We start from the raw sequence: 57,671 nt of genomic DNA, 5'->3' as shown, positions 1-57,671 counted from the left end.
GTTCTACCAGCAAACTGTTATCTTCCAAGGCTGTCGAAAAATAAACAAGGCTTTTCTGTATGGCAAGTACAGATAACAATTCGTTGTTTTTCAATGATTTCCGCATGGATATTTCGAGATTTTCCCTATGCTTATTAATTCTTTTCAAGCCCTGCAAGAAATAATTTGAAGTACGAAACAAAATTTGGAGAACAAAACGTGTTGTCATATGGGTATAAAAGTTTTTTACATTTCCTTGGACAAAATCTTTCATGACGTCTGTTTCTTTCAGACATACGGTCAGGAAATAGTCCTCTGTGACCATAATCCCCAACGGAACCGTCGTATATATTTCTTTGTCTCCTTCTTTTTGGGAAATCGGAACTTCAACGAACAGTATGACCTGACCGTTCTCCTTATCGATACGCGCAGTTTCTTCCTCATCAAGCGCATCATTTAGAAAATCTAGATCAATGTTTAACTCGGAAATCAGTCGTTGTTTTTCTTCGTCAGAAGGATGGGTAAGATGAATCCAGCATCCTTTTTTAAACTGATTTACTTCTTGTAAAGCTCCTTGGGTGTCGGATTGATAAATCGTTAACATCATGCTCACCTCTTTTTCTTAGATCCCATAGAAGGTAGGAAACATACTACCTGTAGGGTCACCACAATTTGAATATTAAACCTTATCGGTAACGGGTCATCGGTAGACATGTTCCTCACCTCCTTTCATGGAGCAAAGAAATTGGTAAACAATCTTAGTACACAAGCTAAAAAGCCCTCACTTCTCAACAAGAAGAAGTGAGGGCTTGAATTTGCACAACACATAAAAAGTCTCAGAGTCTGTTCAAAAAGAAACAGTCAACGTGACCTTTGGTTCCTCTCGTTGAGTTTTAGCACTGTATAGCATAGGCATTTTGCCAGCTACATTAGAAAAGACCTTAAGCCGATCTTCCCTGTTGACCCATTGGCGTCTCTCGACATTTTTGGGCAGCAGCATATCTCTATACAGGAGCCTCACCTAACAGATACGTATTTAATTACCATTCAAATACGACATGATAAATACCATTTGAATATACAATGATATTCTACGGATGTCAATGTAAAGTCAACTTCACGACTTCCCCCATATATGACAGGGTAGCTATCATAGACCGAGTAGTCCAGATCGTCATGAGTCTTGCCAGTAACGCTTATTCCGGTTTTGAACCATTACTCCTCTAAGCCTAGGAAACTGGTCCCTTGCATCCTCATCAAGAAACAATATAATAAAAACAGTGATAGAACGATACAAACTAATTAAAAGGAAGAATTATGATGTCCCAACCAATCAACACAGTAGAGGAATACATGGCTCAACTACCAGGTGATCGTAAAGAAGATCTGGCTAGACTTAGAGAGCTCATCCATCAGGTCGCACCAAATGCTAAAGAAATTATTAAATATAAGATGCCCTATTATGAACAGAATGGACCACTGTGTGCTTTTGCTTCACAAAAAAACTATATAAGTTTATATATACTAAATACACCGGTCTTGCAAAAGAATGCAGACTTATTAGGAAAGCTAAACATCGGAAAAGGGTGTATTCGATTTAAGTCTATAGATCGATTACCCTTAGATGCAATAAAGAAAATATTAAAAGAATCTGTAGATGCGAATCTAGCCCATTATAATGATCATTGCTAATAGAAGGTACTCATTTCTACACCCTGCCTCTCAATAACTAGAGGTTGGTTTAGGAAGGAGTACTAGGGATTACAACGAGCACTAGATTAGGAGGTTATCATGATATATGTAAACGTTTAGAACCATTTGAATCACTACTACAAGCATTACATCGCGAAGTTAGAGAAGAGACGGGCTTGCAAGTGCAATTAGTTCATGGGAAGGAGACCTACCTAACTACAAATTTACCCGATTCCAATGTTGAATGTATTGAGCCATTCGCTGTATATCAAACAATACGAGGTAATATAGATTCAATGGGGGTCTATTTCCGTTGCACAGCAAAAGGAGAACTATTAAAGCGAGGAGATGGTTCCTTAGATGCTCAGTGGGTAGATGTTTGGGAACTTAATAATCAGATCATAGAATCTCCTGAATCATTCTCTTGGGTTGATTTGGCAGGTCTAAAAAGATATTTATCATCTTGGAAAAATGAATACTAGTAAGGAGAGAGGCAAAATTAGTATTATCTATATTATCCGTCATTGTAAAGCAGAAGGGCAGGAATTTAGCGCTTCATTAACCAATATTGGTGAAGTGCAGTCGAAAATGTTAACGGAGTTTTTGCTTCCATTATCTATTGATAGAGTCATATCCAGTCCAATGGTCCGAGCATGTGAATCTATTGAGCTATTTACACAGAGAAGTGGTGTTACATTAGAGATGGATCAAAGACTCTCTGAATGGGTACTTTGTGAATCGCATCGTGATGATTGGAGGGACTGTCTAAAGGATAGCTTTGCAAATGTAGATAAGTCATTAGATGGCGGAGAATCCCTGAATGAAGCAATGAATCGCGGGATATCAGTGATAGAAGATTTAAAGGATAGTGGTTTTAATAAAACAGCGTTAGTAACTCATGGCGGAATGTTGACTGTAATGCTTAAATATTATAACAGTTGGATTGGTTTTGATAACTGGGAGAGATTAACTAATCCAGACGTATTCGAGATAAATACACGTAATAGTATTATAAATAGAATATGGAAATAGTGCTTTATGGCGGAGATTTCAACCCCTTCACATTTGGAATCTTCACTAGTCTATGTTTCCGATTCGCTTATGGAGGTTACAGATACCAGAAGAATTAGAACCCTATCCTAACAAAGCAATATGACTGGCTGTCCAAAAGAAGTCCGATGAAACAGAATTCAGAATATCATATAATGAAAAAATGACTTGAGAATCCGATATGGACTCAAGTCATTTTTTCGTTTATTAGACAAACGGCGGCATAATTTTCCTTATTTTTCCCCATTGCAATGTTTTGTACCTCGTGTTACCTTCAAGTCAGTATACAGTACCTGTTAATGTTTAATACCTTATAGAAAGGAGTGCCTGATTTGAGTTTGTGACATAAAGTGCAACTAGTTAAGTGAGTGTCATAAAAGAAAGGAGATTAAGGCTATGAGTTCTAAAATAAAGATCGTTATTACAGCACTGTCTATCATTTTCATCATGGGTTCTATTTTAATGGTAGGTAATCAACAGTCAGAAGCCAAATCCCCCACCCAAGAAAAAGAAGTGGGATATAAAGAAAGAGAAGTGAAATATAAAAATAAAGCTGCTGGTGTCACCTTGGCAGGAACATTAACCTTGCCGCAAAAATCATCAGGTCCAGTCCCGGCCGTTCTCCTTATTGCAGGGTCCGGACCCATGGATCGTGACGAAACATTAGGTCCTCACAAGCCATTTAAAGTGTTAGCAAAACATTTGGCGCAAAAAGGTATTGCGGTGTTGCGTGTAGATAAGCGTGGTGTCGGTGAATCGACGGGGAGGGGAAAGTTTGATACAGCGACAACGAACGATTTTGCCAGTGATGCTCAAGCAGGTGTAAACTATTTAAAAACGTTGAAAGATATCAATTCAAACCAAATCGGACTAATTGGTCATAGTGAAGGGGCAATGATTGCTCCTATCGTAGCAAAAAATACAGATGATGTCGCCTTTATTGCATCAATGGCCGGACCAGCTGCACCTGTTAAAGAAGTTATACTTGAACAAGTAGAGTTGACAACGCGCGCTCAGGGAGCGCCTGAAGAACTCATCAAAAAAAACCTAAAAACCTTTAAATTAATGTCCAAAATATTAAAAAAGGAAGAGAGTGAAGAAAAAGCACGCACAAAATTAAAAAAAATGCTCACTAAAAACCTGGGTGAATTATCAGAAGCTCAAAAAAGGAAATATAAAGCCTATGGAGTAGTAACTTCCTATGAAGAAGTTAAGGACTTTAACTCAGCTTGGGGTCGCAATTTTCTTCCCTATGACCCCGAAGCTACATTAAAGCAAGTTAAAGTTCCCGTTTTAGCAATTAATGGTGGGCTTGATTTACAAGTCTCATCCAAACAAAATCTGCCGGCTATGGCCGAAGCTTTAGAAGATGCAGGTAATAAAGATTACACGATCGTTAAATTTCCTAGGCTCAATCATCTATTCCAAACTGCTAAGACCGGGTCGCCAGCGGAATATGAAACCATTAAGGAAACGATTTCACCATCCGTCTTAAATACGATATCAAGTTGGATTTTGGAGAGAACTATCAATAAAAAGTAGATCCTATCTTCACTCCACGCAAAATGTTTTACCTCAGGTTAGTACCTGTTAATATCTAATACCTTCTGCAGGAAGGGGTCATCCTGTGAATGTGCAATTTAAAAAAGGCGTTCTCACATTGTGTGTGTTGGTTCTGACGCTGAAAAAGGATCGGTATGGGTATGAGTTAGTCGATCAGATCTCGCAAAAATTCCTGATTGCTGAGGGAACGATCTATCCCATATTGCGACGCTTGACCAAAGATGGATATTTCACCACTTACCTATCTGAATCCAAGGAAGGGCCGCCGCGAAAGTATTATCAGCTGACAGAAGAAGGGAAGCGGTATGCCAAGGAATTGATCGGGGAGTGGGAGACATTCAACAAAGGAGTCGATCAATTGATCAAGGAGGGGCTGGGTCATGATGAAGGATGAGTTTCTGAAGATACTTCGCTCACACTTGCGAAAGCTTCCTGAAAAAGACAGACAAGAAATCCTGTCCGACTATGAAGAGCACTTCCAACACGGGTTTCATAACGAAAGAACGGAGGGGGAGATTGCCCGGTCACTGGGAAACCCCAAGAAACTTGCCAGAGAACTGATGGCGGACTACCATCTGGAACGGGCGCAGGAAAATCAGTCTATTGTCAGTCTGTTCCGTGCGGCATTCATCTTCCTGGGGCTTGGATTTTTTAATCTAGTAGTTATCGGCCCAATGATTGCTGTTATCGCCCTGATTTTTTCTCTGTATGTATCCTCTTTTGTTCTGTCGCTCACCCCCTTGTTTGTCGTCGGATCCCTGCTGACAGTGAACAGTTTAATGGAGTTTTTATTTAACCTATTCACTGGTTTGATTGCTACCGGTCTAGGCATATTGCTGGGATTGGGGACTATTCGATTTTCTCGTGCGTATGTTAAATGGTTCGTCCGATATCTAAAGTCCAATCTGAACATCATCAAAGGGGGGGATAAACATGAGTAAACTTGTGAAACTTGCCCTATCATTAATAGTAGTTGGATTGGTCGGGGTGGTGGTCTTAATAATGACGGGGAACGGACGTCAAGATGTGAATATCAAAAAATCCGTGAATGCTCAAAACGTAGATCAACTGGCTGTAGAAGGGGATTTGGTCGATGTGAACATCCATCCGAGCACCAAGGATCAAGTTCAGATGAAACTGTCGGGGAAAAGATATATTGGAAGTAATGTAGACCTTCAAACGTCAAAAACGAACGGATTAGTCAGAGTCGATGTAAGACAAAAGGAGATGATCCCCTTTGTTCAATTCGGTTTTATTTATAACGGGATGAAACCTCTGCAACTCGATATGTACCTTCCAGAAAAACAATATCAATCCCTGACCTTTAAAACGGATTCTAGTATTGATGTCGATCAAAAACTGTCGGCGAAAGAGTTGACGGTGGAAGCGAACAATGGAGACATTAATCTGAATGGATATAAGGGCAACCAGCTGAACGCGAAGTCAGATTTCGGCGACATCTCCCTTCAGAGAATCGATGCTCCGTTGGATGTAATAACGAACAATGGTGATGTTAAGCTGACGTCCACTAACGGTTTCAAGGGGAATAACCGAATTAAATCGGATTTCGGCGATGTTAGTATCCGTACACCAAGGAAGCCAACTTCTTTAAAGGTGGATTTTCAGACCGATTTTGGAGACATTCAGACCGATTACCCCATAACTGGCGGAAAGAATCTGAAGGATGATTTCGCGGAGAGTCAAGTGAAGGGAATCATCGGAAAAGAAAAATCGGATGGACAGGGTTCTACTTTGACGATTCAAACCGACAACGGCGACATCTCACTGAAAAAATGAGAATACAGACTAATACCCCGTTACTTACATTAAAAATAGTTAAATAAAAGAGAGTGTGGAGATAATATGCTTGGTTTCCACACTCTCTTTTGAAAATCAAATCAATACAAGCAGTTACTTCCCAAGCTGCGACTTAACCAGAACCTCATCGTAGTTATCCTCGTCTTTGGATTTCGATAAAATAGTTCCCAAATATGCCGCCAAGAAACCAAGTGGTATAGAAATGATGCCAGGATTCGTTAAGCTGATCAGTGGATTACCCACTAAAATCGCTTTGCCTGCTTCTGGACTCCATACATTAGGGCTGATTGCCACTAGAATCAAAGAACTAAAAAGCCCCACCAACATACTTGCGATTGCACCAGTTGTATTAAAACGTCGCCACAATACCGTAAACAAAATGACTGGCAAGTTAGCGCTAGCTGCTACCGCGAATGCCAAACCAACCAGAAAAGCAACATTTAGCTCTTGTGCAAACAATGCCAATATAATTGAAATAATCGACACGCCGACGGATGCCCATTTTGCAGCATTCATTTGTTCCCTTTCGGATGCTTCCCCTTTTCGGATGATATGACTATAAAAATCATGAGCAAACGCGGAAGCAGCAGATAAGACCAATCCAGCCACAACGGCCAAAATCGTTGCAAAAGCTACTGCGGAAATAAAGGCAAATAAGAAATCTCCACCTAATGCTTTTGCTAGCAAAGGCGCGGCCATGTTCCCTGCATTGTTTGCTTCTTCAATCACATCCGTTCCTACAAAAGCAGCTGCACCAAAACCCAAAAAGATCGTCATAATATAGAAAATACCAATAATCCAGGTAGCATTGACTACTGATTTGCGAGCAGTTCGTGCATCTTTCACTGTGAAAAAGCGGATCAAGATATGAGGCAGACCAGCCGTTCCCAAAACAAGACCCAAATTAAGCGAAAGATTATCCAATCCATCTTTAAATTTATTACCTGGATTTAAGAAAGCTTCGCCAAGTGGAGTTGCTTCTTTCATATGCTGGAACATATTTGTAATGCTAAAATCAAACTTGGCAAATACCATAATGGAGATTAAAAAGGTACCAGCAAGTAGCAAAACTGCTTTAATAATTTGAACCCAGCTCGTCGCCATCATTCCACCAAACACCACATAGATGGTCATCAAGACGCCAACAATGAGAACAGAGGTAGTATAGTCTAGACCCAATAGCAATTTAATTAACGCACCAGCTCCTACTAACTGTGCAATCATATAAAAAATAGAAATAGTTATAGAATTCAAAGCAACAACACTACGAATATTTTTATTTTTAAACCGGGAAGTAATCACATCAGCCATCGTATATTTACCAAGATTACGCAATGGTTCAGCAACCAAATACAAAACCACCAAATATGCAACCAAGAAACCTATACTATAAAAAAAGCCATCAAATCCTGTTAGTGCAATCATCCCTGCAATTCCTAAAAACGATGCGGCCGACATATAATCCCCAGCAATTGCTAATCCGTTTTGCCAACCTGTTAGACCACCTCCTGCGGTATAAAACTCATTCGTCGTATTGGTTTTTTTAGCTGCGATAAAAGTGATAACAAGGGTTGCTGCTACAATCACTAAAAATAGCCAAAAAGCTGTATAGTTCACTTATCTTCACCTCCAACTTTTTTAATTTGTTCCACAATCGTATCAAACGTCTTTGCTTTGCTTGAATATAGGAGACACAGTCCCCATGTCATTGCAAATTGGGCAAATGCAAACACCCAGGCCCATGAAATAGGACCTATAGCAGATTTATTTAACACAGTAGTATAAGAAGTTAGGACAGGAAGCGAAAAATAAAATACAAAAAAGAAAATAGTAGTCGGAATGATAAATTTCCTCTTTTTTTGCAACAATTCTTGAAAAAGGGGAGATCGTACAATCTTTTTGTAATCGCTTTCATTTTGATTTATCAAAACTTTCATCCTCCTTTTATGATTACCCCATTTTTTTCAATCTCTTTATACGAATAATGTATACAATTTTATTTTTTTAATCAACAATAAATTATTGGTAGTATTTAAAATTATTTATCTTTACTGGAAAATTGAAACACTCATATGAGTAGAAGAAGAAGGGTAGAACCAGCAACGCTAGGATCCAAACCTGATTCGAGCGCAATTCTTTGTTAATAGTCTATTCAGTGGTACCCCGAGATAACTGTCGAATCACTTGCGAAAGACGAACAATGATCCATTCATCGGTTTTCTATTCCACTCCATTTTACATCATTGGTTGGTTCGAAATCCATCCAATGATGTGGAAAGGAGGGACTCGAATGGTATCAGCATTAAGTCACGGATTCATAGTAAACAATTAGATATCATTGCCAAAAACGAAAAAAGAAATGAATAATATATTAATAAATAAAGGAAAAATCGATTTTTTAATCCCCATACACTTGAAGGAATAGATTTAAATATAAATAAAATGAATCACATTCGTGAGTCTAGTTCAAAAAAATCTCCATTTTAAATGCGATATAAAGGCCCATTAAAATGAACCGAAGCCTAATTCACGTACTCGCATGTTTCATTTCTCATTTATCTCAAAAGTTAAGTTAACTTTTTTCAATGAGAAATAAAGGTTATGAAATCCATTATTTCATCCCCCTTGAAATATAACGTTACAAAAGAATGATTTTGTAACGTTATATGCTAATTTTAAGGTCGATTTTTACTGCCTGGCACTTCTGCTAGAAGAATCGATGTTTTGCAGTCTGCCGGGCCTTCTGAATCTGTCGTTTTCCGATATAGCGAGCGATCAAGGCGGTACTTCCGACCCCGCAGTGGCCAAGACCGCGGAAACTAAGAATGAAAGTCTTTGTCCTTTAAATGCCTATAGATAATAACCAGCCCAATCATCAAATGATTGGGCTGGTTATTATCTATAGGCAGGATTTTCTATAACATTATGACTTACCTTCGGTGTATATTTGGAAGCAGACTCCGAATTTATCGACTACAATCCCATACGCGGGGCTGAAATGTGTTTCTTGTAGTTCCATATTTACCGTGCCATCTTGTTGTAAAGCTTCGAAAATTTCTCTAGACCTCGTCGGATCATCAGAGGAAATACAGATTGTTACTTGATTTCCCGTTTTGTGCGGCTGACCTGGGAAGGTATCCGAAAACATCAAATCTGTTTCGCCGACTTTTAACATCGCATGAGCTACTCGTTCTTTAGCTGCCTCGGGTAAAGGAGGAAAATCTGGATTCTCTGGCATTTCTCCAAAGGTTTGTTGATACAAGAGGTTAGCACCAAAAGCTTTTTCATAGAAAAGAATAGCCTCCTTCGCATTACCATCCATCACCAAATAAGGAACCAATTTTAATGCCATCATCAATCATCTCCTTCTATATTATATCTTCATACCCTTTACTTCCGCGCTACCCAACTTAATTCCTACTAGCTAGGAAGATCAAAATTTTCCTATTCCTGAGGTGATCTTCCTTGAGATTCAAATGAATCGGATTCTACCCTCTTTCACTCATCCATTTTCTTTACTTACATACCTATTCGATTACTCGTATCCTACTTTAATTCTCCACAAAAACCAATAAATACCAATTTAACACACAATAAGAGGATCTATGCCCTTATATAGGACACAAATCCTCCTTCATTCCAGTATTTAAATCAATGTCAGCCTCTTGGGTCACCTCTTGTATGCTTTAGAGCCTATCTACGGCCGGGTTTGATCACCCTGATATCCTTGTTGTTGCCCAGGAATACCCCCTCCCTGGGGTTGGGAATCTCCACCAAAGGATCTACCAGGGGGATGCGTATCGTCGTCTTGATCTCCTCTCGGGGATTGTTCATTATCTTTCCACGGCTCAAATGGAGGTAACGGCTCCTTAACACCTGGTGGTCGTTTGAAATCAGTAATCGGTTTTCCTTCCTCTGCAACGGTCATTACATCTTTCCAAATCGAAGTTGCAAAATCACCAACACGAAGATCCGTAGGTGTATCACCATCCTTAAAGACGTTTACCGCAGCTACGTAATCGGTGCTATAGCCAACAAACCATGATGCATTCGGTATCGTCGTAGCTGTCTTCCCTGCAACAGGTCGCTCATCATCCAGCCATACATATGGCTGTACAGCTTTTTTCAGCATTCGTGTCATATAATACGCTGTCTTCGGATCATAGACTTGTTTACTCTTGGCGATTGGCTTATCAGGTTTGACAACTTTCCCATCTCGGTTGATGATCTTAACGACAGCATGCGCTTCCGTGTTGTTCCCATTGTTAGCCAAAGCCGAGTATGCTTGCGCCATCTCCAGTGTACTCGTCCCCGGGATGAAATCACCCAGGCCAAGGGCTGTATAACTTCTTTTATCTTTCTTATCAAGCTTAATCCCAGCTTTTTCTGCATAGTTAGCAGCAGCACTTACTGTTACATAATAATTTAATAACCTAACGGTTGGCGTATTGAGGGACTTGGAGACCAGCTCTTGCATCGGAACCTTACCAAAACTAGTCGTATATTCATTGAAATTATAATCTTTCACTGCTGGAGCATAGACCGTAATCGGTTTGATTACGGACCCCGGTGGGACCTTCAGAGTAGCACGAGACAAGTTTCCAGTAACATAGTTACGTCCTCCACCAACCGCCACTACTTCTCCATTTCGCCAATTCATCAGGGTGAGACCCGAGTCTAACTTTTTATCTACCTGACCCTTTTTATTCTTAAAGTAACTATCCTTTTTTAGAGCTCTCTCGGCGGCCAATTGAGCTTTGGGATTAAATGATGTTTTAATCTTGTATCCACCATTAACAAAATCTTTCAGTTTCACAGGATCACCTGCGATACTGCTATAACGTTCTTTGATTTCGCTCAACACATAATCACGATAGGCTGCATATTGCCCGCGTTTGAGATATTTTTTATTAACGCCTAGGCTTGTCTTCTTCGCTTTTTCCGCTTCGGCTTTAGTAATGATTTGTCCGCCTGGCGTATGTTCAGCCATCTTATTTAAGACGGTGTTACGCCGATTCAAGGCTTCCTCTTTATTAACATAAGGATTATAGCCGTAAGGCGCTTTTGGTAGCCCTGCTAACAACGCAATTTCCTGGGGCTTCAGCTTCTGTTCCGTGATATCCTTACCAAAATAAATCTTAGCAGCCATCTTGACCCCACGGACATCATTGCCTAATTCGATATAGTTGAGGTATTTTTCTAGGATTGTATCCTTAGAGTCTTCGCGTTCCAACGACATGGCAACAGCCATCTCACTGAGTTTACGAGAATAGGTTTTCTCTGAATCTTTAAGTACGATATTACGCGATACCTGCATGGTAATCGTACTCGCCCCTTCTCCTTTACCGAAGGATATGATATTTCGTACCACCGCACGCCCTAAGCCGCGAAAATCCACACCATTATGCTCTCTAAACCGCTCATCTTCCACAGCAACAAAGGCTTTTGCCAATTCGGGTGACTTAATATCCTTCAGTTTCACATATTCCCGATTCGCACCACCCAATTGGACAACCGGTTTATTATTTTCGTCATAGATGGATGACGAAACTGCCATTGCATCTACCGCTTGTCTGATTGAATAGGTCTTACCAGCAAAAAATATCGCATAAAATCCACCAATTGCGAGTAGGACGCTGGTTAACAATACTAGTAAAATCCATTTTTTATTGAAAAAGCGGAACCACTTCTGATTACCGCCGTTTCCGCCGCCAGATGTTGAACGTCTTGATCTTCCCCTGCCAAATTTTCCTCGGCGATCGCTACGTGATCCGAAAGAGCGAGCGGTAGAACGGTTTTTCCCTCGAGAACGAGAAGGAAGCGATCCTCGTTCCATCCGGTTACTCTCCACATATAAAACCCCCTGGGATTCCTGATTCGTCTGAGATTAGAGCTCTCTTGTCTAATTTTCCAATCCTTGCTATATCATGAAACTAAAGGAAATACATATCTCGCATAACTCTACCAATATAACATAACTAAATACTCTTCGACGCAATATAACATAATTCAATCATTCTCTCTATACCAAAAGTAGGAAATTATAGTTAATGCCCTTTGTAGTGATTCAGCAGGGTTGTTGATTAGCCCGAGACTAGGAGAAAAAAACGCCCTTTGTGTGGTTGTTTGAGTTGGCTCTTCAAAACAATTGTACACAAAGGAGCGTTTTTAATTTTTTAATTGGCTAATTTCCCCTTAGTTTATACCTGGACAACTTCACCTTCTTTCTACACTGTTTCTCGACTATTCACTCCCCTATACTAGACGCACACCACCAATTAAGAGTGAATGTTTATGTGGAATGATATGCCACATTCTTAATCACAATGACTTTAAGGAGGAAATGCGGCTATGAAAAAACTATTTATGGGTTTACTCGTTGCTATTTTAGCTTTAACTGTTGTAGCTTGTGGAGGGAAACAAAACGGAGACGCTTATGGGGGAAAGGAAGATACGAATAAAACATCGAGCAATCTCTATTATGGGGATTCCCTTTTCAAAGGATTACCTGAGGTTGCAGGTAAAGAAAATGTGATAACTAGTGATGGTGGCACCCCGATGTTTGCATTAAAAGATGTTGATAAAATTGTCAGTAAGAAGCCTAAAGATCTATATTTTCTACTTGGCTTGAACAGCTTGTATTTTCCAGTAAAGGACCCAGTAAATAAAACCCTGACCGACTATGAAAAATTGATCAAGACACTAAAAGAAAAATCACCGGAAATGAAAATTCATGTTTTATCCGTCCCACCTGTAACCGCAAAAGCACTGCAAAAAGAACCTAAATTCAAAAATATTCCTCGATTGAATAAAGGCTTAAAAGCATTATCCAAAAAGGAAAACGTAGATTATATCGATTTGTCTGGTTTACTGAAAGATCAATCCGATCTACGTGGTAAAGATGGCGTGCATTTTACAAAAGAATTTTATCAAAAGCTCCTTGATGACCTCGAAAATAACAAGAAAAGCCAGTGATCGCCATGGATAATACAAAGACAGTCAATGAGCAGCATTCTCAGATAAAAGGTCGGATATCTGGATTGGATGGATTGAGGGCAATCGCAGTGTTAGCTGTGATTGCCTATCATCTCGAATTGGATTGGATGCCTGGTGGACTACTAGGTGTAGGGATATTTTTTGTCCTATCTGGATATCTGATTACCGATATACTTGTTATGCAGCGGGAAAAACTCGGGAGAATTGACTTGCGTGATTTTTGGCTCCGGCGTGCCAGACGGCTACTGCCAGGACTATTTTTCTTTTTGATCATTGTCGTGATCTGGATGGCTATATCAGATCCTTCTCGGTTAACTAATCTATGGAAAGATTTGCTTGCATCCCTGATATATCTAAATAATTGGTGGTTCATTATCAGTGATGCATCCTATTTTTCTAATTTTGGTGAACCTTCTCCTCTATTACACCTCTGGTCCTTAGCCGTAGAAGAACAATTCTATCTATTTTGGCCCTTTCTGCTGTGGTTAGGACTTTTCTTCATTAGAAAGCGGAAACGGAAATGGCTAATCGGATTGATTCTCCTGGGAGCATTGGTTTCTGCTCTTGCCATGGCATATCTATATGAACCTGGATTGATGGACCAAAGCAGGATCTACTACGGGACAGATACTCGTGCATTTGCTCTTTTGATTGGTGCAGCGCTTGCCCTATACTTGCCAAGCCAAAAGGTTATGGAAAGAAGTGCTGACAACAAACGCACACGTGTAATACTAAGTATATTGGGAGTAGGCGGCCTTGCCACTTTACTTTGGATGGTTTTGTATACTAATGAGGTTGAGCCTTTTCTGTACCAAGGAGGGATGGTGCTTCAATGTGTAGCCACTGTGGCTGTAATTGTCGCTATTGTTCACCCTTCGCTTCATTGGTTTAATCGCATGTTAGGATGGGGTCCGTTAAAGTGGTTAGGTGTTCGCTCCTATGGGATTTATTTATGGCATTACCCTATACTGACGCTATCACTTCCTGAAGCGATTTCAGGGGATGAATATACTATCATCCGTATAGTCGCTCAGTTAGCTTTAATCATTACAATAGCGGGGCTTTCTTGGAAATTTATCGAAAGCCCCATTCGTTATAAAAACAGAAATAAGCAAAAGAGTACTGCTTTGGTAATAGAACAATAAAAAATACAAGAAGGTTTGGTTATTATAACCAAACCTTCTTGTATTTTACTCGAAAACCGTATAAAAGCGGATATCTATCCTTATGTAACCCTCTCCTCCTCTTCTACTCTATCTTATATGACTCCACGTTCAAGTGTTGGCCACATTGAGGGGTTTCAATGGCGTTTTTTGGCATAGAGTTAATCATCTTTTTCACTGTATCTGCATCTCATCATTATCAAAAAAAACGGGCTATATGTTTGCCTGTTAACTAAGCATACACACAATCTTCTTCTCTTATTGAGCATAGAATACCATCATTAAAATCTATATTTACTATGAAAAATGGGAAGGAAGATTGTATGACTAAGGTAAGCCGCCAATTTAAAAGGCTTTGCACCCAATTTACAAGGATTTTAGGTGGAGAAGAAGGAGAAATTAAACCTGGTCCAGTTTGTTTTGTAAGTCGTCCTCGGGAATTTGATGAAAAAATCTTAAGAAGACGCACGAATTCCCCTTTGGTTAACTATCAACTCTTTTCATTTGAAGCTCTTGATCAGCAAGGACGCGCGCTCTGCTTAGGTGAGACTGCAGTTTTCCAAAATCAAGCGAACCGATTAATTAGAAATCTCCAAAACAATGGGATTAAAGCAACAGCGCTTCATAATCACTGGCTAGGTGAAAATCCCCGTTTAATGTACATTCACTGGGAGTCTATAGATAGCCCCATCTCCTTTGCGAGGAAAACCAAACGGTCAATTGCTTTCTTAGATTAACGCCACTGGAGTGAACCGTCACCTCGACCATTTTCGGCCACACAAAACGGGTTTCTTAGCGTACAGGAAACCCGTTTTGTGTGGCCGAAATATTCCTTTTACTAAGGTAAGCCCTTCAAGTGTTCTGGATAGCTCGAAATTGGTGTAGTACCATTTTTCCCAGCATTCTCACCAATAATAAACGTGCGATTACCAGGTAGTCCATAGCCCATATAGGCATCGATATCAGTGGTTGCATTTCCATAGGCATAGTCAATGGACATCCCTTTGGATCCGATTTCCTGCAGGTACTCCTTTTTGTAAACCGCCGTCTTATCTCCAAACAAAAGATCTCTCCCATCATAGGTATGGATAATTCCCCTTGGGAATCCTAGTTCTTTTAGCCAGGCTTGACTTTTTTCAGTTAGCCAATAGGGACGGGCGGTCAAATAGACGATAGTATAGCCCCGATCTGCATAATATCGGACTGCTCTGTTAGCATCCTCATACATCTTCGCTTTGTATTCTCCATTCCAAAATTCATTGAGGTACTCTTTTATATTTTCAAAATCATCTGTCGTTAATGTCCCATCGATATCGAATACGACTGTCTTTGTCTTCTCAGCAAGGTTATGGACATACATATAAGCACTCGTCCCATCCCCTTCAACCAACAACTTGACTAGGTGCACTCCGCTAGAGAGCTTACTTTCTTTAGGAATCTCAAAGTTAATCCGACCATCCAAATCGGTTTTAGCTCTCCCTATTTTAAGCCAGCTAGAATCCTTTCCTGATAGGGAGTAGGTGTAGATCGACACCCATTCGTCCTCCAGGTCCTTACGAAAGTCCCCGTATTGAAACTTCCCCTTGATTACTTGGACATCATCCTTATTTACGACGAGATCATATCCGTTATGATGGGGTGTATGAGTACTTAACAATTGATTATATCCATGGATAAAACCAGTCTTTGGGGGTGCTTCAAATTCGGATTCTTTAAAATCAAATTCTGGAGCTGAGGATGAGCTGGTGGATGGTGCCGCATAAGTTACATGAGCAGCTCCCAACCCCCATAAAAACGAAGTTACGACCAATAGCATAACTGACTGAAACCATTTTCTCTGCAAACCTACCCCTCCCCTTAATTTTTGAAACATCTCAATATTAAGTATATTACTGCTCTTTTAAATTATCTTTAAATCAATGTAAGGAGTCGATTGAAATTTCATGAATTCTCACCAAATCCATAAGCTTACTGTGTTATGGATAGAGACCAAAAATGATGCAATGTAACCATACTTCCTTAGCCTATTGAAATCGTTGAGTTATGAGCAGCGATGTGACAAAGACTGCTCTCCCCTATCCCGATAATCACTGACAATAACCGTATTGCGAACACTTGTTTCGGTAGTGGATATATGGTACGTTGACAATAAACAACTAATGATTCATTCATTTCATGGATAGGTGGTGCTCATGACTCAACTCTCTCCCTTTTCTGTAAGTCGTGCTACCCTACGTCGATTTCTATTGGACTTTCAACAGCTACCCACCATTCAGAGCTCTGAAAAACGAGGTCCAGATGATGTCCTCGCTATGATTAACAAACTGGAATGTGTGCAAGTAGATGCTGTTTCGGTTGTTGAAAAGAATCAGCACTTAGTTATGGCAGCTCGCCTTCCCGGATATCGACCCCTCCTTTTAAATGATTTACTCGCAAATGGCCAGGTATTTGAATACTGGGCAAATGCAGCCTGTGTGATCCCGATGGAAGATTACCCACTCCTTGAGCCAATTCGCAAACGTAGGAAAGAGCATCTGCAACCTCATCTGGACTCCTATGCTTCAGTAGCACAAGAAGTCCTGGCCCTGGTTGAAAAAGAAGGGCCTCTTCCCTCCCGAGCCTTTCAATCAACGGTTCGGGTTCATGGATATTGGGACAACAAAGATGCAAAAACCAAGGCCACTTCCCATGTATTAAATCTCCTTACAGATTCGGGAATTCTCCGGGTTGTGCGACGAGAAGGGAATGAACGCTTTTTCGATCTTTCCGAACGGACAATCCCTCCAAATCTCCTGAGAAAATCAGTGGAAATGGAGGTGGGTGATGCAGAACAAGGGTTGATCGATAAATATCTTCGTGCCTATCGTATTTTTGACCCTACCGATGCACGCTTTGGCTGGCTGAAAATGAGTGCATTGAAGAGAAAAGAGGCCATCCAGAAAAAGGTGAAAGAAGGGTCGGTCATTCCCTTGGCAGTGGAAGAAGTTCGACGCCCCTACTTTATCCTTGCAGAAGACCTAGATCAGCTAGAAAACTATGAGAAAATGAGAGAAGACCAGTCAGAAGAAGAGTCGATCCGATTTCTTCCTCCATTGGATAATGTACTCTGGCGACGGGAACGGATCGCAGATTTATTTGACTTCCACTATCGTTGGGAAATCTATACCCCTCGTGTAAAAAGAAAGTATGGTTCCTTTGCTATGCCCATTCTAGAAGGCACTCGCTTTATCGGTCGTATGGACCCCAGTTTGGACCGATTAGGGAAACAGCTTAACGTACGCCTATTACAACTGGAACCCACAGTTACCATGACTCCATCCTTAAAAAAACGTCTAGGGCAAGCTCTAGACGTTTTTGCTCAATTCCATGAGGTATCCAAAGTACTCATCGAAAAGACAGAAGGATGTTCCTCCCCCATATGAAACTAGATATCGTGATATCACTTGCCTTTCTTTAGACACCCTTTAGCTTGGTACTTGCAACCACTTTTGAATCCGTGTTTTTAACGTAGCTTCATGATGACGAATCCTTTTTTTGAATTTTTCTTTCAACCCTCTAACTATGCGACGGAATCTTTCTATGGAGAGGATCACATTTCCCTGTCTATCACAACGAATCAATATGCGTGATCCCTGAGCGAGAAAAAACCGCTTATACTGAATGGAATTGCTTTTGGCTCGAAGTGGTGTGTAGACAGGGAAATCATTATCAGAAAAACGAAGGAAGAAAATCCATGAATCTTGACCTGTCTTCTGTCCATTTAATAGATCGGAGAGCTGTACCTCAGTCGTAAAACGTTCTTTTCCTTCTTCATTCCATGTCATTTGTATGGGGACTTGTTGAGTCAGCTGCTGACTCGGATGGTGCAGATAAAGTGATACGGACAGATCTTCATTTATCCTCCCTTTATCCCCCAGGTAAATCTCACCCGATACTTGAAGCGTTTTTTTATTGGTCAACTTTACTCCAGTAAGGGAACAATCCTTTGGACCCACCTTTATTTGATGTTTTTTCTTATTCTTGATGTGATCATACAACTGTAACCAACGTGTTACATAGGTTCTTTCACTCATTGTATCTACTATTTTGCGAGCTTCTTTCCCAAAACGTTCCCGTTTTTCTTGATGGGAAAAAAGATCGATCATCGCAGCCGCCAATTTATCAATTTTACCCAATGGAATAAGTAGACCGTTTTCTTCATGGGAAATCATCTCCCTGGGTCCATAATTGATATCATAGCTGATAACTGGTGTACCAACCGACATACTCTCTGCAATGACGAGGCCAAACCCTTCTCTATTTGAACAAACTACCGAGAAAGCAGCCCCTCGAAATACATCTAGCGCTGCATGGGTAAAACCCTTGATAAAAACATGCTCTTCTAGCCTTAATCTTTTAATGATTTTCCGTAAGTTTTCTTCCTCAGGACCAAACCCCCACAACTCCAACCGAGCTTGAGGAAACTTAGTTACTACTTTACGAAAAGCTTTTATTGCATGATCTAATTTTTTTGAACGGGAAAATCGAGCAATACAAACGACCCTCCAAGGATCCCTTTTTATTGTGCTACTATTACTTGGTATAGGAGCACTATGTGGAATTGCATGATAGTACGTGCGTGGGCCAAAACGCTTCCTGACATCTTCCTTTTGTTTCTGAGTGATAAATACCATCGCATCAAAAGAAGAAGCATTATTTATTGCATTTTCATGGGCTTCTAATAATGGTCCTTGAACATCAGAAGGATTCTTTAGGTGATTGCTATGAACCACTTTCACCTTGGCAACTTGATTATTTTTCATCCCAAGGATCAGCTCATCTGTTTTATCCAATCGTGTATTCTCAGTTTGAAAAATAGCATCTGGGAAGGCATCTGCCAGACGATCTAACCAGCTAATCTTGAGATCACGCTCATCTTTAAAAGTATCGATCCTATTATCATCGTAAAAAAAATTAACCCGTGTACATTGGCCATTTTCAGGATTAAACCATTTCGTTAAATAACAACACCCTCCCTCGTCAAAATATCGAATTTGTTTTGGTTTATTTTTATGATAATCCATATAAGTGGTTCGGCGTAATCGACCATCATAATCATAAGTCTCACGTTTGGTACGGTAACGATTTTCATTAAAATAATCGATCCAAAGTAAACGATTCTTTTCATCGTAATTTTTATATTTAATATAGAGACCATTACGATAAAGTCGATAAGCGTTTTTTTGCATAACTGGATCGACCTGCAACCCTTCCTCTTCAATCGGGGGCTCTTGAAAAGGGAGCAAAGGTTGGGAAAATCCACTTTGGATTGCTAAATGTTCATATAAATTATGAATATAAACACATTCATTAATTAAAGATTTTTCTTCCAAACATGCGCGAATTTGCTTGTAATTTGGGTTGAAATCAAAGGTTAAGATGTGAATGTCATGCTGGGAACTTTCAGATAGAAGTTTTGCACGACGCAATAAATTCCGTGTTAGACCTCCTCGCTTAGGGTTCACCGTGTCTAATAATAGATAAATACTATCAGTTCTACCTTTCTTCTCTCTTACTAACAAAGTGGAAACCTCCCATCTTAGTTATAACAAACTTAATTTAGGTTCGATATATTGATGATGGATGCGGAAATATCGATTTTGACTTCGGCGCTTCAGTTTTGTGTGGTACGTTACATCACTCACCTTCTATATAATTACCTCCACTGGTTGTATGAAGATCTTCATTGGTTCCTATTCATCTTCTAAGACCCTTTAATAAACACGCCTGTTGGTTTATTCGCTAGATATCCATGACCACTTTCGTGCTATTTTATATGTTTTTAAGCAATTTATGGTACTTCTACTCTATTATTCACAGCGTCCGATACGTTTATGTCCAAAATACCGAAGGGAATTAATTGAAAATTATCTGATTTTATCAGTACTGTCGATTAGGGCCAAAACCATTCTCAAATCGTCCGGATTATAATATGTTAAATAGCTTTAATGCGCTTTTAATGAATAATATATACAATGAAATACCACCATTCAATGAAGAATAGTTGGTACAGATGGAATAATTTATACGAATTTAACTGAATGATAATAGAGCGTCTTAACCCGTTATATGATTGCTCATCGAGTCTTCATAGTTCAAGGAATTAATAGATGAACATTATCTAATAGACAATCTCATAATTACACTATTTATCGTATAATTAATCATGTGGAAGTGTGATTTTCCCTGAGCAATTTTTTGTGAATAATACTTGAGCCATTCGTTCAAAAAAAGCAAGGTAGGGTATATGATAGAAAAGAGAGTAATTATACCTTTCATTTAAGGAGATATCCCATGGCCGACACCCCTTTTTCCCGGCGTCTGCCCGAAAATATTAATCGAATCATCATCCGCTTCCCCGAAGATGTACGTGAATTCTTCCTGGAGATGATCAGCGCCGACCGCTCCAAACAAACAATAGCCAACTACGCCTATGACTTCGCCCTCTTCTTCGATTGGCTGGAGACCTCAGGGGGGGTATTAGCAACCGTAGATGCTCACATGCTGAAACGGTTTTTTCGTCATATCGAAAATGGTTATGAACGAACCACACGTGTGAAGTTAGTTAAAAAGAACCCTATCTCGGGTATTATGGAAGAAAAATGGGTCGAACGAACCCATTTTCGTGAAAATTCTCGTGCTGGTAAACAGCGAAAACGTGCCTCTTTACGCTCCCTCTTTCGTTATCTTGTCAAAACCCGCGTATTAGAAAGAGACCCGATGGAGGAATATGAAGATGCGGGTCTAAAGTCACGTAACCAAAAGAAAGTGCCTGTATTTCTCACACGGGATGAGGCTCTTCGCCTTATTCAAGCCGTTAGTCAGTATCATGAGAAGCAAAAACGGCGACAACAACACTGGTATGAGTACCGAGACCGCGCCTTAATTCTCCTATTGCTCAATACAGGCATGCGAGTCTCGGAACTAGTAAGTCTAAATTTAAACAGTCTACAACGTGATGGGGATACACTTCGTGTCGTTATTTTTGGGAAGGGCGGCAAAGAGCGGATGTTAAAACTTAATCGCCCTGCCGCTGAAGGTTTACATCAATATTTAAGTCATCGCCCCCGGCAAGAGGTCCTTCCTGGACACCAAGATGCACTTCTACTCAATAAAAATCGCTCCCGTATCAGTCGCAAAGCAATCGGTGAAGTCATCCATAAATATGTAAAGGAAGCAAACCTTCCGCCCAAGGCAGCCAATATCTCCCCCCATAAGTTGCGCCATACACTGGCTACCCTTCTTTTATCGAACGGAGAGAATCTTCGGGTAGTGCAGGAGATATTGGGTCATTCAAGTATTCAAACTACGCAAATCTATACCCATGTAATTAATGCAGAAAAGGACAGCGCTTTGGATCGTTTAGGTGATGGAACGTAAAGGAGGCCCTATCATGCAAAGAAGACATCTCATTGTCCATGGCCATGTGCAAGGAGTTGGGTTCCGCTGGTTTACTCAACGAACAGCACTTCGTTTAAAAATCTACGGTTGGGTCAGGAATCGTGCCGATGGCACCGTAGAAATCGACGCCCAAGGGGAGACCCAAGCGATGAAACGATTTGTGAAAAAGATCCACCAGGGAAATATTCGCTCAAAAGTGGTTCAACTGGATGAGCAGATCAAATCAATAACGGATGAGTTTTATACTTTTGAAGTTCGCTAACAGGGATTTACTACACAGTAGTGAAGCCCTAGTTTGGCACTGGTTTGTATAACTGCCGTATCCCATGAAAAGGATTATTGAATTGACTTTTTCATGGGTTAAGGATCTTCGATAGTTTTTCTAAATTAAGTAAACCCCCCTTTCAATGGATATTGAAAGGGGGGTTTACGACAAAATAATATTACTTTACCTGCTTTTTATTAAGCACCTTACCTTTTTCATCCATGGTTTTCTTTTCAATACTTTTTACTTTATCTGTTTTACCATCGATGATTGTAGTTTTCGATTCTAATCCTGTTCCTCCCACGCCATCAAATCCTGCTTGTGCTGCTACAGTTGATACGGTTTTAGCTTCATCGTCGATAAAGAAGTAGTTAGATAATTGTCCTTTTGGTATAACCTTCCATCTCTTACTATCCTTTTTATTTGCTGTTGCGACCGGATTTTCTTTGTTCATTTCTTCCATTTTTTTAAAGGCATTATATACATCTTCACCGGTTCTTTTACCTGGATGATATTCCTCTTTGATATAGCCGGGGCCACCGCCACTGTCATCAGGGTTACTATAGTAAGACCGGATTAAAAGATTATCACCAGTTTCAGTGATTCTAGTGCCCGTATTCATGATACCATTAGTTTTGAGTTCTTTTAGATAGTAATCGACACGAACTTTTTCATAGGGGCCGGCTACTACCTCATCGCCACCATAAGCTAGTTGTCTTGATTCAGATTTGGTATCAGATATCCCTGCGGTTACTTTAAAGTTTGTTGTGAATTTTTCTGTGACATTTGCAATTCCTGGCAATTCAGCAGATGCAGAAGTTTCTGTTCCTACACTAAATTCTGTGCTTGCATTTAGTGTCATGGTATCCGTTTGAGTATACATTTTACCTTGCGATTTTCTTGTTGATCCTTGTGGGCTTTCACTATTGTTATTTATAAAATAATCAATCGATTTTAATTTTTCATCTTGTGAAGCAATTTTATATCCGGTTGTGCTGGTTGATGCAAATTTTAACATGTCATTCGATGTATAAAGATCTTTGTTATTTTCAACAACTGGATCATACGTGGGGGCATCTGCTGCATAGGCCTTGGAGTATCCAGTGAGTCCACCACCCGTAATTAGAGCAAAAGCAAACACGAAAACAGCCAACCTTGTCCATGCATTTTTCATGAATTTCTTCCTCCTTTTGAATGGTTCTCTCCCAATCTCTCTTTGAGATTACGAATACTATATACAATAAATTAATTTCGAGCAACAAAAAATAAATAGTATATTAGTTAAAATATACTATTTTAACTGTACGGTATCAGATTTTATATAATCATTCTGTATGATAACAGAGCATCAAAACCCGCCGTGTATTTGCTTTTTTCTAAGCGAGTCTATACTGTTCATTCGATAAATGGACGATGTTTCCGATAGAATAATTTCATAATAATACTATTTATTTAATAAATAAATATCTGTGTGTCCTTTCATGGAACCTTAATGGCCGTAGTGACAGGGCTGCTGTCATAGACCGCGAAGTAAAATACATAATGTATTTTTGCTAAAAAAGACTGATAAGTAAGGCTTTTTTGTTTCGTGTCGAAAATCAATGTTTTATGATGAAAATAGGAAAGTCATTATAAGACAGGGGTGCCCAATGAAACTAAATTGGAATCAAGACGAGCTAATAGAGCACTTTACAATGGGGGTTTCTGAAAGACAATTGATTGCGAATAAATCGGGGTCTAGCCGATTCTGAAATATTCCAATACACGGCTCGTTTTCCCTCTAGTAAACAGGATGCACCTAAAAAGGTGCTAGATTTTATTGCGCAACAGATGGATTTATCAGCTAATTTATTTGACCATTACCGTTAGGGTGCTTTAGTATCATGAGGGAGCGAATGGGCGAGAAGAAAAAGGCCTATATGTAGCAATGGAACAGAAAAACCCTGTAAGCCTTAGCGGACATTACTCGTTCCCTTGATATCACTGGTTTTTTCACCGATATCCGCCCCAATATGTCCGAGTGAACAAGTGAAAGAAATCTTGGCCTCAAGAAGCATAGCTAAATAAAGGTGTGGATGGCAAACAGTCTATATCTAACATGCCTCACTAATAATTCTTTTCTTCCGTCAAGTCAAATTGCTGAATAAGAAATGGTGAAAAACTAATATATAATGAAATGATTATAATAGAATATATTAATGTAAATAGTGCTGTATTTAAGTTTAAACTATTTATTAATTTGTCGAACAAATACACTGGGTTTGTAACAACCTCCCAACTGTTTAATCGGAGAAATCTACCTAGATAGATCGCATATGAACACAATATAATTATGAACGTAATAATTATCCTTCCCACTAAAACTCCTTTGAAGTTTGTAAGTAACTTTTGGGCAATCCCCAAGGAGAAAATACCCAAAAGAATAGATGTCCATATACTAATTATATAAGAAGAAAGTATTAACCATGGCTCTAAGGAATATATTCTATTATAAACAAAAACATCCCTATCAAGGTTAATCCAATCAGTTAACATATAAAATGTATTTGGGAGGAAAATAATCCAACTGATAATCAATATTGCAAGTAGAATTTTTGAATAATTTCTAAACCACTCTCTACTGATTATGATAGTAAAAATAAATGGGATCCACGATAACATCAAATTTTTCACTAAAAAAACATTTTTATTTGAATTATAGACAAAACTATGAATGAATGTCAAAGAAACTGCCATAATTGATAGAAAAGCAGTAGATAGTAGAAATCTTTTTTCCATGAAAAAACATCCCTTCCCTATAGGTGGTTGTATCTCAGCCATTTTTCCCTCAGAAACCAAATGTTAGACCTATTAATAGGTGGTGGATATAGGAGCCACCTGCACCAATAAACCTAACAGCATAATCGTTCCGTCACTAAACCTGTACGCCTCTCTTAGCGATTTTAAAATGAACTCTAGGGTTGATTAGGGTGTTCTCAAGGATTCTATCAATTACGTCCTCCTGATTGCCTGTCGCTAGAACACTCCCTCTAATCCAAAGGTAACTCGAGTCAAATGAGAAAACAAGCGCCTATAAAAAAATAATAGACGCTTATTTTCTCATTTGAATTAAAATGTCCGCTAATGCTTACAAATGGTAAGTCCATCTAGCCTGTCACTGGGCCTTAATGTTGTATCTGTGAAAGCCAACCGAACGAACAGGGAATCATGGTCCTCCATATGTTGCAAAATTGTCTACTAAAAGAATGGATAGATCAGATAGTCTATCGTGCTCTTACTACTCTCGTTTACAATCATACATATTAATCCATCGTATTCTGGAGAAAATTTGATGACACTTTCACCGATCCTTTCCTTGATGGGGCTGATTATGGTAATAATAGAAGGTGTCCATTATTTATACTCGTTCTAAATAGTGAAAGGTGTGTCATCATGGCCGATAAAACCTTCAATGATAACTTCCTGCGCGCTTGTCGCCAAGAATCTGTGGATCATACTCCAGTCTGGTATATGAGACAAGCTGGGCGATATCAACCTGAATATCGAAAAATACGGGAGAAATACACCTTCTTTGAGATGAATGAGATCCCTGAAGTTTGTGCTGAAGTAACCCGCCTACCCGTTGAACAATTAGGGGTAGATACAGCTATTCTCTTTGCAGATATCATGACGCCCTTGAAGCCAATCGGGGTGGAAGTGGATATTAAGTCAGGTGTAGGTCCCGTTATTGCCAACCCTATTCGTCATGTTGACGATGTGACTAAGCTAAGGGACTTAGAACCGGAAAACGATGTGCCTTATATCTTAGAATCGGTCAAAATGCTAAACGAACAACTTTCGGTGCCCTTGATCGGCTTCTCAGGTGCTCCCTTCACTCTGGCCAGTTATATGATTGAAGGTGGCCCTTCAAAGAACTATCACCTAACAAAAGCGTTCATGTATTCCCAACCCGAAGCATGGAGCGTTCTTATGGAAAAACTGGCTAGCCTTACTGTTACATACCTAAAGGCCCAGATCACAGCGGGTGCAAAAGCGGTCCAAGTTTTTGATTCCTGGGTCGGTGCCCTTAACCAGCCCGATTATCGTCATTATGTAGCTCCGATCATGCATCGTATTTTCGGGGAATTGAAGGAAGCATCGGATGTGCCAACGATCTACTTTGGAGTAGGTGCAGGTCACCTCTTGCCAGAGTGGAATTGTCTACAAGCCGATGTCCTTGGCCTCGATTGGCGGACCACTATTGATACGGCACGAGAAGAACTTGGAATTCGCAAGAGTTTACAGGGCAATCTAGACCCATCACTCCTTCTTGGCCCATGGGAGATGATTGAGGCCCAAGCGCGGGAAATCATCGATCAAGGAGTTAAAGAGCCTGGCCACATTTTCAACCTCGGTCATGGAACTTATCCGGAGATTAAAGTAGAGACTCTCCAACGTCTCACTGCATTTATTCACGAGTATTCGCAACAGAATTGAGGTGTCATGGCAATGCGCAAGAAAAAAGTGGGCCTTTTAGTAATGGCCTATGGAACTCCTCGTAAGCCAGAGGATATTGAACCCTACTATACACATATCCGTCATGGCCGGAGGCCTTCTGAGGAACAGCTTCAGGATCTAAAAGATCGCTATAACGCCATTGGCGGCACTTCCCCCCTTGCAAAGATCACTAAGGATCAGGGAGCTCGCCTATGTGAGGAATTGAATAGTCGGTATAACGATATAGAATTTCAACTCTATCTTGGTTTGAAACATATTGAGCCTTTTATTGAGGATGCTGTACACGAGATGAAGGCCGATCAACTAACGGACGCTGTAAGTATTGTCCTCGCTCCACACTACTCCACCTTCAGCGTCAAGTCATATAACGGCCGTGCGATTGAAGAAACACATAAGTTGGGTGGCCCACACATCCACGCCGTGGATAGTTGGTATAAGGAACCTAACTTTATACAGTTCTGGGCCAAACAAATAAAGAACACCTTGAGTGGGATACCCAAGCAAGAACAAGAAGAAACCGTTGTCATCTTTTCTGCTCATAGTTTGCCAGTGAGGATCCTACAACAGGGTGACCCCTATCCCCAACAGCTACAAGAGACGGCAGACTTGGTAGCCAGGAAAGCTGGAATCCAGCATTATGCGATTGGTTGGCAAAGCGCAGGACAAACTCCTGAACCTTGGCTAGAACCCGATGTGCAGGATTTGACTCGGGATCTTTACCATGACAAAGGTTATACGGGCTTTATCTACTGTCCCCTCGGCTTCGTAGCAGAGCATCTTGAAGTTCTCTATGACAACGACTATGAATGTAAAGTAGTCTGTGACGAACTTGGGGCCCGTTACTATCGCCCTGCTATGCCCAATACGCAGCCTGAATTTATCGATTGTCTCGCTGATGTCATCGCGAAAAAATGGGATGAGGAAAAGCATGGATAAACAGCATCAAATCGCTATCATCGGTGGTGGGATTGCAGGGTTAACGGCCGCCTTTTATCTGCAAAAAGAGGCAACTGAGCGTAGCCTCCCACTAACCATCCGCCTGATTGAAGCAAGCTCCCATATAGGAGGAAAAATTGAGACCCTTCGTACCCAGGGCATGGTCATGGAAACGGGCCCCGATTCTTTTTTAGAACGGAAAACCAGTGCGAAGCAACTTGCTATCGATTTAGGATTGGAACAAGATCTTATTCGGAATAACACCGGACAGGCTTATATTCTACATGACTTTAAACTACATCCAATCCCTGAAGGATCGGTGATGGGAATTCCCACTCGTCTAACTCCCTTCGTTAAGACAGGGCTTTTTTCATCTGCAGGCAAAATGCGTGCGGCGGGTGATCTCGTCCTGTCACGGGGAGTGCGCAATGGAGACATCTCTGTGGGAGCCTTTTTCCGGCGGCGCTTAGGCGATGAAGTTGTTGATCGTTTGATTGAACCACTTTTATCAGGGATCTATGCAGGGAGCCTAGATCATCTTAGTTTAGAAGCTACCTTTCCCCAATTTGCTGAGATGGAAAAGAAACATCGCAGTTTAATCCTGGGGATGCGTAAAAGTCGACCACAGTCTACCACGGGGCGCACCAAAGGCCAGTTTCTCACACTTAAAAATGGGCTACTAAGTTTTGCAGAAGAAATTGAAGCGAAACTCCCGGTCAGCTCGGTGCTTAAAAATTCCCCGGTTCGCCAGGTGGAAGTGACGGAGGCAGGCTACCGATTACACATCGATGGCAGAGAATCATTCAATGTGGATGCTGTTATACTGGCTACTCCCTTTAAGCAAGCCTCTCAATTGCTTCCTCAGATCACCTGGTCACTTCCCCCTAATGATCTTCCGGCAACTTCAGTAGCCACCGTTTTACTCGCTTACGATGAGCAACAAGTTCCACTAAAGGTAGATGGCACAGGATTTGTCGTCCCAAGAGGGGAAGATACCACGATTACTGCATGTACCTGGACACATCGAAAATGGCCTCACACAGTACCTAAAGGAAAAGGCCTGATTCGCTGTTATGTGGGGAGATCAGGTGATGAAGCCATCGTTGAAGAACCTGACGAGGTGATCGTGGCCCAGGTACAGAAAGATTTGAAACGAATTCTCTCTATTGATGGCTCCCCTGAATTCACCTTAGTCACTCGTTGGCCTTTGGGAATGCCCCAATATACCGTTGGTCATGTAGAATGGGAAAAACATGTCCATGAAGAGATAGCCCCTTTACCCGGCCTCTTCCTCGCAGGTGCTTCTTATGGCGGAGTAGGTATCCCTGACTGTATCGATCAAGGAAAACAAGCCGTGCAAAATACCCTTCATTTTTTATCTTTACAGTAGAGGTCATCATAACTCGTCTTCCCTGTCCATATATATGAGGTACTAGGTATTTGGCAGGAGGAGACCCTGTGAATGATAAAATGAAGAACTTACTGCGTACCCTTCTCATTTATCTGTGTATCGTAGCTCTCACATTGGTTCTCAATCACTTCTACGATCGATCTCAGACACAATCGTATATCGAAGAGTACAAGGCATTAAAAGGAAGCCAGCTCTTAAATGAGATCTCCGATACATACAAACTCACTGTTGAACAACATTCCAACTACCGATTGAACAAAGAAATGAAACGTAAGCTAGTAGATCGGTTAAATTACCTAAGAAGTGAACTGCACAAGGTGGACCAACAGATCAATAAAGGGAACGTCGATCATCCTATCGAATTTTCCTTTATTGATCATGACATTAAATTAGTTAACCTTGCTCTATCTGATTCAACTAAGGATGATATCATCCCTGTGATTGTGCTTCATAGTATGGAGGGGCTAGGCGAACTAAAGAAAGAGATCACGTATATCCAGTATCGCTAAAGAATAAATAGAAAAGAAGGCCGTTACGTAACGGCCTTCTTTTCTATTTATTGATCATGCTTCTCCGAAGCGATCGGCACCCTTAATTTTTGCCCGGGTTGAATTATTGCCGTATCCAGCTGATTGGCCTCTTGGATAACATCCACGGTTTTGCGAATATCATCCTTTGGATCTCCGTAAAGATGAGCAAGTGACCAGATCGTCTCACCTGCCTTTACTTCCACCGTCTGAAACGAATCGCTCTTAGAAGCCTGGCTATCTCCAATGAATGCCCAGAAACCAATAATCGGTACCAGGAAAAGTCCGCAGAATAAACTCCATCGTCTCATAGACTACTCCACCCCCGCACTTGAATGGTACAAGCTATGCGATGTATTCTAAGTTTATTCAAGAACATACGTTCTGTCAATCGAATATTCGAACCTATGTTTGTACTCCAACATGGATTCGTGTATACTTAAGGAAAACTACGTACGGATTTCAGAGGAGAAAGAAAAAAGAGATGCTATTTGGAAAGGGGAGGAAGAATCATGATCAAGTTATCACCACGACAAGAAGCCATTTTAAACTACATAAAACAAGAAGTACGCGCCAAAGGATATCCCCCATCTGTACGGGAGATTGGGGAAGCCGTAGGACTTGCATCCAGTTCTACCGTACACGGTCACCTGGCACGATTGGAGAAAAAAGGGCTTATTCGGCGTGATCCCACGAAACCACGGGCGATTGAGGTGCTTGAAGATACGCTAGATTCCATCCCTGATATTGCAAGAAACACCATGATGGTCCCTTATATCGGTAAAGTTACAGCAGGAGAGCCGATTACTGCTATCGAAAACGTCGAAGATTACTTCCCTATTCCTCGTCGTATGGTGGGAAGTGAAGATTCAGTTTTTCTCCTCTCTGTTCGTGGTGACAGTATGATCAACATCGGAGTACTCGATGGGGATTATGTCCTTGTTCGTCAACAACAGGTCGCCGATAATGGTGATATCATCGTTGCCATGACACCTGAAAATGAAGCCACCGTTAAACGTTTCTTTAAAGAGAAAGATCATGTCCGTCTACAACCAGAAAATGATCACATGGAACCGCTTCTCTTTTCAGAAGTAACAATTCTCGGGAAGGTCATTGGACTCTATCGGGAACTCCATTAAAACGTCTAAAAAAAGCAGCTACCTCATTTAGGGTAGCTGCTTTTTTTAGAAACTTACAATAAGGAGCGATTTTTCAAATCGATATAAGTATGGATCGCAGAAGTAGATAATTGCCCTGGAGGAACATCCAGTACAATTACTCCCTGTCTTCGTAGATGATGGAGACGCTCATGCCGCTCGATCATCATCCCCTCAACGACTGCTTTGCGGAAAACATCATCCTCCTGATGAGGATACTTATCAATCTCCTGTTGCAACCGTGGATCTTGCATCGTCACCGTTAAAATGAGGTGTCGGCGGCGAAGCACGGTTATTTGTTGTGCCAATTCCTCAGCGAAGGTAAGGTTTCCCGCATCCGTGAAGACAGCAACTAATGCACGCCGTTTATAATGAGTAGCCAAGTGCTCCATCGCAACCCGATACGCTGACTCGACATACTCCGCTTCTAATCCTGCCATTGCTTCGATCAACCGTTTTAATTGTGAATCTCCCTTTCCTGAAGGCACCCAGCTAGTAATACGATTGGAAAAAGCGATCAGACCAACTTGATCTCCCCGGGTAAGAGCCGCCGCAGCAAAGGCCAACGCTCCCTCTATAGCAAGATCTAAACGAGTTTTCACCCGGTCCCGTGCTCCCATCACACGGCCACAATCGAGAAAAATTACTACATGTTGACCTTGTTCTGGCCGCTGAACATTGACTGCGGGTTTATTAAGTCGTGCAGTCGCCTTCCAATTGATCCAGCGTGGATCATCTCCTTGCACATACTCACGGATATGGGAGTATTCCAAACTTTGACCGATTCCTTTTCGGCGATACGTTCCTTCTATATCAGTTCGTTTTCGATAAACCCCGCCCCTCACTCGCCGTACCTCTTTTAAAAGCGGGTAGACTCTTTTATCCTCCGCCATATCGGCTCTCTGTTGACGTTGGATGAATCCCCATGGCCCTGTAATACGCAAATGTATATTACCAAATCGATGCAGACCCCGCTGATTGGGGTATATGTAGTAGGTAGCGGTCCCACTCCTCCTTTTCGATAAAGAAAAGGAGATTTCCCCTTCGTTGGTATGAAAACTCGTGGGGATATCATCTTTCAATGTGAGTGTAAGATTACCATCGTAATTTGATTTTGCAGACAGGTGAATGAGATGTTCTTCCCCGAGCTCAAAAAAAGGATCACTCTCTCTAGTAATCATTAAATGGCCAACAGAACGGAGGGTAAGAGCTTCCCTTGTGGTTACTACCATTAAGCCGCTGTAATATAGAATGGCGCACAAAAAAGCGATTCCAAAGATTGCCCCAGCCCCGGTCACTGCCACTCCAAGGGCAAACCATCCCAAAAAACGGCTCGTTGGTAGCCAACCACTACCGTGGGACTGAGACTGAACGGAGGATCTCCCGGATGAGGTCATCAGCGTCCATCCCTTCCAATTCTGCGTCAGGGTGAAGTAGCAGTCGATGGCGTAACACAGGTGCTACCAACCCTTTGATATCATCAGGTGTTACATAGGAACGACCATCCATCACAGCGGATGCCCGTGATAGTGAAAGTAAGCTAACCCCTGCTCGTGGACTTGCCCCAAGCATCACTTGCGGATGCTCCCGTGTTGCACGGATGATTGAAGTAATATAGATAAGGACTGACTCTTCCGCATGAATCTGGGTGATCCACTCACGGAAATGGAGCAACTCTTCTGTTGTAATCAGGGAAGATATCTTTTTCTCTCTGCGCTGCGCAAAGTGATGACTACGCAAAATAGCTAGCTCCTCTTCCTCACCTGGATAATCGACGATCAACTTCATAGCAAAACGATCTAATTGCGCTTCGGGTAGCGGATAGGTCCCCTCATATTCCAACGGGTTTTGCGTGGCAATTACAAAAAATGGCTGAGGTAGTGCTTCTGGTTTTCCATCGACAGTCACTTGTCCCTCTTCCATCGCTTCAAGCAAAGCAGCTTGTGTTTTAGGAGGAGTACGATTAATTTCATCAGCTAGTACAATTTGAGAAAATAACGGTCCACGCTTAAAGTGAAAACTTCCCGTATTTCCTTCAAAGATCTGGGTACCTGTCACATCCGAAGGCATCAGATCGGGGGTAAATTGAACCCGTGCAAAGGAGGAATCGATCACAGCACCCAATGCACGTGCCATTAGCGTTTTTCCTAATCCAGGTACACCTTCGACGATCACATGCCCTCCAGTTAACATCGCCGCCCAAAGAAGGCGTAGCTGTGTTTTTTGCCCATCTACTGCGTGGGATAATTGATGAAGGACTTCCTCTGATCGTTGGGCAATCTGTTCTGCGTCAACGGTTGCGTTTTCCATGCCAAAATCTCCTCTCTCATCTGATGAATTTCCTGGCTTAAATGAATGAATTGTTTCCCTGAGAGTCGTGTAGGTAAATGATTCATCCGTTGTTTAAGGGTTTCCAAGCGTTTAACACCCTCTGGGGATAAAAAACGCTTCCCTTGATTGAAAATAGCCTCTTCTGTAGCGGTCATTCCCAACCCCCATTCCATTGCTGCTTGTCGCAAAAGTCCCCTCCACTGAACAAGTAAACTATCTCTTCCTAAATTCATTTCCCTATAAAGCGAGCCCATCGCTTTGACATATTCATCAGCAAAGGGAGGTTCTGTAATACTATCTGGTTTGGGGTTACCAAACCGTTTCCCCTTCATATACAACCATAGCAGGAAACCACAGCCTAGGAGGGTTACAAAAAGCCACCCATCACGGGAGACCCAGTTAAAGATGGATGCTTTTTCTTTATTATCCGTTATCCCGACTGTTTGACGAAGACTGTCACCAAACCAGATCCTCTTCTTCCCTTTCGATGCCAAATCAAGAGCAAATGCTAGATTATCTTCTTTTTGAATGGTTTGATTGGTAAAGAAGTTTTTTTCGGGGACATAGACAATAAATCCTTGACCAAGTTTTCGATCTGCTATGCGAAGCTGATTATCTTGATCCGCCCATGTACTCCCCTGCTTAGAGAGCAACCGATTTCCTTCTGGGAAATAAAACGAATCTATGTTTTTCTGCCAGGCAGAGGAACGAGGTTGCATCCTTACCTTCCCCTTCAATCCCGTCCTCCTATCGGTACGGGAAAGAGCTTCAAACCCCCATTCTGCACCTAATGTATTTTCTGGATTGGCAAAAAGGGCCAGGGTATTCCCTCTCTTAATCCATTTCTCCAAACGGTGTACATCCTTTGCCGAAGTGATATCAGAGGGCTCGGTAAGGATCAACAGTTGACCTGTCCCTTTAGGAAAGGCTCTCCACCCTTCTTCCCACCGGCCAACAGAATGCCCGCGTTTCTCAAGAAGGAGATAGAGTGCCTTTAATCCATGGTGGGACGTACCATGACTGTTGTATGGGGTATTTGTATTGGATTCCAGGGTGAAAACAAAAATTAGCGGAACAATGAGGAGGAGGAGAATCAACAATACGCCAATCTTTCCATACTTACGCTGTTTCATCCAGCACCTCCGTCCTCTAACAACTCTTGGGAAAGTTGATAAAAGTCCATATACTCCTCTTTGCTCGTTGTACCATTACCATAACGCACACGGTCAAAACGGCGGGTCAGTTGTTGAAAAAGGGAGGCTAGCTCTGGACGATTCCGCTCTACTTCTTCCCGGTAATCTCGATTACTTTTAAAACGACTGCCGATGAGTATTTCCTTTTGCACTAAGCCTTCGAGGACAGCCTGAAATATCATAGCGATTCCTTCTTGATACTCCCCCTCTTTTGCATGGTTCTCTGCTTTCTCCCACCAAACCGCTGGCGAAAAAACGGTATCTTTACTATTCTTTTCCCCGGATCCTCGGATCTCCTGACTCCAGAACAGACGCCGGCTAAGCCACCAAAGGAGAATAAGGAATGTAACCCCAAGAATTACTGGCAACACGCTGCCTAACCGGGTATCCACTTCAATCCCCAACCATGAGTGCAATTGCTGAGCGACGATGTTCCCGAGCGACTCCACCATATTGCTAAGTCGTGCCCGCCAATCATCAAACCATTGTTGGTCAGTAAATTCATCCCTGTTCAAAATCTCTGATAACTGGTCGCGAGCCTTCTCATATTCGGATGCCATATTACGACTCCCCCCTAGGCCTGAATCTCGCCGATTGCAACCAGATCACGTTCTAAGTCGGTACCTTCACGACGACTTTGACAATCATAGTAAAAAAATGTGTTGAGAATCGGCTGAAGGGGCAACGGAAGGCAAAGGAAGAAAATATTTAAGATCGTTATAAGAACACTTATCCAAACAAAACCGCTATCCATCGTCGTATAAAGGCCTGATGCAACGCCTGAGAGTAGACCAGATACCATACTAAAAAAACCAACGACGATACCAACAATCAAAGAAGCGCCAAATATTTTCCAAAAAGATCCCTTCGTCAGTCGCCAGCTCCGCTTTATAGCAGCTAAGTATCCTGTCTCCTCTTCTACCACAATGGGGAGTGTCAAGATCAGACGTATAGAGACCCAAATCGTAATGATCGTAGCGCTCAGGAAAAATAAGAACCCCATAATAATTAGCGGGATCTGCCATCCATTTAGAGCAAAAACCAATAAACCAAAAGGAATAGCCCATAGGATTCCTAAAATGACCCATAATAGAGTGATCAATAACCCCATAAGTAGTAGAGTGAAAAGCACAGGAATGCATACTCGCCCTGTTTTTCTCAGTACTTCTTTGAAGGAGAGATCTTCGTTTCTCTGGATTCGACTCGCAGTGATAGCCGTAACCCCTGCCTGCATGAGCGGAACAAAGATCATCCATATAAGGAGATAGATGACTATGCTTAAGATGAGGAACGCCCAGTCTTGGCCGCCTTCATTGAGGGGAGAAAACGGGTCAGAGTTTCCCCCACCCCGTAACAAAGCGACTTCAGCTACTAAATATGGAGGTCCTAAACATAAAAATAAAATCATCCAGGTGGTCTTCCACCGCTGACGATAGAGACGGAAAACACCATCTAATAAATCGTAAAATCGCTGGGGACGTACCGCTTCCCCCTGGTCAAATAGATGATTCACCTCATTCACCCTTCCAAGATTCCTATAAAAATAATAGAAGAAGAGCGTGACCCGACGGTTCGGCCTCTCCTTCTGTAAAGAATTACCCTTTCTGAATGGCTTCTAGTGTAGCTGCATCAAGGGATTGCACAATAGCAACAAGGAAGCGTTTAGTAGCTTCTATATCATCCTTATCCACCATGGCTGCATGGGAATGGATATAGCGTGCACAAATACCAAGAGCAGCAGAAGGAACTCCCTCACCTGTCGTATGAACAGCGCCCGCATCGGTACCACCCTGGGAAACAAAAAATTGATAGGGAATACCCTCTCGTTTTGCTGTTTCTACAAGAAATTCTCGCATACCAGGTAAAGGAACCATTGAGCGATCCATCAACCGGATGACAACCCCCTTACCTAGCTCACCATACCCGTCGGATACACCTGGGGTGTCCCCTGCGGGTCCTGCATCAACCGCAAAGAAAACATCGGGCTGGATCATCTGGGCAGCTACTTGGGCACCGCGTAACCCCACTTCCTCTTGTACAGTCGCACCAGAATATAGCGTGTTGGGATGCTTTTTGTTCTTCAGTTCATCTAGCAATTCAAGAGCGATCCCACATCCGAAACGATTATCCCAGGCCTTTGAAAGGATTCGTTTCCCTCCTGCCATCTCCACGTCTGGGAAGTATGGTGCAATCATATCCCCTGGACGAACCCCTAATGCTTCTACTTCCTCTGCAGAATTTGCTCCAAGATCAATAAACATTTCAGAAATAGCTACCGGTTTGTTCCGCGTCTCTTGCTTCAATAGATGGGGAGGTACAGAACCGATCAGGCCAGGAATTTGTTCCCCTGTTCGTGTAATAATTTGTATCCGTTGGGCAAGCATCACCTGACTCCACCATCCACCAAGGGATTGAAATTTAATAAATCCTTTATCGGTGATGCGGGTAACCATAAAGCCTACTTCATCCATATGTCCTGCAACCAGTACCTTTGGCGATTCCTTCTGTCCGCGGAGTATACCAAACAACCCACCTAGGCGATCCTGCACGATCTCTGAGGTACTATTGGCTATGTATTGACTTAATACCTCACGCACTTCTCCCTCGGCTCCTGGAACACCAGGGAGTTGTGTCAACTCTTTCATACGATCCCAATTAACCACGAAACGGACACCCACTTTCTCATTTTCCTATTCCTATGTATCAGAAACTTCCTCTTCGGTTAAGCGCTCATTCATCCTCTCCCGATAACGTCGATGCACCGTTGCTCGGGATACATCGTAACCAAACCCCTGAAGAGTGGCTGCAATCTCTTCAAAGGTAAGCTTCCTTTCCTTTAACGACACGATTTGTTCGATCGGGACCTCTTTTTTCTCTCGTCCTCCCTGGCCGTGATTTTTCAAATTGCGCGCAGGATTAAATCCCTTTTCTTTCATGGCTCGTTTCATACCCCAAGAGATCTTTTGATTCATCCATTTTCGCTGTAATTCTTCCACCCTAGCCATGATGTGAAGAACCGTGGACTCTCCAGCTTCTAGTTCCAATTCTCCCCCTTGTTGCTGGGTTAGAATCGTGCAACCGAGACGATGTAACTGATGAAGGACAGCTAATTTTGCTTCCCCTCTACCCAATCTCGTATCATCCTGGATAAAAACCGCTTCAACTTGATAAGACTTAATTCCATCTAAGAGTCGATAGAGTCCATCACGGTTAAGATCAAAGCCACTGTGTTGTTCAGTAATCACGTCGACTATTGTACATCCCTCTGCGGTAGCAAACCTTTTAAGGTCTGCCACTTGCCTTTCGAGGCTAGTTTCTTGCTCCTGCCTGCGTGTACTGACGCGAGCATATATGATCCCGTTCATCCCCTAATGATCCTCCCTTGCTAAATAGACTCCTTTTCGCTATCCTTCAGAGGAGGAGTGATGTTGCGTGATTACGGATCAACTACTCCAGCGAATCAATGCTCTCGCTAAAAAGCAAAAGGGCGAAGGATTGACTCCTGCTGAGAAGGAAGAACAACGCCGTCTCCGCGAGACCTACTTGAAGGGGATTCGAGGGCAAGTTAAAACTCAACTGGACCGTATCCGGTTTGTCGATGAAAAGGACCTCAACAACGAAAAGTAAAAGTGTTAGCAGGATTTTTAGTTAACCAACTATACTTTTAGTGTACCAGTTTTATCATTTGTTTTCACCGAAAAGCCCTGTCGAAATTATTTCGACAGGGCTTTTCGGTGAAGTAGGGTGGAATGAAGTTTATATAGCAAACTGGTTATTGATATAAATCGGTTAATCCTTTATATTGAAGGTTGAATTCCGATTTAGGAGGAGATTCAGAAATGTTGCCCTATAAAGAGTTAGCACGACTGGATAAACTGATCCATGAACCAGCCCGCCTAGCTGTTCTTACGGCATTATCTGCCTGTACCCTAGCGGAATTCCTCTTTCTGCAAGAGCTAACAGGCCTGACGAAGGGCAACCTTTCCTCTCACCTGACTAAATTAGAAAAAGGCGGGTTGGTGGTGATTGATAAGCATTTCCTGCGTAAAAAAATTCCCCAAACAACTGTACGAATTACCGCAGATGGACGCGCTGCTGTTGAACGACATTGGAAGCAGCTTCAATCCATCTACCAGACAATACAGCAACAGGGCGCCCATAGTCCTCAGAATAGTCGTTAGGTTGGGATATAGCCTTGCTCACGGAGAAAATTCATCACACGATCTGCACTTTCTGAAGCGGTCTCTTTATGAGAATCAACAGTAAGATCAGGGGATTCAGGTTCTTCGTAAGGTTGACTAATGCCTGTAAAGTTAGAGATTTCTCCTTTTAGCGCTCGCGCGTACAACCCCTTTACATCCCGTTGGATACATTCTTCAAGGGGGCAGTGAACATATACTTCCGCGAAGGATTCGATCTGTTCGCGGCAGAGTTGTCTCATTTCCCGATAGGGAGAAATAAAAGATGCTAAGACGATAACACCGTAGCGGGTTAATAAATCAGCTACGTAGGAGACGCGTTCAATATGGGTAAAGCGATCTTTCTTCGAAAAACCGAGATCGGGTGCTAAGCGAGCACGTACTTCATCTCCATCCAAACGCTTCACTCGTATGCCAAGCTCCTGCAATCGCTTCTCAAGATGAAGAGCAATTGTAGTTTTTCCTGCCCCAGATAAACCGGTAAACCATAATGTAATACCCTGTTGATTCACATTCGATACCTCCTGTCACACCCACGATATGAATATGAAGCAAGGGTGGAAACTTTCTTTTACCCATTTAGTGAGCGGATTTCATGTTATAGGGAAAGTTCTAACGTGGCAAGTATCCTTTTGATCCGGTGAACGTAACGATGCTGCTCCAAAGTAACTAGATGGGCACGGGATGCTAGATCCTCCCGTCTTTCCCCTTGATTTAATAACTCTTTGAGCCGCTCAGGTAGTTCCTCACGTTCCTGGTAAGTGTCAATTTCTCCATCTGGAAAGAGGGACGTAACTCCTGGGCGATAACTCATTAGTTGATATGCACGACAGGATGCAATCTCAAAGAGACGGTTATTTGGTGTCCACGCACTAATTCCACGTTGATTTTGTCTCAGATAAGGATCATCTGCTGAACGATGAATATTAAGCACAATTTTTGCTCCTGCATAGTAGCATGCTGCTTCATTCGGTCCTACCCATTCCCCTCGAATGTACCCTTTTAGCCTACGGTAGTTTTTCAGGCGACCCCACCCAGGTCCAATAATCTTGAGCCGGTATGCTGGCAAATGAGAAGCGAGATAATCCACTTCTTCCAGCCGATTATCAAAAGCAGTTCCTAGAATCAGTACATCACTTTGATAACGTGAGGATACCCTTCGTGGTGAAAAAGGGGCAATTGAGGTTGCTAGGGGAAGGTGATATACCTTCAAACAACCTGCAGCTTGATAAACAGAAACGGCCGCCTCTTCATTCGTAAAAATATATTGAAAAGAACGACAGGTCATGAGTGATTGATCCATCGCGTAGGGATCATCTGTATACCAAATCCCTGTAGGGATTGTGAGGGATTGGATAGCATCAAGCTCTTGATTATCTAACCGACAACCTAAATTGGCCAAGAGAAAATCCGGCTGAAAATCCCGGATCGATAGATCCAATCCTTGAACAAACCCCTTTCCCGGAGAGAGAACGCGAGTTCGGATTCCGATCTTGTCCATCGTTTTTTTAATACAGTCATCAATAAAAGCAAAGGGCTTTCGTATAGAACTTGGCACATATATGGCTTTCACCGTTACTCAGCTCACCTCCCGAACGGGGATGTCACTCATTCTCTCTATCTCATAATAATAGCCCTTTTGGTTTAGTCATTAGATTCCATTTTCGTAGAAAGTAACGTCTGTTTTGCGCTAAGATCTTAGAAAATTCCTTATACCCTCTCTTATGGAAGCTCCGGTTACCAAAATGATGCACATAGGTATCTCCTGCAACAATTAGTCGCCATCCCTTTTGTCGGATACGATAACTATAATCGTCATCCTCATACGTACCAAGGCCAAAACGCTCATCCCACTCTCCTACACTTTTCCATACATGACGAGGAAGGGCGAGGCAAAACCCGGAGAGTCGTTTACTTTCTCGCCAACGCGACGAATTTGGTCGATTGTGCAAACGACTAAATCGATGAATTTCATCGGGATTTGTGAGCGATATCTTTATTTTTTGCTCAGAAATCACTCGATTAGAGACTGGGCCAGTCATCCCCACTGAGTCATCCCTTTGCAAGGGTGCGATCAGCTGTTCTACCCAACGATACGAGGGCAAGGTATCATTATTTAATAAAACGATATACTGCCCCTTTGCTTCCCGCATCCCCTGATTAATCCCAGCGGCAAATCCCCGATTTAGCTCGTTTCGTATCCCACGTACCTTCTCGCCTCTCTGTTTCATTTGCGCGGTGATAAACATTTTCGTTTTATCTGTCGATTGATTATCTACTAGGATTACTTCATAGGGAAGCTCCGTATATCGGTGGATCGCCTTAATACATTGCTTTGTATACTGAAGTTGATTCCGCACAGGGATGATAATGCTAACGATCTTTATCATCCATTCTCCCCTCACTTAACACTGGCCTCTGATATTTTCTTTGTGATTCAATAAGCAACCGACCATTCTCTCCAAAATCACGCCGCATTTTTGTGTTCCTTACTAAGGAATATAGATAATGAATCCAGTCTTGCTTGGTATCCTTTTTTCTTAATAAAAAGCCAGAGTGACCATGAAGAACCCATTCCCCGCGATCACCTACATCCGTCGTAATGATCGGTACGCCTTGACCCATCATCTGTAGATGAAAAAGGGCGAGTGACTGAGACTCTTCTCCACCAGTAAACACGATATGAATCGTTGGAAATAGTGTTTTTCTCAAAATATTCTCTTTGGGGAGAACATTCAAGCGTAGGGTTGAGTATCCTTCTTTTTGTAAAATCTGTACAATCCTCATCAATCGGTAAAGCTCCTTCTTTGTCACATACTCCTTTGCTACCAGGATCATCGGTCGTCTATTCTTCAAGGATTGATCGTTAATCAATACCAATTGGGGCATAGGTTCAGGTAAAGGGAGATATTGATGAATTTTCTCCTTAGAAAATAGTTTTTTTCTCTCCAAGGCCTCCTTCAAATAATACGAGGGGACATATACCTTCTCCGCTTCTTTAAATGGACTGACTAAATGGGTAGGAAGGTGATCGAGAAAGAGAGTAAGTGGAAAATGTAACAAGTGTGTCCATTCTGGATTATTCTCTATCTCACCTACCCAATGAATAGAAACATCCTTCCCCTTTAATTTAGTGATCTCTTGACCCAGGGCATCTAGACCTTTTTCTCCACTCCTCCCGCGATAGAACACACGTTCCCTGTTTGTTTCTCCTTGAGACTTGCCCGCCTTTGGAGGATAACAGAGAAGGGATCTTTCCTTAGGGAGGATCCAGATTTTCAAATAGGTATCCTCCTTATCGGTATTGTGTTTCCCAAGAAAAACCAATAGCAGGATCATCGTAGGGAATTCTCTTCTCGTCAGGCTCCTCAGGATTGTAGGATCGTGATGTAACATACACAATCATCGCTGGCTTCTCACCTAAGACACGATATCCATGGGCAACTCCTTTGGGTATAAGAAGCAAAGATGGGTTCTCTTCCCCCATATAGTAAACAGCTGTCTTTCCTATTGTAGGTGAATCTGATCGGAGATCATGGAGGACGACCTGAGCATTTCCTACAGGAAAATACCAGAGATCATCCTGATGCTGATGATAGTGAAAGGCTTTTATCACCCCTGGATAAGAGAGAGAAGCTGATAATTGCCCAAAACATTCTAGTAGATGCTCATCATCCCGCAGGATCTCCATAAAAGTGCCCCGATCATCACAATGTTTTATTAATTTTTTGAAAGTAACACCTTCAATCAACTCGATTCACCGTCCTCTCCTTAAAGAAATCGTCCAATCCTTTCTTCCAACTGGCCAGGGGTTCTATACCCTGTAGAGGAAGCCGTTCTGTTCGCAAGATGGATACCGTTGGACGCTTCGCTCGACGTGAAAGCTCCCTGCTGGAGATTCGCGTGAGTAGGGGTTTTGTATAGCCCGCTCTCCTCAAGATCTCCATCGCAAAATCATACCAGGTGCAATCGCCACTCCCTGCTGTATGAAAAGTGCCACAAAGGGAACTCCTCAGTAACTCCCTTGTTTTTGCCGCCAAGTGCTTCGTATAGGTAGGTGACCCACGTTGATCATCAACCACCCGCAAAACCTCTCCCTGTTGGGCCTTTTGGATAATTGCGCAGGGAAAATTTCTCCCGCTATGTCCATATACCCAGGCTGTGCGAAGGATTAGATAATCCGTGCAATGTTTTTCTACCCAACGTTCTCCCATCGCCTTTGTCTTTCCGTATACATTGAGGGGAAACAAGGGGTCTAACTCCGAATAACCAGATTCCTTCTCTCCATCAAAAACATAATCCGTACTGATATAAACCAGCCGAATTCCTAGTTCACCGCAAGTTTTTGCAAGCTCCTTTGTTCCTCGCGTATTCACTAGGAATGCTTCTTTGGGATGATCTTCACTGCCATCCACATTGGTATAGGCTGCACAGTGCACGATGACTTCAGGAGGATCTGATGATATGAGCTTTTGGCTTAGTCCTGATTCCGCTACATCCCATCCTAATCGGGTAAAGCCAACCACCTGGTGCTCTTCCCCTAAGATCCGTACCATGTCCTTACCCAACTGCCCCCCTGCTCCTGTCACCCAAATTCTCATCGGGGGCTTCCCTCTTTCCTTTCCCAACGGGTTTGATACCATTTCACCGTTTCTTTCAAGCCTTTTTCTAATGAAACCTGCGGTTGCCAACCCAGCTCCTCACGTATTTTCGTGGTATTTAGGGAGTACCGAAAATCATGACCCAGGCGATCCTTTGCTTGCTGGATGAGTGAATGTGGCTTTTGTAGAAGGTCCAGAATCTGTTCCGCGATGGTTCGATTACTAGCCGTGTTTTCTGCCCCGATATGGTACACTTCTCCCACACGACCGGCTTCTCGCACACGATCTACTGCGGCACAGTGATCGGTTACATAGATCCAGTCCCTCTCTTGATTACCCGCTCCATATAGCGGAAGTGGGCGATTCTCTACAGCGTGGAGAATTGCCTTTGGGATAAACTTTTCAAGGTGTTGCCATGGTCCATAATTATTGGTACAACGAGTGAGAACAATGGGTAATTTATAGGTATTCACATAAGCAAGGCACAGAAGATCAGATCCTGCTTTACTTGCTGAATATGGATTGCCTGGTGCTAAGGGTTCCCCCTCTGGCGTGCGACCTTTTTCAATACTTCCGTACACTTCGTCGGTAGAGATATGGACCATCTTTTTAACGGTACCACCATGACGAATGGCTTCCAGCAATCGATAAGTACCGAGAATATTCGAACGGATAAAAGCTTCAGCCCCTTGAATACTTCGATCAACATGGCTTTCTGCAGCAAAATGAACCACTTCATCGAAGGGCGTGGAAAAGAGACAGTCGATATCTGCCTGATTGGCTAAATCAATTTTAATAAAACGGTATCGTGATTCTCCTTCAATATCGGCTAAGCTTTGCAAGTTGGCAGAGTATGTCAGCGCATCTGCATTGATCACTTCTATATCGGTATGAGTGCGGAGAAGATGGCGAACGTAGTGACTCCCGATAAAACCAGCTCCACCTGTTACCAAGACTCTATGCATCAATCACCCTCCTGTTCGGAGAAAGATAGCTCCGTATGCTTAGCATATTGATTGGCTTGCAGGAGGGAATCGGGTGTACCCGCGTCAGTCCACCATCCCTGTAGGATATCAAAGGTTAATTGGCTGCGCTGGATGTAACGGTTATTAATATCTGTTACCTCGAGTTCCCCACGATCGGATGGTTCTAGCTCTCTGATAAAGGCAAACACCTGGGGATCAAACATATAAATTCCCGTTACACACATAGAGCTTTTAGGATAGGTGGGCTTCTCTACAATGTTGATAATTCGATCCCCTTCGACTTCGGCAACACCAAAACGTTCCGGGTGATCCACTTTTTTAAGTAAAAGCTTTGCCCCTTCCTTCTGCTCACAGTAGGAAGTTACATAGGGAATTAGGCTGTCTGCAAAGACATTATCTCCTAAGATCGTCAGTATCCGTTCACCACCTGCAAAATCCTCTGCTAAGGATAATGCTTGTGCGATTCCTCCTGGTTGATCCTGTACCTTATAGGTAAAACGAGCATTAAAACGCGTTCCACTCCCCAAGAGCCGTACTACATCCCCCATATGTTCCCGACCAGTCACAATCAAAATATCCCGAATACCACACTCTGCTATCCTACATAGAGGATGATACATCATCGGGTATTTCCCCACGGGCAACAAATGCTTATTAGTAACCTGCGTTAAAGGGAATAGTCGAGATCCCGTCCCTCCAGCCAGGATCACTCCTTTCATATCGGCTCACTCCTTCCCACTATGGATACATCACTCCTCCATCCTATGTCATGCGTTTTATGATGGCACAAAATAGCAGCCCAATCCCGTTCCATGGAATAGGCACTTGACGAAGCAACAAATGTATCATAGTATGAAATTGAGAGTGAACAGAATAGACTTTTCCTTCCTTTAAAGGGGAGTAGCTATTACAGCAAAGTCGTCATTACGGGATAATCCCCGGCTTTGTTGGCAACCATAGTGTTGTTAGCAAGACCTTTACCGTTATTTGGTAAAGGTCTTTTTGCTTGTCTTTTCTCTCTAAATCCTTGTAGAAAGAGGTTAATGATATGGAGCTCTTTTCCCTTGAATTTTTTCAAGCTCTCCTTACAATCATAATCATCGACCTGGTACTCGCAGGTGACAACGCCATCGTGATTGGTTTAGCCGCTCGCAACTTGCCTAAGGATAAGCAAAAATCCGTGATCCTATGGGGAACCGTAGGTGCAGTAGTGATTCGTGCCCTAGCTACCTTAGCCGTGGTTTGGTTGCTTAAGATCCCTGGTCTGCTCTTAGTTGGTGGTCTAATGCTCGTCTGGATTGCCTATAAACTTCTCATTGAAGATAGTGACACTAACGTAAAAGCCGCTCAAAGCACCTGGGGGGCGATCCAAACCATTATTATCGCTGATGCGGTGATGGGGCTCGACAATGTCATTGCAGTTGCAGGTGCTGCGCATAGTAATTATCTTCTCGTAGTCATCGGCTTATTGATCAGCATTCCAGTTGTTGTTTGGGGAAGCACCATTGTCTTGAAATTGATTGAAAAATACCCGATCATTATCACCATCGGTGCGGGTGTTCTTGCTTACACCGCTGGTAAAATGCTTACCGATGATAAATTAACCAAGGCCTTCTTTTCCGATCAACCCTTGATTAAATGGGGTCTCATCCTTATCATCGTCGCAAGTGTCATCCTTGTAGGCCATTTTACGAAGAAAAAAAGAGCAGCTAATCCATCTTAAAATAATTGATAATCAAAAACGCTCTGACATCCGCGTAACAGTTGGTGTCAGAGCGTTTTCTTATAGAAATCGTTGGCATGTTATGTTGCTGTGTTTGTGTTACAAACTAGTCTATACCAATTCAATCCATCTGTTTTTACTAATTGGCCCAACCCAGCAATTAAACGACGAAGTGCAATTTGGTCAAATCATAGAATAAATGTAAACTTGATTAGTCTTGAAGCTCTCGTACATATTGATCCTCATTTCGGTCTTTCACAACTACCCCTAGCTCATTTAAATCCATTTTTAAATTTTTTGCTTTTTTCTTATCTCCTTCTCTAATAACATTCCTACGTTCATATAAGATAGCATTGACTTTCGCTCCAAATGTATTATCTTCTAGGGTCCACAGATTGAATTCATCTACATATGGATCCTGTTCACTCCAAGGGTAATGATGATACAGGAAGATTTCTCGTATTTTGTCCCTCTTAATGTCCGTCTTTTCACTCAAAAGTTCTTGACTTTTATTACCGGTAATTACGACTGTATTATTTTCCATAAAGATTTCTTTTACCTGCGATTTTCTAATTCTCTTTTCTTTCTCATCTTTATTGATCAGTATTTCTTGATCATTTATGCTCATTTTCAACGCATCACTATAGATTGTTAGTGAGAAAAGAATACCTATAACACCGCCTACGAACATTAAGATCATAGACACCCAAAAAGGGTTGAATGAATTCAAAAGTTCGATGACTTTTGAATCTGAAAAGACAGATATTCTTTTCATTAATTCCAACAACATTGGTAGGAACCAACCTATCGTTCCTAAAACAACAGGAGATAATACTGCTATCAATTTCTCTAAGAAACCCATACCAATATTAGATTTATTTTCCACTTATACTGTCACCCCTAACATTATATTTTATGCCTAAGATTTTTGGAGTACTTTGCAATTGTCCTCATTTAACCATTTGTAATATACTTTTTGTAAGTTTTTCATTATACTCTTCCAGGGTTAATTTATGCTGAGATGATAACATGGACTCTGAAATCGCCCCTCGAATAACAGTTGCAATCACTTGAGGATGAAAATCACTAAATTCTTTAGATTTTTGTCCTTTACGAAGAATTTCTTGCAATAAATCATTTAATAAATCTTCATCATCATCTTCTATAAGATAATAAGGGACGTTGTCTGGCGTACGGGCATTAAAAACAATTTCGATTAAAGCGATGTTATTTTCCCGGTTTGTACCCTGATAGGCCAAACTTGCTTCTATAAAGGCCATCAATTTTTTTGTAGGTGTTTGTTTTTGTTCTACTTTTTCTTTAATAAAGACCCACTCTTGTTGAACCAAATACATCAGGGTATTGTTTATCAAATCTTCCTTACCAGAGAAATGATAAGAAATAAGCCCTGTACTAATATTTGCCTTATTCGCTATTTTGGATAGACTCGTGCTAACGTACCCTGTTTCTCTTAATACTTCTATTGCAGCTTTAATGATTTGTTCTCTCCTGGCTTCAGCTATCAAATACTGTTTATTTTCCATCTAAACATCCACCTCTATTTTTGTTGATTAGACATTTTTTATTTTGAACGGCCAATCAAATTTATTGTATACCCTTTTCTTATTTCGGTCAAAGCCCAAAACCAGCAAAGTACAATTTGGTCAAATCGCGGGTTCTATTGAGTTCTCAGTTTTGAACGTACGCAATCATTTTGGTGGAATCAGATGCACAAGAGGTGGATTCTTTTCCCCAAACCTCTTCTAAGCGGTCGGCCAAGATCTCATTGGACACATGTTCATTCGAGAGAAGGATGTATTCAGTTTTTGGGTACAGGGAGAATTAAATAAGCACGGTGTTAAAGCTGTCGAAGAAGTATTTTATGCAGAAATAAACAAAAATGGCTCCCTTTTTATTAATAAGTATTAGGTTGTATACGGTGACTTTAGATCACTTCGAGATATCTTAATGGTCTACTTTAGCGCCAAAGGATTGGGCAATCTCGATAGCTTGGATTCCATCGATATGGATGCCGCTTAATGAAAGGTCACTCCACTTAATACCATTGGTCTGTGCACCCCGCAGATCCGTACCTACTAATTGGGATTGGCTTAGGTTCGCACGAGTGAGATGGGCTTTGCGGAGATCGGTTCTAGCAAGGTTACATCCATATAGATCGGCTTCGCGAAAGTCGACGTTTCGTAAGTCTAACCCCGATAAGTCTTGATGGCGTAGTGAAACGAAGGACCAGTCTCCCGAGCGGATGGTGACTCCAGTCCATCGTCCTCCTTCCCATTCAGAACCGGTCATCTTGCAATCGGTGATCGAAGCACTAAAGAAATCTGTGTCATTGAAATAGCAAGAGAGAAATTGACACCGATCGAGTATAGCAACATTGAAGCGGACATGACTAAAGTTACAACGGTGAAATTGACAGCCGATCAATTGATACTCTTCCATATTTATATGATCAAAGTGACAATTGTCAAAAATACGTTTGTGCCAAGTAGTCCCTGAAGGTAAGTTCTCTTCGTTAATCTCTAGACCGGAGGAAAGGTCATTGTTAAATTCATCCATAGAATCATTCCTTCTATTTATTGTTTACTTTTTGAACCCTGGGAAGGTACGACTGGAATGGGACCTTTGCCCCCTTTATCTTCCCCGTCATTATTATAATAATAATAGTTTTCAGGAACTTCTCCCATTATTGTCTGGGAAGCGATCGGATACTGATAGTGAACATTTATATCTTTAGTATTACTTAATGGAACGAGTGTACCTAGCTCATTGGAGACTTTTAAATATAAGGTTACCTTTACTGTGTTTATTCCTGCTGACTCGATCTTGGTGTCCATGTCCAGTTTAGTAGATCCTTTTGGCCAGATTTTCAATGGAATATCTGGGCCGACATCCGAGAACAAATTACTTTGGAGTACTGCTCCTAAGGGAATTCCATGGTCTTCTTGTTCCAACTTTTTCATTTTCTTTTGCATATTTTTACTAAGTACTTCATAAATTTTTGCTTGTATTGATGGATCCACCTTGATGTAGCCAAGTTTACTATTTTGATTATCAATCGTCATAACCTTACTTAGCTCCGGACCAACGGATCGATGCATCTCTTCAATTCCTTTACTCATGCTCTCTTGTGAAATATTTTCAACGCGTGTCTTTGCAAGCTTTAATAACGTGCCTTCCACTTCATTTTCCATTGTGTAATAGGCTCCATAGAGCAACAAACCAAGGATAATCAATATAAAGTATCCTTTTTGGTGCGGAGTACGACGGAACGTTTTCGTTCTTCTCAGCATCTTTTCCACCTCATCTACTCCATAATGAGCAAAAGGTTTTCCTTTTACATGCATCCTATGTCCCCATAATAAATACAAGACCATCAACCCTGTTTGGAACCATTCAACCTCCTTTTGACGCTCTTTGCAAAGTATGATAGGTTGATAAAAACTACACATCTGCAGGATCCACTAGGGGAATCGCATGATTGAGACGAGGAAACTCGGACCCTTTGAACCTGATCTGGCTAATACCAGTGTAGGAAAGTGGAGCTGACCATTGCATCTAAAGGGCCGCTCCAATCATTCGGGCGGCCCTTTAGATTTGAAAACCCATCCTTGAGTTGAGGTGATAAGGTTGAAACATATATTAACCATTGCCGGTAGCGACAGTGGCGGTGGCGCTGGTATCCAAGCAGATTTGAAGGTTATCTCTGCTCTAGGTGCTTATGGCATGACTGTAATCACCGCCATTACTGCTCAAAATACACGTGGAGTAACAGACGTTCGTGAATTGGATCCAGATATCGTGGAAGCTCAGATCCGGGCGGTCTTTGATGATATCCCAGTTCATGGTGTGAAAGTTGGCATGGTGGGCAATGCGGTTATTATTGAAAGAATTGCCGATCTCCTGACAGAGTTTGCTCCTCATCCTCTTGTAATCGACCCTGTCATGGTTGCGCAATCGGGCCATAATCTTCTTGCGAGTGAAGCTTTAGAAGCGTTGACCCACCGCCTACTCCCCCTCGCAGACTTAATCACACCCAATATTCCTGAAGCAGAAGTTCTCCTCGGACGCCATATTAAAGACGGAGGGGATATGAAAGAAGCCGCCACAGAATTAGCTCAACGATTGGGTAGCCACGTTCTCGTCAAAGGAGGCCACTTAAATGGCCCACCCTGTGACGTACTCTCTACTGGAACCAGTTTTCTTGGGGAGCGAATTCCAACTCGCCATACTCATGGTACAGGCTGTAGCTTATCCTCCGCACTCACCGTATACCTAGCACAGGGATACTCGCTCGAAGAAGCGGTAGAGCAATCCAAGTCCTATGTAGCTAGCGCGATCCAGCATGCCTTCCCCGTTGGCAAGGGTAATAGTCCCATTCATCATTTTCACGCTTGGCACCCTTCCGAGGTTGGAGGAACGAATCATGGTTGATTGGCATCAGTGGGAAAACATTCGCACAGCACATCCCTTGGTTTATCATATTACCAACCAGGTAACCATCCAAGATTGCGCCAACATCACCCTTGCAAGTGGGGCCAGTCCAGTCATGACCTCTGATCCCGGGGAAGCAGCAGAGATGGCTAGGATGAGTCAAGCACTCGTGCTCAATATTGGTACCCCAAGTCCCCTCCAACGGGAAGCGATGCTCACAGCGGGACGAGCTGCTAACGAAAAGGGTATTCCGATCATTTTAGATCCTGTCGGGGCTGGAGCTACCTCTCTACGAATCCGTCTACTAGAAGCCCTACTTAAAACACTCAAATTCTCAATAATTCGGGGCAATCGATCAGAGATCGCTACCCTATGCGGTCACCGTGGAGGGCGCGGTGTAGATGCCGAAGGGAATGAATTGGACTCCATCACCCCCCACTTCCGTGAACTTTCCCGTCAGACAGATGCAACCATTTCCGTTAGTGGAGCGACGGACTATATCACAGATGGTCATCAGGAAGCCTTTGTAGGAAATGGAACGCCACTACTCGCTCAAGTAACTGGTACAGGCTGTATGGCAACCTCCCTCACAGCCTGTTGTTTAGCCAGTGAAATAACCCCCTTTGAATCCGCTATTATCGCTCTGGTAGCCACAGGGGTCGCAGGTGAAAAAGCCGTTTCCTCTCTATCCACCACGGAAGGCATCGGCACCTTCCGTATCCGTTTCTTTGATGAAATCTTCCACATGAACACGGAGACCCTTTCAAAGTGGAGAAAAGTGAGGATTTCTCGCCATGCGTAATCACCTAGCGCTCTACCTTGTAACCGATGATCAGCCGGACTTACTCACTCGTACAGAGGCCGCATTAGAAGGCGGCGTTACTTGTGTGCAACTCCGCTTAAAACAAGCCGATTCAGGTCCCTTTCTACATCAGGCCCGGGCGATGGCTCAACTATGTCGTAACTATAATGTTCCCTTCATCGTCAATGACCGGGCAGATATCGCTCATCTGAGCGACGCGGATATGCTTCACATCGGCCAATCAGATCTACCATTACGAGAAGCTCGTTCGATTGTAGGATCCGATATGCCCATCGGTGTCTCGGCAGCTACTGTTGAAGAAGCCAAACGCGCTGAAGAAGAGGGGGCTGCCTATCTCGGTGTTGGCTCACTCTTCCCCACTCAATCCAAAGTCGATGCCACACCAATCGATCCAGAAATGGTCCGAAAAATTCGCGACTCCGTCTCCCTTCCCATCGTATTGATCGGAGGAATCAACCAATCTACACTATCCGACGCGGAATCTCTGATTCGCGCAACTGCTGACGGAATCGCCATCGTCTCTGCCATCCTCTCTACACCTGACCCTCGGGAAGCAGCCGCCTCCCTCCGCTATCGCATGGATAGTCTACTTTCACACCGTTCTCTTCAATAAATAATTCGTCAGGTGCTTAGCCGTTCACTCGGATGACCAGCGATCCCCATTTCTATCCTGTCCTGATGGACGGGATTTTTCTATTGTATAAGAATGGTCTGTGTTACAAACCTGTCTGTTGTATTTATTAATGGGGACGGGCATTTTCTTAGGAGGGAATGTCTCCGTAAGGAGCCTGACCTACCCGACACCCCAACAACCCAACAACCTTACTCCTTATACCCTCCAAAAATAGCATGCCCCGCTTTTAACCAACTGACATCTACTCCCTTAAATCCAGCTTGTTCTAACCACCTTAGTTGATCTGACAGAAGAGATGGCTTATCTGCAGGATCATCAGGGAAGTGATACATATTCCACTTCTCTTTTATAAACACATCCAATCCCCTTAAATCCCCAAATAACTCCATCGATTGCTCCTGAACTATCTTTTCCCACTCATCAGCCCAATAGTTCGCTAATGATTTACTATTCGCCTTCATCACATCTGCGATGATGAGAGCTCCTCCTGGCAATAAAGCATCATATAGACGTTGAAAGAACTCCTTCTTTTCTTCATCATCTAAATGGTGGATCACTAGGCTACTTACGAAGCAATCGACCTGCTGGTCCAAAGGATCGATCCAATCTAACTCTTCTAATCGGAAGAGGTCAAAGGTTACTCGGCTCTTAAAATGTTCCATTTTTTCACGAGCATGTTCCAGCATCTGCTTTGATCCATCTAAAGCTACTACTTCTGCTTTAGGAAAAGTTTCTAATATGGATTTACTCAACCACCCAGGTCCACAACCTAACTCTACTACGCGAAATTCTTCTTCCTCTTTTTTGGATAGTAATTGTAGAAAAGTATTTTTCATTTCATCTTGTCTAGGTGTCAATAAATAAGTTAGAATCTTGTTCCTGCCAAATTTCTTGATTTTGTTGTTCGGACATATACTGTAATCTCCTTTAGTAATTTTTAAAACATTCTTTCTTATCATATCATGCTGCCCTTTCTATAATCATAAAAATCTTTGTATCTCTCTTTAAATAAAATAACTACACGCACTTTAAAATGCGGGTAGTAGTTATCTTTCGTTCACATTAGTTAAATCCATGACCTAAGCAGTCATCCTGTAAGCCAAGCAATGATAGTTCCCTATTAAGGGGACCATACAAACTAGAGTTAATGCCTTAAAAGCTCTTGGCCCTTTGCTCCACGTTATCCTCATAGAGGCCACCATGATAACAAATCAGTCTCTCAATATCATACTCCATCAATCCTTTGACGGAGGCAATAGCGCTTTCCATATCGATGGTCAACTGTGGAGGCGGGCCCACTAACTTTCCATCCATCACAAAAAGCGCATCTCCAGTGATTAGAGTCTTGGTCGGTGGATGATATAGACTAATATGTCCTGGGGTATGACCTGGGGTATCGATCACAGCAAGTCCACCAACATAGGGCAATTCATCGCCACCTGAGATCGTTTGATCGACATGGGACTTAGGAGGATTTTCAAATAAGGTTTTTAATTGATTCATCTCTTGCTGTTTTTCTTTGGGCCAAGCTTCTACTCCTTTCAGAAGAGCTTGCCCTTTAATCAATGGCCTATCTCCTTGAATAAAAGGTTTCTCCAGTGAATGTGCTAATACTTCGACTTTTCCGGGGATTTCGTTCAATATAGCTGGTAAACTCCCAATATGGTCAATATCTTGATGGGTGATTATTATTTTACTGGTCATTTCTAGTGGTACTCCTGCCTTCTCCATCTCTTCGCGGAAAAAAGATAGTTGGCCAGGATAACCTGCATCGATTAATATCGCATAATCATCCTGTTCTATTACCGTTGGATGAATAATGCTTCTCTCTCCGAAACTATCCATGACAACCTCTAATATTTTTAACTTACCAAGGTTGATCATCAAACTCCTCCTTCGTTGCATGTTCTAACCAAGGAGTATTCTATAGTCATTATAAATATATGTCAAATAAAATTTAAATTATATCACAAATAATATATTTTGTCAAGATTTTTCATCCATCTCCCAGGGTACTCCAATTCATTTTCACTCGATTAGAGTTTCCCCTCTAAATCTTTGAAAGCAGAGTGCATCGTGCAACGACTAATTACACTCCGGCTACCGAGTCGAAAAAAGAGGACCTCATAGCCCTCACTTTTGTTTCAAATTCCGTATTGGTGAGCCCGTTTCACTATTGGATAAAAGCAATAACGCCTGACAAAAAGAGTGCAATTGCCCAGATTATGTCTAAGTTAAACCACGCTTTCCTCAAAAACAACAATCCTAACTTTCGATAAACAAGCCAAGCGATCCCAGCTGTTACACAAAGAAACACAGCCGTGTGAAGTCCTATACCCATCAGATATTCTACCCAACCAAAAAACATAGGTGTATCACCATGAGCACTGTGCATGGTTGAATGATCTTGACCGACGAGGAACACAGGGATTAACATCAACCCCGCACCATGGGCTAATGCCATCGTAAAGGACCAAACACTTAAATCCCGAAAACCCACACGCATCCCTACCCAACGAGGATGCTTTTGGCGAAAAAAACGATACACACCAAAAAGGATAAGAATGCCACCTGCCAACCATCGGATCAGTTTATCCGAAATCATCATCTGACCGATACTCAGAACTGCTAGACAAATGAGCAGTGCCAATGCATGACCCAACGCTAAGGGGAGGATGGCACGAAATAAAGAGCGGCTGTTTTTATCCTGCAATCCTAATGCCACTGCAAACAGCCAGCCCATTCCTGGATTGATGCCATGAAAAGCTCCCATCAAAGCAACCGTCAGCCAGATATTCATGAGTACCAATAAGAATCAGAGGAAGCGTCTCCCCCTGCTAATCGGATTTGATGGGCTCGGTAATTATGCTGGCTAAAGTCAACGAAAAATTCAGGATCTAATGTTAATCCCCCATTTGGATCAGCGTCCAGCTTCACCATCCATCCTTGAATTCCATCTGGGTAGAATTGATTATCCCAGGAATCGTATAGTGAATTTGTAAAATAGACCCGGCGTCCATCACGACTCACCTCGATCATCTGCGGCCCACCGTTCACAAAACCAACTTTAGGGTGGGGTGTAAGATTGGCTATCCCCCCCAACCGTACCGAACCCGTTAACTTCGGTTCGGAAGGATTGGATACATCATATTGCCGCACTTCTCCAGTTCCCCAGCAGGATACATAGAGAAAACGATCATCGAGTGAGAGATTGATATCCGTAATTAAAGGAGGCACCATACTAAAACCTTTTAACATTGGAGGGAGCTTTTCTGGTTCTGCGGGTTCAGCTGGAATCTCAATCACCTTTTTCATAGACCATTTACCATCTTCCTGCGACCACAACCATATGGAACCAGAAAGATCCTTGTTATTGATTACCACTCCAGCAAATCCATAGGTTTGGCGTGGATCATGGGCAGGGCGTAACTCTAAAACCATCTGCTCATCCTCACTCGTCTCTAGCGCTTGTAGATGACGTCGATGGCGAAGGTCCCAAATATGAAGGCGTTGTCCATAACGACCACCAAGGAGATATTCGGGATTGAGCCCTGCTTCAACCATCTCAGGTGTACCCCATTCACTACTGATCAAGATATCATGACCCAAATGCCACCAGAAATCATAATGCAAATACTGCGGTCCTCGCTCTTTCTCCCACTTCCCTACAATATCAAAGGTTGTATGATCCAAGACAAAAATCCCTCCAGGTCCCTTCCCTTCTACATCTCCCAAAGCACTAATATAGATACCATCTGGACCGCAATGGACGGTGTGCGGACGACTATACCCTGTCTTTTCCGCAATCTCATCTGCTTCAATCACTTTGGTAATGGTAGGTTTTAACGGATTGGCCTTCACATCGACAATATATAACCTAGAAGAACGTATTCCAGGGATGATCAGATGCCGTCGCTCGATATGAGGGTGGGGTGCATAAGGACATAATGCAGAGCTACAAGCCGCCCAACCAAAATGATGGAGCTCATCCCCTACATAAGGCATAGGGGTCCAACCTATGATTTCTCCCTCTTCGGTGTCCACCACAGCTAGCGCATCCGGTCGGTCATCCTGATCAGGATTAAATGCTACCACATAGGCTAGCTCCTCCTGAGGAGCTTTCATCGCATCTTGAGGAGACGGATAAAAACTAGGGTCTGGCTTCCACAAACCCATGGGATCACCCTCGTTTCTTTAGGTTTCTCATGTGCCACCCTCTAAAATCACAATCTCTCTCCAACTCATAAATACTTTTCAACCTTGGCGATGAGCTTCCCTTTGTTATATGAGAGATATTGAGAGGCTCGATTGCGGATGGGATCCCCTGCATAAAAATGCTCGTATAAACTATGCCTTGATGCAAAAGGCGTACCTATCAGATCCCAAGCCAATTTCATCAACTTTGTTCGACCCTCCGCATCGATATCTGCCCCTCTAAAGTAGGTTTTCATCAAGGGAGAGATCTCTGTGCTGAAATCTTTTAAGCTAGAAGGAACCTGAAGATTTCCCCCAGCAGAGATCCGTTGCAAAATCTCAATAGTTCGCGGATAAAACGTAGTGCCTAAGTTTCTTCCACTTTCAATATAAGAGAATGATGGTAGATAAATTCCCTCCTCATCAACTTCTCCTTCAATTTCAGCGGCAAGAATTAACCCTTTGAGGGTCTGACCTTGAATAATCAGTTCCCCTAACATCTCTTGTACATGTAAAAACGCGGAGGAGCCCGTTGTTTCAGCTAATTTACAAGCTAGGCCTGTGATAAACTCTAACTTGGTATGCAGCCTAATTAATGCTTGATGATAGCCAAGACTATTGGAATGACGATTTCCTTTAATTTTCCATATCGCTTCTGGATCCTCGTGGATTAACACATACTCCCAAGGAATGAACACATCATCGAAAATTAATAGGGCATCCATTTCGTCATATTGTGAACTTAATGGATAATCGGTTTTTTTATCTATCGATACCGCAAATGACTCTCGGCAAGCCATGTGTAATCCCTTTGCATCTGCCGGTACAATCAACATATTGGCCGCTGATTTTTGTTCCTCACTCAAACGCATCACAGGATAAACAATAAACTCATTCGTGTAAGGGGCTGCCGTTGCGATCATCTTTGCTCCACTAACATACACACCTTCTGCCGTTTTCTTTGTGATTTGCAACAACCCTGACTTTGCAAAAAAGCGTGCATCGTATTGTTTTGCACGATTCAGCTGCACATCCCGTTGGACAATCGAGATAAAACGGTTCTCATCCCTACTATATTCATAATATTTTAAAATCTTGTCGGAGAAATCGGGATTATATTTAGCGAATTCCTTTCTTGCCGCTACCCATCCAGTCAAACGCGAACGAGCATAATCGGATAAACGACTCATCATCCCATCCGTTTCATCACACCAGATTTGAAAGGCACTTCGCCTTCGCCTGATATCTTCTAGTGACTTTGGAATCTGGTAAGATATATGAACCCGTTCCCCTGTGGATGGACTTAGGTAACTGATCTTCTCATATATCTCATTGTCATCCAACATGTGAAAGAGCCGCATGATACTCCTTAGAGTTCCTTGAAAGGCTGGGTGATCCAATACGCTTACTTTCTCTCCATCCAGCCACACACACCGATCATCGGCCAAACTTTCAAGGTATGATTGAACTCTTTTCATCGATGAGGTACCCCCTTATTGGATGTTATGACACCTACTCGACTATCTTGAGTGATTCACTCAAGATTACTAACTAACGTATCTTATGTTGTTTATCGAAAGTAGTGAATAGGCACCTGTTCAATTGACAACACAACATATGAAATATCCCCCACTAAAAAAGCCCATCCTTATCCAGGATGAACCGGCTTTTTTAGTGGGGGCAACTGATTATTTAAGAGATGACTCAGCGTTGTGTGATCCAATAAATCGGCCACAACATCACGAATCAAGGCCCAAAGGGGCTTTAATAGACACCCTTCTTCCAAAGGGCAGGATTCATAGGCTGTCACACTGACACAACCCATCGGCGCCAATGGACCTTCTAACCTACGAATCACCTGACCAATCACAATTTCATCAGGATCTTGACTCAGTCGGTATCCCCCATACTTGCCCCGCTTGCTCTTTACGTAGCCTAGCATCTTCAACTGGAGCAAGATCTGTTCCAAATAGCTAAGGGGAACCAATGTCTTAGCTGAAACCTCCGCAATGGACAGAACTCTTTCCTCTTGCAACCCTAA

The 57,671-nt window shown here is 42.3% G+C and carries 59 protein-coding genes and 2 riboswitches (2 of these 61 cut by a window edge); of the genes, 24 read left to right on the top strand and 35 right to left on the bottom strand.

Features of this window, described 5'->3' with window-relative positions; all coding sequences use genetic code 11:
• A protein-coding gene (locus BLV90_RS11465; RefSeq protein WP_091741077.1) for a magnesium transporter CorA family protein crosses the window boundary here: on the bottom strand, positions 1–583 show its 5' portion. It extends 353 nt beyond the left edge of the window; only the first 583 of its 936 coding nucleotides appear in the window; the start codon lies at positions 581–583; the stop codon falls past the left edge of the window.
• A 268-nt stretch (positions 584–851) separates the two neighbouring features.
• Positions 852–1,015, bottom strand: a riboswitch (M-box (ykoK) riboswitch).
• A gap of 284 nt (positions 1,016–1,299) precedes the next feature.
• On the opposite strand from BLV90_RS11465, the gene BLV90_RS11460 reads away from it, so the two are divergent.
• From BLV90_RS11460 to BLV90_RS11430, 7 genes are all read left to right on the top strand, one after another.
• Positions 1,300–1,671, top strand: coding sequence for an iron chaperone (locus BLV90_RS11460; RefSeq protein ID WP_177168028.1), 372 nt, complete (start codon positions 1,300–1,302; stop codon positions 1,669–1,671).
• Positions 1,672–1,739: 68 nt separating this feature from the next.
• The gene (locus BLV90_RS11455; protein WP_091740973.1) at positions 1,740–2,153 is read left to right on the top strand and encodes an NUDIX domain-containing protein; all 414 of its coding nucleotides are present in this window, start codon (positions 1,740–1,742) and stop codon (positions 2,151–2,153) included.
• The gene (locus BLV90_RS11450; RefSeq protein ID WP_091740970.1) at positions 2,143–2,703 is read left to right on the top strand and encodes a histidine phosphatase family protein; all 561 of its coding nucleotides are present in this window, start codon (positions 2,143–2,145) and stop codon (positions 2,701–2,703) included. Before BLV90_RS11455 ends, BLV90_RS11450 begins: the two co-directional genes overlap by 11 nt.
• Positions 2,704–3,117: 414 nt before the next feature.
• A complete protein-coding gene (locus tag BLV90_RS11445) occupies positions 3,118–4,263 on the top strand; it encodes an alpha/beta hydrolase family protein (RefSeq protein WP_091740967.1) in 1,146 nt (381 codons plus the stop codon).
• 85 nt (positions 4,264–4,348) lie between these two features.
• A complete protein-coding gene (locus BLV90_RS11440) occupies positions 4,349–4,678 on the top strand; it encodes a PadR family transcriptional regulator (RefSeq protein ID WP_091740964.1) in 330 nt (109 codons plus the stop codon).
• The gene (locus BLV90_RS11435; RefSeq protein ID WP_091740961.1) at positions 4,665–5,225 is read left to right on the top strand and encodes a DUF1700 domain-containing protein; all 561 of its coding nucleotides are present in this window, start codon (positions 4,665–4,667) and stop codon (positions 5,223–5,225) included. Before BLV90_RS11440 ends, BLV90_RS11435 begins: the two co-directional genes overlap by 14 nt.
• The gene (locus BLV90_RS11430; RefSeq protein WP_091740958.1) at positions 5,218–6,081 is read left to right on the top strand and encodes a DUF4097 family beta strand repeat-containing protein; all 864 of its coding nucleotides are present in this window, start codon (positions 5,218–5,220) and stop codon (positions 6,079–6,081) included. Before BLV90_RS11435 ends, BLV90_RS11430 begins: the two co-directional genes overlap by 8 nt.
• A gap of 114 nt (positions 6,082–6,195) precedes the next feature.
• On the opposite strand, the gene BLV90_RS11425 is transcribed toward BLV90_RS11430, so the two are convergent.
• From BLV90_RS11425 to BLV90_RS11410, 4 genes are all read right to left on the bottom strand, one after another.
• Positions 6,196–7,719, bottom strand: coding sequence for a solute symporter family protein (locus BLV90_RS11425; protein WP_091740955.1), 1,524 nt, complete (start codon positions 7,717–7,719; stop codon positions 6,196–6,198).
• Positions 7,716–8,030, bottom strand: coding sequence for a DUF485 domain-containing protein (locus BLV90_RS11420; RefSeq protein WP_245726335.1), 315 nt, complete (start codon positions 8,028–8,030; stop codon positions 7,716–7,718). Before BLV90_RS11420 ends, BLV90_RS11425 begins: the two co-directional genes overlap by 4 nt.
• Positions 8,031–9,025: 995 nt before the next feature.
• Complete coding sequence (locus BLV90_RS11415; RefSeq protein ID WP_091741074.1) at positions 9,026–9,454, bottom strand: VOC family protein; 429 nt, start codon at positions 9,452–9,454, stop codon at positions 9,026–9,028.
• 345 nt (positions 9,455–9,799) lie between these two features.
• On the bottom strand, positions 9,800–11,953 hold the full coding sequence (locus BLV90_RS11410; protein ID WP_091740949.1) for a transglycosylase domain-containing protein: 2,154 nt from the start codon (positions 11,951–11,953) through the stop codon (positions 9,800–9,802).
• Positions 11,954–12,453: 500 nt separating this feature from the next.
• Between BLV90_RS11410 and BLV90_RS11405 the strand changes: the two genes are divergently transcribed.
• From BLV90_RS11405 to BLV90_RS11395, 3 genes are all read left to right on the top strand, one after another.
• The gene (locus BLV90_RS11405) at positions 12,454–13,077 is read left to right on the top strand and encodes a GDSL-type esterase/lipase family protein (protein ID WP_091740946.1); all 624 of its coding nucleotides are present in this window, start codon (positions 12,454–12,456) and stop codon (positions 13,075–13,077) included.
• A 5-nt stretch (positions 13,078–13,082) separates the two neighbouring features.
• Positions 13,083–14,243 (top strand): acyltransferase family protein, encoded by a 1,161-nt coding sequence (locus tag BLV90_RS11400; protein WP_143035049.1) that lies wholly within the window; start codon positions 13,083–13,085, stop codon positions 14,241–14,243.
• A 341-nt stretch (positions 14,244–14,584) separates the two neighbouring features.
• Positions 14,585–14,998, top strand: a complete 414-nt coding sequence (locus tag BLV90_RS11395; protein ID WP_091740939.1) for a DUF1259 domain-containing protein — start codon at positions 14,585–14,587, stop codon at positions 14,996–14,998.
• 101 nt (positions 14,999–15,099) lie between these two features.
• Here the strand turns inward: BLV90_RS11395 and BLV90_RS11390 are convergent, their stop codons facing one another.
• Positions 15,100–16,104, bottom strand: coding sequence for an LNS2 domain-containing protein (locus BLV90_RS11390; RefSeq protein WP_177168027.1), 1,005 nt, complete (start codon positions 16,102–16,104; stop codon positions 15,100–15,102).
• A gap of 349 nt (positions 16,105–16,453) precedes the next feature.
• On the opposite strand from BLV90_RS11390, the gene BLV90_RS11385 reads away from it, so the two are divergent.
• Entirely contained in the window at positions 16,454–17,683 is a 1,230-nt protein-coding gene (locus BLV90_RS11385; protein WP_091740932.1) for a winged helix-turn-helix domain-containing protein, read from the top strand.
• A 42-nt stretch (positions 17,684–17,725) separates the two neighbouring features.
• Here BLV90_RS11385 and BLV90_RS11380 read toward each other — a convergent pair whose 3' ends face one another.
• Complete coding sequence (locus tag BLV90_RS11380) at positions 17,726–19,822, bottom strand: glycosyltransferase (RefSeq protein ID WP_091740929.1); 2,097 nt, start codon at positions 19,820–19,822, stop codon at positions 17,726–17,728.
• A gap of 772 nt (positions 19,823–20,594) precedes the next feature.
• Here BLV90_RS11380 and BLV90_RS11375 point away from each other — a divergent pair.
• Together BLV90_RS11375 and BLV90_RS11370 are read left to right on the top strand one after the other, a co-directional pair.
• Positions 20,595–21,680 carry a tyrosine-type recombinase/integrase gene (locus tag BLV90_RS11375; RefSeq protein ID WP_091740926.1) on the top strand — a complete coding sequence of 362 codons (1,086 nt, stop codon included), beginning with the start codon at positions 20,595–20,597 and terminating at the stop codon, positions 21,678–21,680.
• A 13-nt stretch (positions 21,681–21,693) separates the two neighbouring features.
• The gene (locus BLV90_RS11370) at positions 21,694–21,963 is read left to right on the top strand and encodes an acylphosphatase (protein WP_091740923.1); all 270 of its coding nucleotides are present in this window, start codon (positions 21,694–21,696) and stop codon (positions 21,961–21,963) included.
• Positions 21,964–22,144: 181 nt separating this feature from the next.
• Here BLV90_RS11370 and BLV90_RS11365 read toward each other — a convergent pair whose 3' ends face one another.
• Both BLV90_RS11365 and BLV90_RS16870 read right to left on the bottom strand, forming a co-directional pair.
• The gene (locus BLV90_RS11365; protein ID WP_091740920.1) at positions 22,145–23,140 is read right to left on the bottom strand and encodes a hypothetical protein; all 996 of its coding nucleotides are present in this window, start codon (positions 23,138–23,140) and stop codon (positions 22,145–22,147) included.
• A gap of 932 nt (positions 23,141–24,072) precedes the next feature.
• A complete protein-coding gene (locus tag BLV90_RS16870; RefSeq protein WP_425433886.1) occupies positions 24,073–24,627 on the bottom strand; it encodes a DUF1361 domain-containing protein in 555 nt (184 codons plus the stop codon).
• Between the two features lie 771 nt (positions 24,628–25,398).
• Here BLV90_RS16870 and hemE point away from each other — a divergent pair.
• From hemE to BLV90_RS11340, 4 genes are all read left to right on the top strand, one after another.
• Positions 25,399–26,442 carry a uroporphyrinogen decarboxylase gene (gene hemE, locus BLV90_RS11355; protein WP_091740914.1) on the top strand — a complete coding sequence of 348 codons (1,044 nt, stop codon included), beginning with the start codon at positions 25,399–25,401 and terminating at the stop codon, positions 26,440–26,442.
• A 12-nt stretch (positions 26,443–26,454) separates the two neighbouring features.
• Complete coding sequence (gene hemH, locus BLV90_RS11350) at positions 26,455–27,399, top strand: ferrochelatase (RefSeq protein ID WP_091740911.1); 945 nt, start codon at positions 26,455–26,457, stop codon at positions 27,397–27,399.
• Positions 27,392–28,789 carry a protoporphyrinogen oxidase gene (gene hemY / locus BLV90_RS11345; protein WP_091740908.1) on the top strand — a complete coding sequence of 466 codons (1,398 nt, stop codon included), beginning with the start codon at positions 27,392–27,394 and terminating at the stop codon, positions 28,787–28,789. Before hemH ends, hemY begins: the two co-directional genes overlap by 8 nt.
• Before the next feature lie 68 nt (positions 28,790–28,857).
• Entirely contained in the window at positions 28,858–29,319 is a 462-nt protein-coding gene (locus tag BLV90_RS11340) for a hypothetical protein (protein ID WP_091740905.1), read from the top strand.
• 47 nt (positions 29,320–29,366) lie between these two features.
• On the opposite strand, the gene BLV90_RS11335 is transcribed toward BLV90_RS11340, so the two are convergent.
• Positions 29,367–29,648 (bottom strand): LysM peptidoglycan-binding domain-containing protein, encoded by a 282-nt coding sequence (locus BLV90_RS11335; RefSeq protein WP_091740902.1) that lies wholly within the window; start codon positions 29,646–29,648, stop codon positions 29,367–29,369.
• Between the two features lie 201 nt (positions 29,649–29,849).
• Between BLV90_RS11335 and lexA the strand changes: the two genes are divergently transcribed.
• Positions 29,850–30,476 (top strand): transcriptional repressor LexA, encoded by a 627-nt coding sequence (gene lexA / locus BLV90_RS11330; protein WP_091740899.1) that lies wholly within the window; start codon positions 29,850–29,852, stop codon positions 30,474–30,476.
• Between the two features lie 53 nt (positions 30,477–30,529).
• Here lexA and BLV90_RS11325 read toward each other — a convergent pair whose 3' ends face one another.
• From BLV90_RS11325 to BLV90_RS11295, 7 genes are all read right to left on the bottom strand, one after another.
• Positions 30,530–31,891 carry a DUF58 domain-containing protein gene (locus BLV90_RS11325; protein WP_091740896.1) on the bottom strand — a complete coding sequence of 454 codons (1,362 nt, stop codon included), beginning with the start codon at positions 31,889–31,891 and terminating at the stop codon, positions 30,530–30,532.
• Positions 31,845–32,804, bottom strand: coding sequence for an AAA family ATPase (locus BLV90_RS11320; RefSeq protein ID WP_091740893.1), 960 nt, complete (start codon positions 32,802–32,804; stop codon positions 31,845–31,847). The genes BLV90_RS11325 and BLV90_RS11320 overlap by 47 nt, the downstream gene beginning before the upstream one ends.
• On the bottom strand, positions 32,726–33,958 hold the full coding sequence (locus tag BLV90_RS11315) for a DUF4350 domain-containing protein (protein ID WP_091740891.1): 1,233 nt from the start codon (positions 33,956–33,958) through the stop codon (positions 32,726–32,728). The genes BLV90_RS11320 and BLV90_RS11315 overlap by 79 nt, the downstream gene beginning before the upstream one ends.
• Positions 33,955–34,578 carry a DUF4129 domain-containing protein gene (locus tag BLV90_RS11310; RefSeq protein WP_091740888.1) on the bottom strand — a complete coding sequence of 208 codons (624 nt, stop codon included), beginning with the start codon at positions 34,576–34,578 and terminating at the stop codon, positions 33,955–33,957. Before BLV90_RS11310 ends, BLV90_RS11315 begins: the two co-directional genes overlap by 4 nt.
• Before the next feature lie 14 nt (positions 34,579–34,592).
• Positions 34,593–35,531, bottom strand: coding sequence for a glycerophosphoryl diester phosphodiesterase membrane domain-containing protein (locus BLV90_RS11305; protein WP_143035048.1), 939 nt, complete (start codon positions 35,529–35,531; stop codon positions 34,593–34,595).
• An 82-nt stretch (positions 35,532–35,613) separates the two neighbouring features.
• A complete protein-coding gene (locus tag BLV90_RS11300) occupies positions 35,614–36,663 on the bottom strand; it encodes a M42 family metallopeptidase (RefSeq protein WP_091741071.1) in 1,050 nt (349 codons plus the stop codon).
• Positions 36,664–36,714: 51 nt separating this feature from the next.
• Positions 36,715–37,383 carry a YneB family resolvase-like protein gene (locus BLV90_RS11295; RefSeq protein ID WP_091740883.1) on the bottom strand — a complete coding sequence of 223 codons (669 nt, stop codon included), beginning with the start codon at positions 37,381–37,383 and terminating at the stop codon, positions 36,715–36,717.
• 67 nt (positions 37,384–37,450) lie between these two features.
• Between BLV90_RS11295 and BLV90_RS11290 the strand changes: the two genes are divergently transcribed.
• Positions 37,451–37,645, top strand: a complete 195-nt coding sequence (locus BLV90_RS11290) for a DUF896 domain-containing protein (protein WP_091740880.1) — start codon at positions 37,451–37,453, stop codon at positions 37,643–37,645.
• Positions 37,646–37,857: 212 nt separating this feature from the next.
• Entirely contained in the window at positions 37,858–38,199 is a 342-nt protein-coding gene (locus BLV90_RS11285) for a transcriptional regulator (RefSeq protein ID WP_091740877.1), read from the top strand.
• Here the strand turns inward: BLV90_RS11285 and cysC are convergent.
• The 8 genes from cysC to BLV90_RS11245 all read right to left on the bottom strand — a co-directional run bounded on the left by cysC (position 38,196) and on the right by BLV90_RS11245 (position 44,523).
• Positions 38,196–38,729, bottom strand: a complete 534-nt coding sequence (gene cysC / locus BLV90_RS11280; protein ID WP_091740873.1) for an adenylyl-sulfate kinase — start codon at positions 38,727–38,729, stop codon at positions 38,196–38,198. The two genes, BLV90_RS11285 and cysC, sit on opposite strands and share 4 nt — an antisense overlap.
• A gap of 86 nt (positions 38,730–38,815) precedes the next feature.
• Positions 38,816–39,790, bottom strand: a complete 975-nt coding sequence (locus tag BLV90_RS11275; protein ID WP_091740870.1) for a CgeB family protein — start codon at positions 39,788–39,790, stop codon at positions 38,816–38,818.
• Between the two features lie 49 nt (positions 39,791–39,839).
• The gene (locus tag BLV90_RS11270; RefSeq protein ID WP_091740867.1) at positions 39,840–40,607 is read right to left on the bottom strand and encodes a glycosyltransferase family 2 protein; all 768 of its coding nucleotides are present in this window, start codon (positions 40,605–40,607) and stop codon (positions 39,840–39,842) included.
• Entirely contained in the window at positions 40,591–41,499 is a 909-nt protein-coding gene (locus BLV90_RS11265) for a glycosyltransferase (protein WP_091740865.1), read from the bottom strand. The genes BLV90_RS11270 and BLV90_RS11265 overlap by 17 nt, the downstream gene beginning before the upstream one ends.
• Before the next feature lie 13 nt (positions 41,500–41,512).
• Positions 41,513–41,968 (bottom strand): dTDP-4-dehydrorhamnose 3,5-epimerase family protein, encoded by a 456-nt coding sequence (locus BLV90_RS11260; RefSeq protein WP_091740862.1) that lies wholly within the window; start codon positions 41,966–41,968, stop codon positions 41,513–41,515.
• The gene (gene rfbD, locus BLV90_RS11255; protein ID WP_177168025.1) at positions 41,961–42,818 is read right to left on the bottom strand and encodes a dTDP-4-dehydrorhamnose reductase; all 858 of its coding nucleotides are present in this window, start codon (positions 42,816–42,818) and stop codon (positions 41,961–41,963) included. The genes BLV90_RS11260 and rfbD overlap by 8 nt, the downstream gene beginning before the upstream one ends.
• The gene (gene rfbB / locus BLV90_RS11250; protein WP_091740857.1) at positions 42,815–43,783 is read right to left on the bottom strand and encodes a dTDP-glucose 4,6-dehydratase; all 969 of its coding nucleotides are present in this window, start codon (positions 43,781–43,783) and stop codon (positions 42,815–42,817) included. The genes rfbD and rfbB overlap by 4 nt, the downstream gene beginning before the upstream one ends.
• Complete coding sequence (locus BLV90_RS11245) at positions 43,783–44,523, bottom strand: sugar phosphate nucleotidyltransferase (protein ID WP_091740854.1); 741 nt, start codon at positions 44,521–44,523, stop codon at positions 43,783–43,785. The genes rfbB and BLV90_RS11245 overlap by 1 nt, the downstream gene beginning before the upstream one ends.
• Positions 44,524–44,852: 329 nt before the next feature.
• On the opposite strand from BLV90_RS11245, the gene BLV90_RS11240 reads away from it, so the two are divergent.
• On the top strand, positions 44,853–45,527 hold the full coding sequence (locus BLV90_RS11240) for a TerC family protein (protein ID WP_091740851.1): 675 nt from the start codon (positions 44,853–44,855) through the stop codon (positions 45,525–45,527).
• Positions 45,528–45,738: 211 nt separating this feature from the next.
• Here BLV90_RS11240 and BLV90_RS11235 read toward each other — a convergent pair whose 3' ends face one another.
• From BLV90_RS11235 to yunB, 4 genes are all read right to left on the bottom strand, one after another.
• A complete protein-coding gene (locus tag BLV90_RS11235; protein ID WP_091740848.1) occupies positions 45,739–46,413 on the bottom strand; it encodes a YqeB family protein in 675 nt (224 codons plus the stop codon).
• A gap of 64 nt (positions 46,414–46,477) precedes the next feature.
• Positions 46,478–47,071, bottom strand: a complete 594-nt coding sequence (locus BLV90_RS11230) for a TetR/AcrR family transcriptional regulator (protein WP_091740845.1) — start codon at positions 47,069–47,071, stop codon at positions 46,478–46,480.
• Between the two features lie 421 nt (positions 47,072–47,492).
• A complete protein-coding gene (locus BLV90_RS11225; RefSeq protein ID WP_091740842.1) occupies positions 47,493–48,104 on the bottom strand; it encodes a pentapeptide repeat-containing protein in 612 nt (203 codons plus the stop codon).
• Between the two features lie 17 nt (positions 48,105–48,121).
• Positions 48,122–48,838: a sporulation protein YunB gene (yunB, locus tag BLV90_RS11220; protein WP_245726338.1), complete on the bottom strand. Its 717-nt coding sequence runs from the start codon at positions 48,836–48,838 to the stop codon at positions 48,122–48,124.
• Between the two features lie 163 nt (positions 48,839–49,001).
• Positions 49,002–49,100: riboswitch (TPP riboswitch) on the top strand.
• 75 nt (positions 49,101–49,175) lie between these two features.
• Between yunB and thiD the strand changes: the two genes are divergently transcribed.
• Genes thiD through thiE form a run of 3 tightly spaced genes read left to right on the top strand, consistent with a single transcriptional unit; the run spans position 49,176 to position 51,415 of the window.
• A complete protein-coding gene (gene thiD, locus BLV90_RS11215) occupies positions 49,176–49,979 on the top strand; it encodes a bifunctional hydroxymethylpyrimidine kinase/phosphomethylpyrimidine kinase (protein ID WP_091740836.1) in 804 nt (267 codons plus the stop codon).
• The gene (gene thiM, locus BLV90_RS11210; RefSeq protein ID WP_177168023.1) at positions 49,972–50,781 is read left to right on the top strand and encodes a hydroxyethylthiazole kinase; all 810 of its coding nucleotides are present in this window, start codon (positions 49,972–49,974) and stop codon (positions 50,779–50,781) included. The genes thiD and thiM overlap by 8 nt, the downstream gene beginning before the upstream one ends.
• Positions 50,774–51,415: a thiamine phosphate synthase gene (gene thiE, locus BLV90_RS11205; RefSeq protein ID WP_091740830.1), complete on the top strand. Its 642-nt coding sequence runs from the start codon at positions 50,774–50,776 to the stop codon at positions 51,413–51,415. The genes thiM and thiE overlap by 8 nt, the downstream gene beginning before the upstream one ends.
• Before the next feature lie 209 nt (positions 51,416–51,624).
• Here the strand turns inward: thiE and BLV90_RS11200 are convergent, their stop codons facing one another.
• From BLV90_RS11200 to BLV90_RS11175, 6 genes are all read right to left on the bottom strand, one after another.
• On the bottom strand, positions 51,625–52,272 hold the full coding sequence (locus BLV90_RS11200; RefSeq protein WP_177168022.1) for a class I SAM-dependent methyltransferase: 648 nt from the start codon (positions 52,270–52,272) through the stop codon (positions 51,625–51,627).
• Positions 52,273–52,588: 316 nt separating this feature from the next.
• Positions 52,589–53,320, bottom strand: coding sequence for an MBL fold metallo-hydrolase (locus BLV90_RS11195; RefSeq protein WP_091740824.1), 732 nt, complete (start codon positions 53,318–53,320; stop codon positions 52,589–52,591).
• Between the two features lie 289 nt (positions 53,321–53,609).
• A complete protein-coding gene (locus tag BLV90_RS11190; protein ID WP_091740821.1) occupies positions 53,610–54,236 on the bottom strand; it encodes a hypothetical protein in 627 nt (208 codons plus the stop codon).
• Positions 54,233–55,612 (bottom strand): selenium-binding protein SBP56-related protein, encoded by a 1,380-nt coding sequence (locus tag BLV90_RS11185; protein WP_091740818.1) that lies wholly within the window; start codon positions 55,610–55,612, stop codon positions 54,233–54,235. The genes BLV90_RS11190 and BLV90_RS11185 overlap by 4 nt, the downstream gene beginning before the upstream one ends.
• A gap of 65 nt (positions 55,613–55,677) precedes the next feature.
• Positions 55,678–57,108 (bottom strand): 4-hydroxyphenylacetate 3-hydroxylase family protein, encoded by a 1,431-nt coding sequence (locus tag BLV90_RS11180; protein ID WP_091740815.1) that lies wholly within the window; start codon positions 57,106–57,108, stop codon positions 55,678–55,680.
• A 170-nt stretch (positions 57,109–57,278) separates the two neighbouring features.
• On the bottom strand, positions 57,279–57,671 hold the 3' portion of the coding sequence (locus BLV90_RS11175) for an RrF2 family transcriptional regulator (RefSeq protein WP_091740812.1). The gene runs 48 nt beyond the window's last position; only the last 393 of its 441 coding nucleotides appear in the window; the start codon falls outside the window, past its right edge — the gene reads right to left on this strand; it ends in the stop codon at positions 57,279–57,281.

It is taken from the genome of Marininema mesophilum, assembly GCF_900106775.1.
Lineage (GTDB): Bacteria > Bacillota > Bacilli > Thermoactinomycetales > DSM-45169 > Marininema > Marininema mesophilum.
The sequence above is the reverse complement of the archived record's forward strand: the minus strand, read 5'-3'. Positions and strand labels throughout refer to the sequence as shown.

Excerpts from the sequence above, each read along its gene's own strand:
- BLV90_RS11460 (WP_177168028.1), top strand. The coding sequence starts at position 1,300 with ATGTCCCAACCAATCAACACAGTAGAGGAATACATGGCTCAACTACCA.
- BLV90_RS11450 (WP_091740970.1), top strand. The coding sequence starts at position 2,143 with ATGAATACTAGTAAGGAGAGAGGCAAAATTAGTATTATCTATATTATC.
- BLV90_RS11445 (WP_091740967.1), top strand. The coding sequence starts at position 3,118 with ATGAGTTCTAAAATAAAGATCGTTATTACAGCACTGTCTATCATTTTC.
- BLV90_RS11435 (WP_091740961.1), top strand. The coding sequence starts at position 4,665 with ATGATGAAGGATGAGTTTCTGAAGATACTTCGCTCACACTTGCGAAAG.
- BLV90_RS11430 (WP_091740958.1), top strand. The coding sequence starts at position 5,218 with ATGAGTAAACTTGTGAAACTTGCCCTATCATTAATAGTAGTTGGATTG.
- BLV90_RS11415 (WP_091741074.1), bottom strand. The coding sequence starts at position 9,454 with ATGGCATTAAAATTGGTTCCTTATTTGGTGATGGATGGTAATGCGAAG.
- BLV90_RS11405 (WP_091740946.1), top strand. The coding sequence starts at position 12,454 with ATGAAAAAACTATTTATGGGTTTACTCGTTGCTATTTTAGCTTTAACT.
- BLV90_RS11400 (WP_143035049.1), top strand. The coding sequence starts at position 13,083 with ATGGATAATACAAAGACAGTCAATGAGCAGCATTCTCAGATAAAAGGT.
- BLV90_RS11395 (WP_091740939.1), top strand. The coding sequence starts at position 14,585 with ATGACTAAGGTAAGCCGCCAATTTAAAAGGCTTTGCACCCAATTTACA.
- BLV90_RS11385 (WP_091740932.1), top strand. The coding sequence starts at position 16,454 with ATGACTCAACTCTCTCCCTTTTCTGTAAGTCGTGCTACCCTACGTCGA.
- BLV90_RS11375 (WP_091740926.1), top strand. The coding sequence starts at position 20,595 with ATGGCCGACACCCCTTTTTCCCGGCGTCTGCCCGAAAATATTAATCGA.
- BLV90_RS11370 (WP_091740923.1), top strand. The coding sequence starts at position 21,694 with ATGCAAAGAAGACATCTCATTGTCCATGGCCATGTGCAAGGAGTTGGG.
- BLV90_RS11365 (WP_091740920.1), bottom strand. The coding sequence starts at position 23,140 with ATGAAAAATGCATGGACAAGGTTGGCTGTTTTCGTGTTTGCTTTTGCT.
- BLV90_RS16870 (WP_425433886.1), bottom strand. The coding sequence starts at position 24,627 with ATGTTATCGTGGATCCCATTTATTTTTACTATCATAATCAGTAGAGAG.
- hemE (WP_091740914.1), top strand. The coding sequence starts at position 25,399 with ATGGCCGATAAAACCTTCAATGATAACTTCCTGCGCGCTTGTCGCCAA.
- hemH (WP_091740911.1), top strand. The coding sequence starts at position 26,455 with ATGCGCAAGAAAAAAGTGGGCCTTTTAGTAATGGCCTATGGAACTCCT.
- hemY (WP_091740908.1), top strand. The coding sequence starts at position 27,392 with ATGGATAAACAGCATCAAATCGCTATCATCGGTGGTGGGATTGCAGGG.
- BLV90_RS11335 (WP_091740902.1), bottom strand. The coding sequence starts at position 29,648 with ATGAGACGATGGAGTTTATTCTGCGGACTTTTCCTGGTACCGATTATT.
- lexA (WP_091740899.1), top strand. The coding sequence starts at position 29,850 with ATGATCAAGTTATCACCACGACAAGAAGCCATTTTAAACTACATAAAA.
- BLV90_RS11325 (WP_091740896.1), bottom strand. The coding sequence starts at position 31,891 with ATGACCTCATCCGGGAGATCCTCCGTTCAGTCTCAGTCCCACGGTAGT.
- BLV90_RS11320 (WP_091740893.1), bottom strand. The coding sequence starts at position 32,804 with ATGGAAAACGCAACCGTTGACGCAGAACAGATTGCCCAACGATCAGAG.
- BLV90_RS11315 (WP_091740891.1), bottom strand. The coding sequence starts at position 33,958 with ATGAAACAGCGTAAGTATGGAAAGATTGGCGTATTGTTGATTCTCCTC.
- BLV90_RS11310 (WP_091740888.1), bottom strand. The coding sequence starts at position 34,578 with ATGGCATCCGAATATGAGAAGGCTCGCGACCAGTTATCAGAGATTTTG.
- BLV90_RS11300 (WP_091741071.1), bottom strand. The coding sequence starts at position 36,663 with ATGAAAGAGTTGACACAACTCCCTGGTGTTCCAGGAGCCGAGGGAGAA.
- BLV90_RS11295 (WP_091740883.1), bottom strand. The coding sequence starts at position 37,383 with ATGAACGGGATCATATATGCTCGCGTCAGTACACGCAGGCAGGAGCAA.
- BLV90_RS11285 (WP_091740877.1), top strand. The coding sequence starts at position 37,858 with ATGTTGCCCTATAAAGAGTTAGCACGACTGGATAAACTGATCCATGAA.
- BLV90_RS11270 (WP_091740867.1), bottom strand. The coding sequence starts at position 40,607 with ATGATAAAGATCGTTAGCATTATCATCCCTGTGCGGAATCAACTTCAG.
- rfbD (WP_177168025.1), bottom strand. The coding sequence starts at position 42,818 with ATGAGAATTTGGGTGACAGGAGCAGGGGGGCAGTTGGGTAAGGACATG.
- rfbB (WP_091740857.1), bottom strand. The coding sequence starts at position 43,783 with ATGCATAGAGTCTTGGTAACAGGTGGAGCTGGTTTTATCGGGAGTCAC.
- BLV90_RS11245 (WP_091740854.1), bottom strand. The coding sequence starts at position 44,523 with ATGAAAGGAGTGATCCTGGCTGGAGGGACGGGATCTCGACTATTCCCT.
- BLV90_RS11240 (WP_091740851.1), top strand. The coding sequence starts at position 44,853 with ATGGAGCTCTTTTCCCTTGAATTTTTTCAAGCTCTCCTTACAATCATA.
- BLV90_RS11230 (WP_091740845.1), bottom strand. The coding sequence starts at position 47,071 with ATGGAAAATAAACAGTATTTGATAGCTGAAGCCAGGAGAGAACAAATC.
- BLV90_RS11225 (WP_091740842.1), bottom strand. The coding sequence starts at position 48,104 with ATGGATGAATTTAACAATGACCTTTCCTCCGGTCTAGAGATTAACGAA.
- yunB (WP_245726338.1), bottom strand. The coding sequence starts at position 48,838 with ATGCTGAGAAGAACGAAAACGTTCCGTCGTACTCCGCACCAAAAAGGA.
- thiM (WP_177168023.1), top strand. The coding sequence starts at position 49,972 with ATGGTTGATTGGCATCAGTGGGAAAACATTCGCACAGCACATCCCTTG.
- thiE (WP_091740830.1), top strand. The coding sequence starts at position 50,774 with ATGCGTAATCACCTAGCGCTCTACCTTGTAACCGATGATCAGCCGGAC.
- BLV90_RS11200 (WP_177168022.1), bottom strand. The coding sequence starts at position 52,272 with ATGAAAAATACTTTTCTACAATTACTATCCAAAAAAGAGGAAGAAGAA.
- BLV90_RS11195 (WP_091740824.1), bottom strand. The coding sequence starts at position 53,320 with ATGATCAACCTTGGTAAGTTAAAAATATTAGAGGTTGTCATGGATAGT.
- BLV90_RS11190 (WP_091740821.1), bottom strand. The coding sequence starts at position 54,236 with ATGAATATCTGGCTGACGGTTGCTTTGATGGGAGCTTTTCATGGCATC.
- BLV90_RS11185 (WP_091740818.1), bottom strand. The coding sequence starts at position 55,612 with ATGGGTTTGTGGAAGCCAGACCCTAGTTTTTATCCGTCTCCTCAAGAT.
- BLV90_RS11180 (WP_091740815.1), bottom strand. The coding sequence starts at position 57,108 with ATGAAAAGAGTTCAATCATACCTTGAAAGTTTGGCCGATGATCGGTGT.